This window comes from Pseudoalteromonas sp. SG43-1, assembly GCF_014164415.1.
Classification (GTDB): domain Bacteria; phylum Pseudomonadota; class Gammaproteobacteria; order Enterobacterales; family Alteromonadaceae; genus Pseudoalteromonas; species Pseudoalteromonas distincta.
Genome location: NZ_JACJFD010000024.1, coordinates 1 through 57,671, shown reverse-complemented (window position 1 = coordinate 57,671; position 57,671 = coordinate 1). Strand labels below are relative to the sequence as shown.

Below are 57,671 nucleotides of genomic sequence, written 5' to 3'. Positions count from 1 at the left end.
ACTTGTGTAAAGTTTGGACCCAAGCCTCGTAACGAAATTTGTCGGCCTTCGCCGCCCTCTCGAGTTATGGCAATGCCAGGTACACGTTGTAGTGAGTCTGCTAGATTTAGATCGGGAAAATCTGCAATATCTTCAGCCACAATAGAATCTTGTGCGCCCACAGCATTTCGTTTTAAATCTTTTGCTTTTAACAAACTGTTGCGATAACCCTGTACAACAATTTCTTCCACTTCTGTTTGCGCAGATTGTTCTGCATACACATAATTAGACGCGCCTAATGAACTCATTATAGCCGTTGCTAAAAGCGTACGAGATGGTTTGTTCAACATGATGCTTCCTTGGTTTTTAATTTAAAGTTGATTATTAATAAAAGGGTTTGTGCGCACTAAATGACCTCCGTCAAATTGCACCACATAGTTAAAGCGCGCCTGCTGTGGCGAGCCGGGTATAAAATCGGTTGAAATTACTTGTGCGCCGCTATTTTTTGCAGCATTAAACTGCATTGTTCGTTGCGAATTAGTGGCACTTAAATTTGCATCTGCGCGGGTACGCACCATGAAGCCTTTTAATACAAGTTGCTGAATTTTATAAAAGTCGCGTATAGGGTTGTTCACAATCATAAAAGCAGCTTCGGGGTGGTTTTCATCATAATGGGCAAACATGCTAGCCCCTTTTAACGAAGGCCTATTTTGTTTATAAAGTGCGGATTGTTGTGTATTGCCATCAAATAAGAATATGAACTTACCTGCTAAGGCACGTGTACTTGGCCACCCAAACTTAACGACTGTTTGGTTTAAAGATAATGGCGTTTTGCGTAAATCATCTGGCGTGAATAATAAGTTAGGTAACGATTTTTGAATTACTTCATCGAGTAAATAATAATCTGTCGGTGTAAATTTAAGTGGATTATTCCCCAGAACTAAATCAGATCGTGTTTCTTTTACATTGAGCATTACAACAATTGGAAAGTGCTGCGGATTTGCCTCTGACCATGCTTTCAATGTATTCAAACAGCCACTAAACAACACACAATGGCTTTGCACATCAATGTCGGGAATGTGCATTACTTTAAATCCAGGAGTAGCTAATTGCTTTTTTTCTAACTCATTAAACAAAGGCGTTGTTGCAAAAGTATTAGCCCAAGGTTTTATGTATAAACCCCCATTAGGGTCTTTTAAAACGTCAATTTCTAAATGGCGAACACCGCTATTTAACTGTTTAATAATAGATGAATGACCGTAATCAATACGGGCCATTAGCTTGGGGCTTAAATCATTTAATTTATGTTTAACGCTTACGTTTAATGTTTTTTTATAGCTGTTATGTGAGCCAATCATTTGCAGGGTGTTTAATGGCTTAGCGCTAACACTGCTTACATAACCTGCAAAAAAAATAAAAATAAAAAATGGCATAGCACGTCTCAATTGTTGAGTTTGCTATCTAAGAGCGAGCATTTATAAATTAGGGGACACAAAAATATGCATTTAATAAAAGTTTCATAATAGAAAAGCATGTTTATAAAATTTTATGTCCCCTTTTATCCATTACCTCGCTCTAAATAATGAGTGAAATAAAAACGGGATAAAGCCATCATGATTAGAGTCAAAGTACTATGGTTAGCACTATGGATTGGGTTATGTATTACATGCAAAGTAAGTGCTATTGAGTACTTTGAGGTTAAAAGTGCGTCGCAGATGGAGACGGTTAAAGTGGCATTTTTAGCTGATATTCATCTACATGATATTTTTGCTAATTTACATGACGTAGATAATATAGAACTACCAAAGGACGTTACCTCAAAGCAACCATTACTAGTGCGTAGTATGCTTGCCCAGCTTCATTCAACACGTCTTTTTAATGAAAATTATTTTGTTTTTTTACATGTATTAGATGAATTAGCCGAAAAAAAAATAAAACTAGTCGCCTTACCTGGCGATTTTACTGATGATGGTCAACCTATTAATGTGCGGGCACTGGCGCGTATTTTAGGTCATTATGAAAAGAAATATGGAATGCGTTTCTTTGCCATACCGGGTAATCACGATCCCGTAAAACCATATACAACACCGGCAGGTAAAGCTGACTTTTTAATGGCGCAAGGTAAAGAGTTTGGTGTTTATAGTTATCAACATGAAAAGTGTATGGCTAAGCAGTCTGTATGTGATGATGGTTTAAAAAATTGGGGATACGCTGAAATACTAAGCACACTCAATGACTTTGGGTTTAGTAAGCATAAAGGTGATGTGCTATATGAAACGCCTTATAAAAACCGAGAGTTTATATGGTGTAACCCCAATAACAAAAAACACTGTATCACCATGCCCGATGCGAGTTATTTAGTTGAGCCTATAAAAGGGGTTTGGTTAATGGCAATTGATGCCAATGTTTATGCACCGCAATGGCAAAACTCACCGCTCACTTTTAAAGGGTCGTCTGGTGCCGGCTATAATGCTTTAATTGATGCAAAGCCTCTATTGTTAAAGTGGATAAAAACGGTTGTAAAAAGAGCCAAAACGCAAAATAAAACACTGGTTGCATTTAGTCACTTTCCAATGGGGGAGTTTTACGACAATGCAAATGACGAATTACATAAAGTGTTTAGCCGTGGTCATTTTTCTCTACCAAGAGTGCCAACACCACGTACAGCAAAAATACTGGCAGATACAGGGTTAACGCTCCATTTTGCAGGGCATATGCATTTAAATGATACGGCGCTGATAACCAGTAATCAGCACTCCCAGTTAGTTAATGTGCAAGTGCCAAGTTTAGCGGCTTACAAAGCGGCCTATAAAGTTGTAGAGCTAAATTTAGCAAAGCAAACCGCGCTTATTAGTACCCATACATTAGACGATGTACCTGGTTTTAATGATTTATTTAGTTTATATGAAAAGGAATGGCAATACCGTAACCTGCATAATCTTAGTAATTTTGACCGCACTATTTTGAACTCAAAGAGTTATGGTGATTTTACCAAGCAACATTTATTTGGGCTGATTAAACAGCGTTTTTTAAAACGCGATTGGCCTAAAAATTTAGTGGCATGGTTAAATGACAATCATCATTTAGCCGATTGGTTTACAAATATGCAATGTTTAAATGAAGCACCGCCTAATTTGCTCTCTCAGCTTGAAGCTGTATCGACAAAAGAATGGCTTCGAGATTTTTATTTATTAAGAAATGGTGATGTAACAGCAGATATAACAGCTAAAAAACGGATTACTTATCAACAACTAAATACTTTTTTAGCACAATCTACATGTAAAACAGATACGCAAATACAGCAATACTTAGCCCTGTTAATAAAAGTAATGGCAAAATTTAGTCAACATACCCAGGGGGAGAATTTCCGCGTTGATTTAAAAACAGGAAAAATCATTTAATACTGATAACTCAACCCTAAGTAAAAGGTACGTCCACTTGTGGTTGAGTTGTAAGCTCTGAGGGTTGAATTACTGTATTGTCGCTCTTGTTCATTACTGAGATTAAATGCGCTAAATTTAAGTTTCCAATAATTAGAAAAATAATAATTTACACTTGCATCCCAATATGTGGTCGGCATAAATCCGGTTTCGTTTTCATCGAGTAAAAGGCTGCCAGCACGCACTAAATATTTATCTCTAAAAATAGCGCCGAGTTTAAAATTGAATTTAGGGTGGTCGTAAAAAATCATACTTGATGCGGTAATTTTAGATAAAAAAGGCAGGTTTTTTTTAAATAAAGCAGTGCCACTATTTGAGTCATAATAGGTGACTTTACCTTTATTATAAGCCGCTTGTATATTAATGCCCCAATCAGAATTATGTATTAAGTAGTTTAAACTTACCTCGGCTCCCCACTGATAGGCCGTTTCTGCATTACTTAGCCAAAGTAATTGACTATCGGAGGTTGTAGGCGGCGAATCTTCAAATAAAGGCGCTTGTGTTGTGACTATGTAATCCTCTAGATCTTTATAAAAAAGTGATATGTTAAACGAACTGCGACTACTAAAATCAGCCTCTAAGGAAATATCGCTATTATAAGATAAGTAAGGTTTTAGATTTGAGTTAAATATGTATTTTGTACTATTGGGGGTATCGTTTGAGCCATCAAAATTGAGTGAATTTAGTAATGGTTTTGAATAGTTTTTAGAAAGTCCTGCACGAAATCGCCAATTATCGTTAATAAAATATGACCCATTAAAAGTTGGAAGCCATAGACTATACAAAATCGGAGAGTAAGGCGCTTGAGTGTAAGATGTTATAGATTCTGATTGGTAACGTACACCTATATGAGCCTCCCATTTTTCTTGCTCTGTACTTAATAGAGTATAAGCACCTCTGCTATATTCCTTTATATGTTCAGCTTTAGTCGTGATTAAAAAATTATTGGCTTGTACATTAAATGGGTCAATGCCATAAAGCTTAAGTGCCTCATTAGTGTTTATTTTTAACCACTGCTGTTTTTTATGTGCATTTTGCGATGAAACATACGATGCAGGAAGGTCAATTAATTGTTGTGGTGTATCGGATATTTCATTAAAAAAAATATCGTTTTGCTGTGCGTTATTCATTTTATTTTCAAACAGCGTCCAATCAGCCCCAAATTGAAGAGTTATTAAACTATTAACGTCATATTGAAAATCTAATTTTGCGAAGGTGTACTCACTATTTGAATTGTATTGCTCTATATCACCATGATGCATTTGCCACATAGTCGGATTTTTCAAGTTTTCGCTGTACTTAATATCTGCATAAAATGGCGTTTTACGATAATCAATTGTAACGTCACTTATACCTTGGGTATAAATTTTATTGCTGTAAGGAATGTCATACTTTGAGCGCTCGTTTCCTAATATGGCGTTTATTTTCCAATTTTTATCTAGTTGCTGGGAAAATGACAGCACGCCTTGCTGATATGCCGTATTTATTTTTTGAGTTCGGCTTTCGGTTGCCACGCGTGCATTTTCATAACGTGCATACTCAAGCTCATTATTTTCATTAGCTTGAATGTCTTTAATTGTTGTTAGCCCTTTAATTATAGGCGTTGACTGATCCCCTCTAGGGTATAAATGATATTCATGCCGCTCTCCTTTTAAAAAACCTGAGAGCATATCAAAATCAAAATGCGTGGTTTCGTTTTTATACTCTACAGATAGGTTTGCCCCAAATCGCTGCTGGGTTGCTTGCCATACCGAGTAGCGATTACCGCGAGGGATTATATAATCGCCTTGAGTTAAATGCTGAGCTTGTGATTGAGTTAACGCCGAGAGATCAGCGCCTTCTATGGCAATATTTCGCCAGCGAAATGTATTAGCGCCTTGCTCTAACGATTCTCTGTTTGTGTACGCAACGCTTGCAAGTACCCCCCAATTATTCCACGTGTTAGAAATTAAGCTTGAATAGCGCTTTGCGCCTGTACCCACATAGTCGTTGTAGCCGACTTCTGGTGTAATAATAAATTTAAATCCTTCATTATCTAAGGGGTTTATAGTTTGCAGTGCCATAGTGCCAGATATTCCACCTGCAATTTTGTCGGCAGAATAGGCTTTAATTACATGAATTTGTTTAAATAGTTCGGCAGGTAAAATATTGAAGTCGAAAGAACGATCGCGCTGTTTTTGCACTCGACTATCCATTGGTGAATCATTATTTGCCAATACAGGCATACCGTTGAGTGTTACCAAACTAAAATCAGGATAACTGCCACGTATTGATACTTGGCGACCTTCGCCTGCTTCGCGAGTAATGGCTACACCCGGAATATACTGTAAGGCTTCAGCCAAGTTAGTATTGGGAATGTCGGTAATATCTTGTGCAGAAATGGCTTCGCTAATCGTTTTATTATTGTGTTTTAAGTTTCGTGAGCGAGCCAACGAATAGCGGATACCCTTTACTGTTATTTCTTCAAGTGTTTCTTTATTGGTCGTTATTTTTTGTTGAAAAATAACAAAACCCTTGTCTTGAATTTTATATGTTAACTCGCTGCCTATTAATAAAAAATCTAGTGCTTGAGCAAGTGTATGATCGCCAATTAAGGTGGATGTAGTTTTGTCGTCGATAAGTGAAGGGTTACTACTAAAAGAGACTGCATATGCATTTGCTACTTCTCTTAAGCTGTCACTGAGAGAACCGGCAGGTATATAAACAAACGTATGTATGTTTTTTGCGGCACTTGGCATTGCTGTTAAGCAACTAACAGCAATAAAAAAGTACACTAAAATACGTTTATCTAATGTACATACATGTTTTAGCATAAGAGTTTAATCAACATACTTCATTTAAGGTCGCGTTAAATGAAGTTCGTTGCTCTTTTTTTCTACATTCCAGTTGTAAGTAGATGCTATCAGCATAAGGCTTTGTTGCGGCGTTTCGAGATTAAATCGTCCGCTAATTAAAGTATTATTGAGTGCGTTATCTACTTTAATTACCATAGGGCTATAACGCTGCAATTGCTTGATAACAGTGGTTAGAGGTTCTTTTTTTGCATCAATCCAACCCATTCGCCAAGCAGGGAGTTGTGCCAACTGCTGGCTATAATCTACAGCTATATGTCCATTTTTTATAACAGCTTGTTGAGAGGGAGTTAATATCACTTTATCTAAGGCCGAGACTTCTACCCTGCCTTCGTACACTGTTACCACTACTTCATCCTTATTGCGCTCTACATCAAAAGAAGTACCTAGTACTTTAATGCTTGCTTGTCCGGAATTTATTATAAATGGCCGTGTTTTATCTTTGGCTACATCAAAAAAAACCTGTCCTTTTTTTAATTCGATTTGCCTAGAGTGTGGTAGTAAGTGTGCAGTCAACTCACTATCTGCATTTAAGTGTAAATATGAACCGTCATCTAATAACTTAGATACACGTTTGCCTAAACGTGCTTCTAAAAGCTGAGGTAGGTTAGTTTCAACTGCTGTTTTTGCAATAGGTGTTGGTGTAAACGCTTGTTGAGATATAGCAAGCCAGTACACTGCAAAGGCAATAGCGCTAAAGCTTGCCGCTAACGCGAGCACAGGGAAATTTCTAGAGCGTTTAGTGTTAGGTGCAATTTCTGGAGTCGCTAAATTATTTTGTTTAGTGTAAATGTATAGAGCTTGTTTAACAGCAGGATCGCCAAATACATTGGCTATTTTTTCAAATGCAGCCTTATTTTCTGTGCATTTTAACCAAAGCGATAGTTCTTCACGGTCATGATCATTTAAATCATTAATCCGGTCTACCCAATCTGCTGCCTGTTCTAAGCGTTGTTCGTTCATTAAAAAACCTAATCTGCGTTGATTAAATATAAAGAGCGTAAAAATTTAAAAAAGGGGACATTGTTATTGATTTTTTTCTATGTGAAGCGTTATTTGTATCATTGCGCGCGTAATATGTTTTTTTACAGATTCTTGGCTCATATTTAACTGCTTAGCAATTTCTTCGCGACTTAATCCATCAATACGACGAAGCTTAAATACATTTCGCCTAAGTGGTGGTAACTCTTGAAGTGCATTTTTAACAAGATCGAGCTTTTGCTCTGTAATAGACTGCGCCTCAGGGTCGCTATTCTCATCTGTAAACAGCTCAATATCGTCAGTATTATTTTGTTGGCTTTTGTTTTTTTGCCAATCGCTATACATAACAGACTTTGCTACCTGATTTATATATGCCTGAAGGTTTTCAATTTCTAATGTGTCATTTCTATTTAAAGTTCTCAGCAAAGCTTCTTGGACTAGGTCGTCTACGTCATCGGTATTATTTGTTCGACGACTAACAAACTTACGAATATGGCTGATAACGTTTTTTACATCGCTTTGTTCAGAAGAAATATTTAAATTCGATGGCAGGGGGCTTTTAAAAGTCTTCATTACTCAGTCTAGAATTTTATTTTAAATAAATACTAAGTGAATAATATGACCAATTGATTACAGGTACGGTTGGGCGATTAAGTAAATTAAAGTAATGATACGAAGAATAAATTATCATTTAGAGCATCTTAACGCTTTAGATAGGGTTTAATTTTAGGCATAGAGTATTTGAGCAAATAACGCTTTGAGAAAGACTAAATTTTTGGAGGTACTATATTCCCTTGTTATCACTTATTTGAATGTTCTTTTGGCGAGATTAGCGTATGACTAGAGGGCTTAAGCGCTTTTCGGCAGATCAGCTAGTTTTATATTAGCTTAAAAAATGACATAGAAAAGTTAAAATAATAGTATCAAGCTTAGTAAAAGTGCAGCTATTTTTATTGATTAGGATCAACAAAGCAACAGAGAAAAATAGGCATAATTTATGGCTGAAATTTACACCTAAAAATAAAATGGTGTGTTACGAATGTGTGCTACGATTAAATGAAAAATAAAGGTTTTTTATTGAACTGGACTTGTATCAAAAGTAGTCAAAAATATTTAGTTTAACTCTATCTTTATGTTTTTTAATGATTTTAATTGGAAAGGCTAAAAAGTGGCTTTACTCATAAATAGTAAATGCATTAACTGCGATAGTTATAAGGTTTTCAATTAAAGTCTTTAAAAACAACTTGTTACTTTGTCGTGCTATGGCTTGTGCTACGATTTTACGTAACTCGTTAGCACTTAGTTAGTATCTTAAAAATAACCTTAAAAGGCAAATTGTATTAACTGAATAGTTGAAATTTTAGACTTGTAGAGTCTTTGAATCTTATATTTGTGTTTTGTAGGTTATAGAATTAATTTGGAAAAGAGAATTGGTAGTTAATAAAAGTAAAACTTAGATTTTTCTTTTTTAGTCCTGACCATAAAGTGCCTTTTAGGGATTTTTAAGCTGCATTTTGGGCCTTAAAGTGACTTGTTGGTCACTTTAACTACCGTCGGCTATATCAAAAAAGTTAAGTTTTTTACTTAATCTACTTTCTTAGCTTGTTTAACAAGCTTAATTAGAATTATCGTCAACACAGCAGCTGGTAATAGCCATATAAAATCACTCATTTTAAATTCTCAATATTTGAAACAATATCTTAACCTTAATGTTTTTGAGGTGTTTTGCAAATTTACGTCGTTTGTATATTACCTTTCAATTTTTCTCCTCACTTATGCCTAGTTAGTTTTAGGACAAATAATTAGGAAAAATCATGAAAGATCAAAAGTCACCGTTTATACGCCAATATGTACGCGCTAGTAAATCCCCCTGGGAGGATGCTTCCACCATTTTGCTATTAGCTGATGTTGTTGATAAGCAAGAACTTGAACTGGGCTTCACCAATTACGTTTATTTACACCGAGATAGCGTGGGGTGTGTGCTAGGTATTAGTATTTCTCAACAGTTACTAGCTGCTAATCCTGAGTTCTCGGAGAGGTATTTGGAAGGTATTGAGATGTATGCTTTTTTACTCATACATATTGAAGACATAACAAACTTTTGCAGCTTGTTTAGTGCAGAATTTGAGCAGCTGTTTATGCTAAAACCCAACGTATATTTTGCAGCTGCAGAAGACAGTTGGTTACGGTTAATAGCAAGCTCATAAACTCTGGCGAGCCTTTAGGCTCGCTTTTTAGTTTTAAAGATTCTGATCCAATTGTGTTTTAAATAAATAATTTAAACTCACAAAAAAAGTCATTATTTCTCCCTGAGAGTGCCTATTTATAAATAGCCTCAAAATAAGAGAAGTAAATAATTATTAACGGACAATAATTATTAAGTTAATTTAAAATAAGGAAATTATATGACTTGCAGATATACCTCTACTCTAGACATTATCACCCTGTTAGAAGATGTAAAAACGGTTGTTAGGGATAACGATCATAAAATAAACAAACTCATGCTAAGTGCCGACAACCCAAACTTTAAGGGTTTATGGGCTATTGTAGAGCCTCAAGTTTTTAATAAAAAGCACCTTAATTATCGTGGCGTAAAATTGTTGATATATAAATTAATGATTTGTTTAATAAACGATGTATACCAACCCGTATCAGCATATCCTGATTACGATGACGAGTTTTATGAAGAGCCAGAGCAAGCATTTAGTGATGCGCCAGAAGAGCGCTTTGATTCAGTTTTTGGCAGCAAGTTCGAGGATGAATTTGAAGACGACTATAAAAATGATATTGAAAATGAATTTGTTGACGAGTTTGAACAAGATCGTATTGATCGTAATATCCAAGATTCAATAAACAGTCTTCTAAATAAATAATAAAGGACAAATATAAGTTATTTTAATAATAAAATAACTGCCTAATCATTACCCCTAAAATATGCCATGAGTCATTATTTGCAGGCTCACTGCTGAAGCTGAAATCTGGTTTCAGCAGCTCAATCTCATTAGTAGAGATTACACCTCTAGGGGAAGGCGTGATGCAAATATAGCGCCTTGTTATTACTTCACAAAAGCGTGTTTTTAATAATAATGTTGGCAAGGCTTTAAATAGGCCAAAAGCAAAGGGGGAATGGATTAATATCCATTCCCCCTTTGCTTATCTATCGCTTATTGATAAAACATTTCATTAATTTCTTCACATAATTTAGTACGGAAAATAATAGATGAGTGAAGTAATTCAGCATCGCTTTCACTGAGAAGTGGTGCTCGTGTCTTCTTGTCAAAACGTTGCGGCATTTCCTCAAATAATTGTGTATGAAGTCGTTTTATATCATCGAATATTTGCTGTGACTGTGAAAATAAAAAAATCTTACTGTAATCGCCATTTTTTAGTGACGACAAATACTTTAGCAAAATGACCTGCCGTGCAGTTTTATTTTTAAAAGAGTGCTCCACCTCAATAGCGGCTATTGAGCCATCAGGAAGTAGCACAGCGCCATCCACTGTTCGTGCAGCGGATAGGCCGTTAATTCGTTGAAATTCTGGCTCGGTAATAAATCCCTTCCACATTGGGGCGTACGTTTCATCACTGTGATAATTATGTATACCGCGCAACATGACAAATGCGTTAATCAGATTATGCATTATATGGTTACTATTGAACTGCAGAGCAGGGTTCTTATTACTCCTAAAATACACGTCGATGCCCATTAACTCCTCGGCAAATTTGGCAGCAGTATACGTGGGTACATAGACGCGACCATCAGGGCTTCGGTGTGTTTTTACCACCCGCAAAAACCCATCTTTTTCTAGCCGGTTTAGATGCTCTAAAGCTAACCGATGATTGATGGCATATAGCCAACGTACAATGCCTGGTGTAACAATAGAAAACCGAATAGCAATTAAAACGGTTAATCGTGTTCGGTTAACCCCTTTTTGATGATTGTTTACGCCTGGATAATACCGCATATCAATATCAAAATAGCGAGGGTAGTGAGTATGAAGAGTGTTGTTCGTTTCCAAATTTATTGATGGTTGCTGAGTCAATTTACAAAATCCTTTTAGTGAGTTAATTAGTAAAATTAACTAGTATCACAGTACACAAATTACCGTTATTTGATGACTTAAACCCCGTTTTTCATTCCGAGATGCTTTAACTGCATGCACGGAATCATTGTCGCGATAATTATCGCAACAAAAGCAGCTTTCAGCTGATGGTCTCTCAACTTCGTTGTTCAACCATAGGGTCTAAAACGCCCGTCAGCTCTGGTGTTGCTCCGCAACGAGCTGGCTCAACGCGCTATCGCGCTAGCGTTTTATACCCAGCGCGAATGCACCGAGCTACGCTCTGTACCAACCGCCATACTGCCGCTTCAGACAATGCGATGGGTGCCCCATTATCCGCATTTTTCTTCGCTTTTATTTTCTGACGAAAATTATGGTTCGATATCAATTTGTGCCAAATTGATATCGAATTTCGCTGATGCGAAACACTATCGCGGTTGGTACAGACCAGCTGTACATTCGCGCGGTCTCCATGTGTCTGCGGCTTCGCCTACAACACATTACGCGCTTGTTGGCCTCATTCTGAGGCGCTTTTTTGCAGTTTTTCGTGCCGAAAAATGCGTTTTTTATAACGTCTTTCAGACAAAACCGCCTTCAAATTAAACTTATTAATGAATTTTTTAGATAAATAGGAAAGGTTTTTTGCTTAAAAAAAATTAAGTAAAAATAGAAGAGGAGTTAATGCCTTATACAAACTGTTTGTTGCTGAGCTGCGCAGTCAAACAGTTTGTTTTTTATCACGAAATCATTAAATTTGAAAGTATAAATTAATGATTATTAAGGTTAAAAAATGAAAAATAATGACGCTAGTGATATTGCTATTAATCCAACAACAGGATTACCTATCACAAATGCGAGCGCTAACATCTTAGACGTTGGGGGCAATGTGATGGGCCAATCTAATCGAGTAATGACTGTTTACGAGATAGAAGATTCGATAGCGGATTTAAACGATGATGGCTGCTTTGATGCTTTTGACCCGTACGATGACGGCTTTTAATGCCCAAAATTTTGAAAGCTATTAGTCGATATCGAATAGAAATTGTTTATTCGACTATTACTTTTAGTGGCTCATCTATATTGTTTTTACAGTACAAGTCGACTCAAAACTTTGCCTGGTTTATAGCTCTGAGTTTTTTTTGCACTAAAATGATTATTGGCATTATTAATTATGAAAAATATTGCCAGAGTAATAAACGCGCCATGAAAAGCATGCTCAGATATTTGCTATTTAAATTTGTATAACCCTTGTTTATTTGTCCGAAACGTAAAGCGTCCTGATTTTATTAAGGCGCTTTTTTGTTGAAAGCATTAATTAGACTATCACCAGATAAAAAAGATTAAGGTGTATATAAAAATGAGTTTTTAAAACTATTAAATACGACTGAATAGGAGGAAGTAACTTAGAGGTAGATGGTTCAATGAGTCGATAGATATGTAAAAATACATACCTACCAACCACAAGGAATATACAGATTAGTTTTCATATACCTATGCTTACGCGGAGGGTAAAAATTAGTAGTTACAATTGCTAACTAAATTTTCTTTACTACAGTGTTTTGTCGCTCACCCCCGCAAAAGCGGGGAACACAACTTAGTAGCACAACAGGCTAACTAATTTTTTATAAACTAATTGTATATTTTTATTTATCTCCATTTACTGAGGAGACTGCAGAGGAATAGCATTGCTACCCACCTATGTTTCGAACTTTAAATGCTCCTGTTTTATAATGCAAGCCTTTAGTTGTTTTTAATTTAAAAAATAACATGAACGGCAATATTTGTAGGTTTTTAATGGCTATTTCGAAGTAGATAGGTGTTTTTAATGGCAAGGTTTAAATTTAGTCCAATCGTTTTATTAACATTAAAAGCAAAATTACACTGTGTTTTTGTTTTTTTAAGTGTTTTTATATAAAGGGAGCATCTCGCTCCCAGATATCAGTAATACGATTCATATGGCTTTACTTTATTAAAATATAGAGAAAGTAAAGCCAGCAAATTTACGCTAGCTACATTTCTAATTCCCAGCTTATCAGGGTGGAGCGAACCATATTTATTACGAAATATAGTGAACGCTGTGATTTAACATGTATGTAGTCTGGGTCTGCGGTAATTTCGCGCTCACAGTCACTAGATTCATAGATTGGAGAGTTTGATTCGTACCACATTTCATAAGAAGTTTCACCAATTTCGTCTTCATAGATTGTATCTATTAGCTCATACTCAAAAATACGTAGGCTGAACTTATTAAGCATATTACATAAGAGGTCTGCATTGCTTTCGGTTGCAGCCAATGGTGACGGCCACAGCTTAGTACCATTTCCATTGCCCTGAATGAAAACTTCGTTTGCAGGGTAGATAAATGTATCTGCCTGTCCACTATTCTTGTCTACCATCTCTTCAAATGCTATTAGCTGTGAGTTATATATTGTATGGGTGAAATTTACTTCCCCCTTCTCTTCATCTTCATCTAATAACTCATCTTGTTCGTCTGACTGTTCACAACTTTCTTCGGTCATTGCTTCTACCGACGTTTTTTCTGGATTTAAAGCTGCTTCTGGTAACGTTAAAACTTCCTCGTTTAAGGATGTATTTTGTTCATAAACGTTGGACGACAAAGCCTTTAATGCTTGCTCCCAAGTTAAATTCATTTCACTTTGAGCAATTTCATCTAGTGCTTGGTTTAAAGGAATTGCCTTTGCTTTTTTTAATTTTTTTGCGTCTTTTTTGGCGCGAGAAATAGACAGGCCAGAAGGAAAGTATTGTGCTAACTGATTCATAGTGTAAACCTTAAATATGCTTACGTCCGCCCACTAACATTACGCATGTTAAATGTTTAACTATTTTTATTTGAGAGTATGATTATCCGACAGGACTGCGCTTAAAGTGGGCGAAACGAGCTCATCAGTAAAGCTCTGAAAAGATTATTAAATAAATTAAATAGGATCGCAACCTCTTTTATTAAAACGCATAAAAAGGCTGTATTAGCATAAAACAAGCCAGCTAAGCTTTTAAGCAATTTACCAATCCATTTGTATTAACCTTTATATAAAAAAGAAAGTTAAGTAGCTATTTTTTATGGGTAAATTATATTATTTAATGTAATATACTTTACAAAGTAACAATATGAGCAAACGGACTGTGAATATACTTCTTTCTTGGCTGGGCACCAAAGACATTGATAACATGCTCGATGGTGAAAAAAATGCCTCAATATCAACTCTCGCTACTAACTCTCAAACTCCTTTTGATAAAATTGTAATACTCTCTAATCATCAGCATAAGTATTGGGAAAAGTTTGAAGATTTTGTAAAAAAGCGAATGGCTACAATTGGAAAACCATATCATGATATTCAGGTACATAAAGCCAATATAGCCAGCCCAATTGATTATGAGTCTATTCACCAAGTAACAGCGCTTTGGGTTAATAAATTAAGTGAAGAGGCGGATTCGTTATCAATAAACCTGACATCTGGCACGCCTGCAATGACCACTTTATCTGTACTTATCGGTAAAGGTAAATCGAATGTTCAATTTCTTCAAGCAACCCCACAAAATGAGTTGCTACATGTTGATATTCCTATTGATTTTGGCCAAGAATATGTAAAGTCGGCATCTAAAAACATAGCCAATACTGCTACTTCGCAGCCTAAAATTGAGCAAGCTTTTTCAAAACTCACTGCAAAATCAGTGCAAATGCAAAATGTAGTCAACAAAGCTAAAAAAATTGCAGCCTCAGAAGTACCTGCACTTATCCTTGGCGAAACCGGAACCGGTAAAGAGCTAATGGCCACAGCCATTCATAAAGGAAGCTTGCGAGCAAATAAGCCATTAAAAGTAATCAACTGTGGAGCATTTGCAGAAAATCTTGTTGACTCAACCTTGTTTGGTCATAAAAAAGGGGCCTTCACTGGAGCTGAAAAAGATCACCCAGGGCTTTTTGAACAGGCCGATGGCGGTACTTTATTTTTAGATGAGGTTGGTGAATTACCCCCCGAAATTCAAGTAAAGCTTTTAAGGGCATTACAACAAGGCGAGATCAACCGTTTAGGTGACACCCAAACCACTAATGTTGATGTACGTGTTATTGCAGCCACACATAAAGATTTATCAAAGCTAGTAGAAGAAGGTAAGTTCCGCGAAGACTTATTTTATCGCTTAGCAGTGGGCATTATACAAATGCCAGCACTACGAGAGCGTATTGAAGACATCACTGTTATTGTTAATCAACTTGTAGAGCAAATAAATAAAGCAGCTAGCAAGCATCCCGACTACATAAGTAAAAATATTTCCGAAAAGGGAATAAAGTTTATTTTATCTCAGCCGTGGCAAGGGAATATTAGAGAGCTGTGGAGTACACTAAACCGTGCTTTTTTATGGTCTGACTCACAAACAATAACTGAAAATGACTTAGCAAGTGCCATGATTAACCGCGCTAAAAATGAAAGCTTTACAGATGTTACACTGTCATACGACGACAAAATAGATATTACACAATTAGTTGATAAATATAAAAAAGCTTATGTTTTAGCTGCTTTAAAAGCAAGTGGGAATGTTAAAAGCCACGCGGCCCAAATGCTTAATTTAAAAGATCACCAAACGCTTAGCAATTGGATGAAGCGCCTAAACATCAAACACGAAAAATAAAAAGGACAATAGTGTTGGTATATAAGTTGCCAATACCTATTGAGTAAAAGGAGAAGTAGCCAGTGAAAAAATCAAACTTTGAATTCTTAAAAGGTGTGAACGATATTCTTTATCGCATAGCGTTTGCTGCGGAAAAGAATTTTCCTGACGATCCTAATACCACATTAGTAAAACTGCGCATGTTTGGAGAAGCGTCAGCCAAGCACATTGCTAAACTTCTTGATTTAGAACTCCCCCCTACGCAAGTAGACTTAATCAGAGAGCTTGCAAAAATATCGTGGGTTGATGACTCTATAATCAATATTTTCCATATGCTGCGTAAAGTAGGTAATCAAGCAGTTCACGACTATCACAACGATTTAGACGATGCCGAAATGGCACTGCGTTTAGCATTTCGTTTAAGTATTTGGTATTACCGACTAATTAATAAAGATGTTGATTTTGCAGCGCCTATATTTGTACTACCAGACGGCCAACAAGAAAACGAATACCAACACCAAGTAACAGAGCTAAAGCAAGCGCTACAACAAGCATTAAATAGTAACGCGCAAACCGACACAGAACTTGCCCAAAACAAAAATCAACTTACCGCGCTAAGTGGCTATATTGCTATTTTAGAAGGCAAGCAGCAAGAAACCGAGCAACAAACACAAGACCGAGTAAACGCACTTGAAGCACAGCTACAAGCCAAAGAAGCAGAGCTTGCACAAAAAACACAAGCAGAGCGCAAAGCATATAAACAAGAGATCACTCAGCGTGCAGCCGCCCGCCGCTTAGACCTATCAGAAAAAGAAACGCGCTTTCTTATTGATCAGCAATTGCGTGATGCAGGCTGGGCTGCCGACACGCCCGTGTTAAATTATGCAAACGGTACGCGCCCACAAATAGGTAAAAACCTAGCTATAGCAGAGTGGCCAACCGATGCTGACGAAACAGGTAAAACAGGCTTTGCCGACTATGTATTGTTTGTGGGTTTACAACCGGTAGGGGTTGTTGAGGCTAAAAAAATAAATACCGACGTATGCGGCAAATTAACTGAGGCTGAGCGTTACAGTATTTACTTTAACCTTGATCATTTAAGCGCCGAAATTCAAGCGCGAGTTGCAAACGATGCAGAGTATCAAAAAGTAGCAGAGCAACTACAAGCTCAAAACAGCTACCAAATTACGTGGAAAGAATCCAAAGAGCCAAACGCACGCAGCTATAAAATACCGTTTGTATTTTCAACAAATGGGCGAGAGTACCGCCGCCAGTTATTAAGTAAAAGCGGTATTTGGTATCGCGATGTTCGTAAAGTGAGTAACCAAGCTAAAGCATTACCTGCATGGCATACACCAGGCGAACTAAAAGCTAAGCTCGATGGCAACATAGATGCCGCGCAGCAATGGCTCGAAACTAACGAACCAACAGGCTTAGGCCTTCGCTATTTTCAAAAAGAAGCCATAACAGCCACCGAGCAAGCCATTAAAAAAGGTCAGCAAAATATATTACTTGCTATGGCAACTGGTACAGGTAAAACCCGTACCGCTATCGCGCTAATGTATAGGCTAATACAATCACGCCGATTTAATCGTATTTTGTTTTTGGTCGATAGGCGCTCATTGGGTGAGCAAGCATTAAACTCGTTTGATGACACACGCATAAATGATGTGCCTTTTAACACCATATTTAATATAAAAGGCCTGACCGATAAGTTCCCGTCAGACGCAACTAAAATACATGTATCAACTATCCAATCGCTAGTTAAGCGCACGCTACAAAGCGATGAATTTATGCCAGTTGAGCGCTACGACTGCATAATAGTAGACGAAGCACACCGTGGTTATATTCTTGATAAAGAACAAACCGATGGCGAAATGGAATTTAGAAACCAGCTCGACTACGTATCAACATACCGCAGAATACTTGACCATTTTGATGCAGTAAAAATAGGGCTTACTGCAACACCCGCATTACACACCACCGACATTTTTGGTTTACCTGTGTATCGTTACAGCTACCGCAAAGCGGTGATAGACGGCTACTTAATAGACCAAGCACCGCCTATAAAAATAATTACTAAGCTTAACCAAAACGGTATTTATATCGATAAAGGCTCAGAAGTAACACGCTTAACATCTCAAGGGGAGCTAATTCAAGACACCCTTGAAGACGAGCGCGACTTTGAAGTAGCTAGCTTTAACCGCGATATTATTGCATCAAACTTTAATAAAATAGTTGCCGAATCACTAGCAACAAAGCTTGACCCAACAGGTAAGCAAAAAACACTCATATTTTGTGTAAACAACACCCATGCCGATAATATGGTGATTGAGCTGCGTGAGGCTTTTAAAAAGCATTACCCAAACCTCGAGCACGACGCCATTATTAAAATAACCGGCGAAAGCGACAAAGATCCTAAAAAAATACAAAGTATGATCACCCGCTACAACAAAGAGCGTTTACCTAATATTGTAGTAACGGTAGACCTACTCACTACAGGGATAGACGTACCGAGCATTTGTAACCTGGTGTTTTTACGTAAAGTAAAAAGTCGTATTTTGTACGAGCAAATGAAAGGGCGCGCCACACGTTTATGTCCAGAGGTTGGCAAAGTAAACTTTACTATTTACGATGCCGTCGATTTATACGACTCGCTCGAATCGGTAGATACAATGCGCCCAGTGGTTGTGCGTCCAAAAGTAGAGTTAAACACCTTAGTAAACGAAATAACCGACTCACAAACTTATAAAACATTAGAGGCCGATGGCCGCTCGTTTGCACATCACAGCCACGAGCAACTAGTGGCTAAAGTACAGCGCATTGTCGGTCATGGTGTATTTAATCAAGACAAGTCAGCTCAAATTGACCAATCAATAAAACGCTTAGATACCGTATTAGCCGGCGCTGCTGGTTGCGATTTTGCAAGCCTTGCCCAAACCCTAAAAACCAAAGGGCCAGAGCAAAGCGCCGAAATTTTTACACAACTTCCAAAACTGGTCGAAAACCTAGAGCACCTTAAAAAGCAAATAAACGAGCTACGTCACGAGCCTATTTTCACCGACATAGAAGACGAGCTAATAGAGTTTAAAGAAGGCTATGGTGATTACGATAACGCCGAAGACTTTTTAGAAGCGTTCGACAAACTCGTAGAGCAAAGCGAGAACAGCCAAGCTGCACTACAAACCGTTATAACCAAACCAAAAGACTTAACCCGTAAAGCATTAATAGAGCTGCAAGAGTGGTTTGATGCGCAATCGTTTAACGAGTCAACTCTTAGGGTTGCATGGAAAAAAACCACCAACCAAGATATTGCTGCACGGTTAATAGGGCATATTCGCCGCGCAGCACTCGGCGATGCATTACTCCCGTTTGATGAGCGTGTAAATAACGCACTGGCTAAAATAAAGCAGCAAAAACCTTGGAGCAACGAGCAGCTACAGTGGTTAGAACGCCTAGCCAATAGCTTAAAAGAGCAAGTAGCCATTGACGACGACACATTTAAAACCGGCAATTACCGCCGCCGTGGTGGTAAGCGCAAGCTCGATGCTATTTTTAATAACGAGCTTAACCAAGTGCTAGAACAATTTAATAACTATATGTGGGAGCAACCTGCTTAATTAATGCAGGTGTATCTTAACCCTTATATTACAATACCAAATACTGTGAAGCGTTGGCCTTAATGCCACCCTATAAATGAAGAGACACTATGAACAACAATGATTTAGTAGCCAAACTTTGGAAAATGTGTGACACCCTGCGCGATGGCGGCGTGTCGTATCAAAACTACGTAAACGAGCTGGCCACATTGCTGTTTTTAAAAATGACCGAGCAAACAGGTACCGAAACCGACCTGCTACCACAAGGTATGCGTTGGAACGACCTAAAAGGTAAAATAGGGCTCGACCAACTGCAATTTTACCGCAACATGCTAGTACAACTAGGTAACGACAAACACGCTATTGTGCGTGCCATATTCCAAAACGTAAATACCACTATTACCAATGCAGGGCAGCTAACAGAGCTTGTAACCACAATGGATAGCCTAGATTGGTACCAAAGCGGCGATGGCGAGAATGTTGTTAAAACTCGTGACGACTTTGGCGACATGTACGAAGGCTTATTACAAAAAAATGCTAACGAAACTAAATCGGGCGCCGGCCAGTACTTTACGCCAAGGCCACTAATAGAAACTATGGTACGTTTACTACAGCCACAACCGCGCGAAGTTATTCAAGATCCCGCAGCGGGCACCGCAGGCTTTTTAATCGAGGCCGACAAGTACATAAAAAGCCAAACTAACGATTTAGACGATCTAGACGACGACACTCAAGAATTCCAAATGAAGCGTGCCTTTGTTGGGCTTGAACTAGTACCTGAAACCCGCCGCCTAGCATTAATGAACTGCTTATTACACGACATTGAAGGTAATGACGAACTAGGTGGTGCAATACGCCTTGGTAACAGTTTAGGTAATGATGGCGAAAACCTGCCGAAAGCCAACGTAATACTTACAAACCCGCCGTTTGGCTCTGCAAGCAGTACTAATATTACCCGTACCTTTGTATACCCAACATCAAACAAGCAACTGTGTTTTATGCAGCATATATACAATAGCCTTGAGCCAGGTGGCCGTGCTGCCGTTGTAATACCCGATAACGTATTATTTGAAGGCGGCAGAGGCGCTGAAATACGCACCGACTTAATGCACAAATGTAACCTGCACACAATTTTACGCTTGCCTACTGGTATATTTTACGCCGCAGGCGTTAAAACTAACGCGTTGTTTTTCCAAAAAGGCACACCAGAGAACCCACATCAAGATAAAGACTGCACAACCAACACCTGGGTTTACGATTTACGTACCAACATGCAAACCTTTGGTAAACGCAGCCCATTTACTTATAAATACCTTGAAAGCTTTGAAGCGGTTTACGGCGATGATGCTAACGGCCAAGCAGAGCGAGAAGAAGGCGTTTACAACATTTTAGGTTGCACCACACCTATCAATGATGAAGATATTAAAAACACTGACAGCTCAGAGCTAATAGAAAATGCTCGTTGGCGCAAATTCTCACGTGAGTTTATTAAAGCTAAAAACGATAGCTTAGATATAACATGGCTTAAAGATAACTCAGTAACTGATGCTGCGAACTTGCCTGAGCCCGATGTATTAGCGACTCAAGCGATGACAGAGCTTACCGAAGCGCTGCGTGAAATGAACCAGCTAATGATAGATCTTGGCGCAAGTGACCAAGCTGAGGGGCAAGTTGCTTTGTTGGCTGAAGAGTTTGGGCTAGAGAAAAAAGTTATTGAGGGGGCTGAGTAATGGCTCAGCAGTATATAGAAGAATTACCTAAAGGTTGGGTGCAAGATGAGCTTAGCTCAATTTGTAGTGTGATATCAGGTAATGCATTTAAAAGTAAAGATTTTGTAGGGTCAGGTGCTCCAGTAGTAAAAATATCAAACGTACAGAGCGGCTATTATTTAATTAAGAATCAGGAGTATTTACCATTCTCCTATTTGGAAGATACAAGTAGCTCTTTTTTAGTAAAGTCTGAAGATTTATTGATGGCTCTTACTCGTCCGATTACTAATGGGAAGTTAAAGATCTGTCATTACCCTAAAGGAAGTGAAAATGGACTACTCAATCAGCGAGTTTGTAATTTGAAGTTTAACGCTGAGATGGATAAAAAATATTGTGAGTATTATTTACTAACAGATATTTTTATGAAGTTAGTTGAAAGTAACTTATCAGAGACTTTACAGCCAAACTTATCTCCGAAAACGCTATCAACTTTACCCTTCATAGTTTCTCCACTCTCAGAACAAAAGCGCATTGTTGAAAAGCTTGATAGTTTATTGGCGCAGGTCGACACCATACAACAACGCCTAAACAATTTACCGGATATTATCAAACGCTTCCGCCAATCCGTCCTTGCCGCCGCCGTCTCTGGCAAACTCACCGAACAATGGCGTGTTGATAGAGAAAAAGAAAACTTGAAAATGACTAAAATTGTAGATTTAGTTACTTTTAAACAAGGAACACAAGTTCCATCACCAAATCAAATTGATGAAGCTAAGATAGGGTATGAAAAATTTTTAAGAATTATCAATTTTACTCAAAGGTCAGAAGATTTTAAATTCGTTCCTGTAGCAACTAGTAACAGAAGAATTGAAAAAAAAGATGTTGTAATGGTACGTTACGGCGCAACAGCCGGTTATGTGGGAACTGGTCAAAGTGGGGTGCTAGCTAATAATTTATTTGTCATGATACCGAAAGAACAGTTATCAAATGAATATTTATTTATTTTCTTAAAATCCCCTGTGTTTCAAAGCGAAATATCAAGAAAGGTAAAAGGAGGAGCTATGCCAGCTATATCATTTAAACTTTTTAATGATATAGATATCCAGCTTCCCTCAATTTCAGAACAGACCGAAATCGTTCGCCTTGTCGAACAATACTTCGCCTTAGCCGATACCTTAGAAAAGAACCTCGCGAATGCTAAACAGCGTGTTGATAACTTAACGCAATCGATATTAGCCAAAGCCTTTCGCGGTGAACTTGTACCACAAGATCCAAACGACGAACCCGCCGATAAGTTATTAGCGCGTATAAAAGTCGCCCGACTTGAAGCCGAAAAGCTAGAAAAAGCCGCTAAAAAAGCAGCAAAAACCAGTAAGAAATAACACGCTATTTTGTAGGTCGGCATTGTTGCCGACATGGTTGAGAGTAAACAACCATTGATGGGCACAAAGCGACCTACTACGCGAAAAGCGAGAATGTGCCGAAAAAAATAGCTGTGATGAATAAAGCTGAATGTGTTTTAAAGTAGTTCGGCCAAGAAATAAGGACGTTGATATGTCAGGTTCAAACTTTAAATTTTTAGAAAAAGAATATACAAGGCTAGCAAAGTTAGGAGATTCGGCAGAAGGTTATGTTTACAGTGACCCTCAGGCTGCATTGGTTAAACTAAGATGTTTTACGGAGTCATTGGTTGGGCATATATATTCAATTTTGTCGATTGAGATTGAACCGCAAGCCGATTTGTATAAACGCTTAAATCATTATGATTTTAAAGATGTTGTAGACCACTCTATTATCGCCAAATTACATGCTTTAAGAATGCACGGTAATAAAGCGGCGCACGACAATATTGAACACTCTACTGAACAGGTTCTGTGGCTAGTTAAAGAAGCTTTTTTAGTGGGCAAGTGGTTTGTACGAACTATGCTCAATAGCCCAGTTGAATTACCTGATTATGTTGAGCCAAAGCCTATTGAAAGCGATCACAATGAGGTGTTTGCTAAAAATGAAGCCTTACAAGTAAAACTTACTAATAACTCAGCGGCATTAGCAGATGCTGAAACAGAATTAGCAGCATTGCGCACAGAGCTTGAAACGGTTCAAAAGAATATTGTTGCCAGGCATAACGATGGTGAGTTAGCTGCGTTTAAAGCAGCGAGCAGCGAGTCAGCGACTAGCTTTGATTTGCAAATGAATGTAACTCGCAAAAATATCAACATATTTGATTGCTATAAACAACACTCGCTAACTACAGGGCAGCGTAATTTAGTTGAGCAGTTAAATGAGTTTTTGAATAAAAGTAATGAGTCAGTTTTTTTGTTAAAAGGTTATGCAGGTACAGGTAAAACCTTCATTACTGAAGGACTAACGCAATACCTTAATGCGATTGGGCGACAATTTGAATTGATGGCTCCTACTGGCAAAGCAGCAAAGGTAATTAGTGATAAAACATGCCAAGCTGCGTCCACTATTCACCGTGTTATTTATAATTATGAAAACGTTAAAGAATATAAATTAGAGGGGATAGAAGGGTCTGAAACGTTTCGGTGCTATGCCGAAATAAAAGTTAATCAGAGTACATCTGAGGCTGTATACATTATTGATGAATCATCGATGTTGTCTGATACCTATTCTGATTCAGAGTTCTTTCGTTTTGGCTCAGGCTATTTATTAAAAGATTTACTTAACTACATTAATCTCGATCATAACGATCATCAGAAAAAAGTCATATTTATTGGCGATAATGCACAGTTGCCACCAGTAGGTATGGGGTTTTCACCTGCATTAAGTAAGCGGTATATATTTGATAAATATCGCTTAGCGTCAAAAGAGTGCGAATTGTCGGAAGTGGTTAGGCAAAAAGCTGAAAGCGGCGTAATGAATAATGCGCGAATTTTACGTGAAGCTATGCACGCAAACTTATTTAATAAACTTGAGTTTCAAGTTAATAATCTAGATGTACAGGCGCTAACATCGGATGTTTTGTTAAAAACCTTTTTGAAAGTTTGTAACAATAAGATATCAAATACTAAAAACGCTATTTTAATTGCGTCTTCTAATGCTCAAGTAAGCCAATATAATAGAGTAGTGAGGGAACACTTTTTCCCATCTCAGCTGCAAGTGGTTTCAGGCGATAAAATTATTTCGGTTGCCAATCATTATATAAATCAGAAGGTCATTGCCAATGGTGAATTTGGCATGGTAAGGCAAGTTTTGTCTGCGCCTGAAATACGAAACGTTGTATTGCGTAAAAAAGGAGAAGACGGCGAAACCATTACCATTAGTGTTGAACTGCAATTTAGAGATGTTGAACTTGGTTTTAGGGATGAATATGGGAACGCTAGCTTTTTTAGATCTAAAATTGTAGAAAACTTACTTTATAGCGATGAACCAGCTTTAAGCTCCGACGAGCACAAAGCGTTATACGTTGATTTTTGCAATCGCCATGCTGATTTGCGCGCAAAAGCTAAGCGCAATGAGTTTCGTATGGCTTTGTTATCTGACCCTTACTTTAACGCATTTAAAGTTAAATTTGGTTACGCAATTACGTGTCATAAAGCACAAGGTAGTGAATGGCAAAATGTATTTGTGAAATGCAGTTCTCACCTTAAAACACTGAGCCCAGACTACTTTCGCTGGCTTTACACTGCAATAACTCGTACCTCGTCTCAGCTTTATGTTATTGACCCGCCAATGGTTAAGCTTGGCTCAACAATTAAAAGGGTTGGAGGAAGCTCGTCAGCATCTACACCAGTTAACACAATGAGCACTACAACAAATGATAGTCTAGTAGGAGACAAGCAAGAGTTGGCGACTACCGTTAATATACCTGAAGGTAATGTGTTTTTAGCGCAGTTATTTGCAGAGATTAAAAGTGCTTTGATTGGCACAAATGTAGAGATACAAAATATAACTCATAACCAGTATCAGGAAGTGTATTTATTTCAGCTTGCTGAAGAGTATGCTACTGCACGCATTGCTTATAATTCAAGACAAAAGATTAGCTCAATTGCATTTAATCAAGATGGCCCGTTAGATGAGTTAATAAAAGCACGCCTTAACCATTTAGAGGGGATATTGATAAGTGGGTATACGAATACCAAGCCTTCGCAGTTAGAGTTTCCTGAAGCGTTTTTGAAGGAATTTCATGAAAAATTATCAGAAGTATTTACGCTTAATGATATTTCTATTCCTGAGGTGAGAGCCAGAAGCTTTGCTCAGCGTTATTGTTTTCAAAAATTTAATGAGATTGCTGTAGTTGATATTTATTACAATGGCAAAAGCCAATTTACTAAATTTATGGGCCAGAAAAATCTTTCTAGTTCACTAGAGTTTTTAGACACAGTTGAAAACCTGATTGAAGAGGCGTTGAATTAAGATGGCCAGCATTAATCATGGGAGTAACACCTTAAACAACTCGGCATCATTCACAAGTAAAGATGTATTTGCCAAACGAAAAGCTGGCGATTTAAATGAGGCTTATCAAATAGGGTTTAAATTGGTTCAATCTTTACCAAACGATGAATGGAACGTTAAAGCTTTAGGGTGGTGTTTGATTGATTTAGTAAAAAGAGAATCACAAGCCAACAATTTTGAAGCGGTAAATGTTTATCTTACTCAGCTAAATAATCTTTCGTTTGACCCAAGCGATAAAATAATAAATGACCAAATTGCTTTTGTTAATAACTTATCAAACCCAGCTAATAAAGAATTACAAAAAGCCAAAAAAGCCAGTAAAGACGGTCAACATCAGCTAGCTATAAACATCTACAGGCAAGTTCTTCATGAGCAGCCTGATAACCAAGAAATAATGATGAACATTGGTTGGGAGCTTTATAGATTAACTAAGCTTCAATTTAACTCTGAAAACCTTAATGTATTTGCTGTTAAAAAATTACTTAATGATTATTTAAAACTTAATTGTGAAAAACCTTCATTATTACACTCTTTAGCACTAGGCGTTGCTGATAAATTAACCAAGGAAAATAACTTTAGTTTAGTGGGCTTTATTAAAGTATGGGGTATAGAGAACCTTCGTGATGAGGACTTTGAAGAATATCACGATAGAAATACAGGTAAGGTATATCCGAGTTTAGCGGCTAAAGTTATACAACATGCGAGTAAACAAGCTATTGAACAGAGTGAACTTGATTTGTTATCTAAGATGTTGCCTCTGATTGATAAAGTTTTAGAAACATCAGAAGAGAAAATCTGGTTAGAATTAAATAAAGCTAGAGCATTAAACCTATTAGGTGATTACCAAAGTAGCTTTGAACTTGCTGTTAAAGTGGCCAAACAAAAGATTGGCGACTATTGGGTGTGGGAGTTATTAGGTGATATACAAATAAACTTAGATATTAATAAGGCGTTTAATTGTTATTGCCGTGCTTTATCATCCAATCCTGAAGAAAAATTTATTGCTAATTTAAGGTTGAAGCTGGCGCGTTTATTAACCGACAAGGAAGATTTTTCTGCTGCTAAGTATGAAGTGAACTCAGTTGTTGAAGGCAGAAATAAAGAGGGATGGGCCATACCTGAAAAAGTTAATGAGTTTTTAAGCCAACCTTGGTTTCATGATGCTGAAGCCACCAAAAATAATGATGACTTATATAAAAAGTTTGCGAGCCAAGCTGAAGAAGTACTTTTCCAAAACTTGCCGTGGATAAAAGCAAGCCTCGGTGGGGCATTTTCGTTACCTGATAAACCTAATAAAAAAAGAAGAAAAATATACCTTTATAATTCCGCCAACCAATTTCCAACAGAGATAACTCTACCAGAGCGCAGATTTCCTTTTAATAAATTTAGTGAAGGTACGCCTATACAGTTTAAAGGCGAGTTAGATCCAACAACGAATCACTTTACTGCATTTCAATTTGAAGAAAGAGGTGGTTCCCATTGGGATGTTTTTTCTTTAGTTGTTGGTGTTGTCGATAATGTTAATGAAGATAAAAAATTAATACACGTGATATTTGATAGGGATGTAGACACTGTTATTCCTTTTTCTCGGTTGTCTCAAAAGTATGAGGTGGGGGATTCAATCTCGGTCAAGTTATCTAAAAGTAAAACTAAGTATGGCATTAAGTATTACTCTGTAGAAATTTACAGTACTAGTGAGGCTCCTAGCTTAAAAATTCTTAAACCTTTTAGCGAGGCAGTGCGTGTTTCAAATGGGCTTGGCTTCACTGATACAGATGTATTTATTGACCGTAATCTTGTCGATAAATTTAATATTCAAGATGGGCTTATTGTTAGAGGTAAAGCCATTTTAAACTTTAATAAAAAGCGCTCAACATGGGGATGGAAGGCGCTAACAATAGATGGTGTTGACTAACAAACTATGAGAGCTGTTAACAGTTAATAAACGAGCAAAACTCAAACGAACTATAGAATGTAAATTATAAAAATAGCGATGTATTACACGCATCGCTATTTATTTGCAAAGGTGTTTTTTGTACAACGCACGCAAAATAAAAGGATAAAAAATGGAATTTGAAGAGTTTTTAACAATATGTATGGATGACAACAGTAAGACATTTTTATTATCTAAAAGCGATCAACAAAAAAAATTGTTTGTTGATTCTTTTAATTTGATTCGTGAGTATTTTCCACAATGCGATTGTTACGCAATTAATAACGAAAAAGGTAATTATAATCATGCCTTTAGATTCGGGATTAAGACTTCAGAAGAAATTGATGGGACTCCACAAATCACAATAAAATTTACTAAAGAAGCTTTGAGAGTTTCTTTAAAGAAAGGTGTTGTAAAAGAAGAAAATAGGGTCTTAAATCTAGTAACCATTGATCAGCTTCGCTCTATTTTAGACAGCATAAAAAGTAAACTTAGACATAAAATGGAAGGTAGTAAAAATACTCCAATTAATTATTTTAAAAGTGAGAAGGGTTCAGATATGGCTATGACAAATGACACGGATAAATGTGCTAATGAGATACAACCTTCTCCTTTAAACCAAATCCTATATGGCCCTCCAGGAACAGGTAAGACTTACCATACAATTGAAGCCTCAGTAAGAGCCGCTGAGCCAGAGAAATACGAAGCGCTAAAAAGAAACCTCGCATTGAGTACAGCAAAATCACAAAGAGAAGAGCTCATAAAGCTCTACAAATCTCTTGTAGATGATGATCGTATTCGTTTTGTAACATTCCACCAAAGTTATGGTTATGAAGAGTTTGTAGAGGGGTTGCGTGCTCTTACAAATGAAGAAAAGCAAATAGAATATAAAGTTCTACCAGGTGTATTTAAAAAAATCAGTGATGATGCTGCTAACACAAATATTAAGAAAAGCCTCGAACTGAATGCAAATCCGAGAATTTGGAAGATATCTATTGATGGTGTAAAACCTGGTGCGATTAAAAGCTATTGTTTTGAAAATAAAGTGGCTGCAATTGGTTGGGGGCATACCGGTGATATGGCACAGGATGAGCGCTCTCCTGAAGAAAATGCTTACTTTGAAGGGCTAACTAGCCAAAATAAAAATACTATTACTCAGTTTTGTTCTGCAATTAATGAAGGTGACTTACTGTTATGTATAAGTAGCGCGAAGACTATTCAGGCTGTTGGTGTTGTTAAGGGTGATTATGAATATAAAGAACAAGGGATTTTAGATAGAAATGACTTTCGCCATACTCTACCCGTTGAATGGTTGAAAACAGATCTTGACCTTGATATTCATTCTTTAAATGATAATACCAACCTAGTTCAAAAAACAGTTTACGAGCTTGATAGGTTTACAGAGGCTGACTTTTTTCAGCTTATGGAAAAAAATGAAATATCATTTGGCCAGAAGCCAGTTCCAGAGACTAAAGATAATTATGTTTTAATTATTGATGAGATTAATCGGGGTAATATTTCAAAAATATTTGGTGAACTTATTACGCTTATTGAGCCAACTAAGCGAGCCGGAAAAGACAATCTAGAAACATTAAAAGTAACTTTACCTCATTCTGGAAATCCATTTTCAGTCCCTGATAACCTTTATATTATTGGCACTATGAATACGGCTGATAGGTCGTTAGCGATGATGGATACTGCATTGCGACGTCGTTTTGATTTTATAGAAATGATGCCTGACTGCCGTGTCTTAAATGATGAAAGCGGTATGCCATATTGCTTAGATATTGACGGTGTTAAGTTGAATCTATCTAAGCTGCTTTTAACAATGAATGAACGAATTGAAGTACTTTATGATCGTGAGCATACCTTAGGACATGCGTTCTTTATGCCAGTACTAGATGCATTGAATAGCGGTGAGGAAAATAGTGACGTTAAAGCTTTTAGTGAGCTTCAGCGTATATTTAAAAATAAAATTATCCCATTATTAGAAGAATACTTTTTTGAAGATTGGAACAAAATACGTTTAGTTCTGGGGGATAACCGCAAAAAGACCGATGCACAGAGCCAGTTTGTATTTATTCAACAGCATACTGCTTCATACAATGATATTTTCGGTGAAGAACATGGTTTAGAAACCTACGACGATAAAAAGACTACCTACAAACTAACTGACTTTAATGACGAAAGTGGAGCATGGCACCAGGCATTGGCTTATCAAGCCATTTATGATGCGTCGGTATTAGAAAAACAAGACAAATCGGCTAATTCAGATAAAGAACCTAATTTGGCTGAGCAGACCGTTACAGGTATAGAGTCTGAAACGAGCAATTCATAATGCTAGCAGTAAAAAAGCAAACTACTGTTTTTGAGTTTGGCTATTTAGGTAATGATGAAAGTGACAAAGTAAAAGCATCGCTCCAGATAAAACCTATTTCTGGAGAAGCATATAACTATTTAAAAAAATTATGTTTATGTGATGAATCAGAAAGCCGATTTATGCGCTTAAAGCAAGTTGATAACTGTGAAGTATTACAAGTTAAAAACTATGCTGGTGTGATTTTCACACCCGATGGAACCCAAATAGAGGTATTGCCTAAAGTAGCTAAAAATAGTGATGACAGCGCCTCGCGCGCGTCATTACTAATGATGCTTAAATCACTTAAGCAGTTTAGGCACTTACAAACTAATAACGCTAATTTAGCTGAAAATAAAATATCTTTACTAGAGGTTTTTATTAGCCAGTTTTTAGCCTCTGTAAATACTTTAATAAAGCGCGGGCTTAAAAGTGACTATGTACTAAAAGAAGATAACGTTGCCTTTTTAAAAGGTAAGCTTTTGGTAGGTAAACAAGTTAAGCATAACTTTATTAATAAACATAAGTTTTATGTTGAGTACGAAGAGTATTTACAAGACAGGCCGGTTAATCGATTAATACACACCGCACTTGTAAAGGTGAAAGGCTATTGCCGCAGTGCTAATAACCAAAAGCTACTGCAAGAGCTGTTATTTGCTTTTGCAGACATACCACTAAGTAATAATGTAAAAAATGACTTTGCCAGCGTTAAGCTAGATAGAGGAATGAAGTATTACGAAGCTCCACTTGCCTGGACAAAGCTAATTATTGATGGGTTTTCTCCGTTAACATTGCAAGGAAAAAGTAATGCATTTTCGTTGTTGTTTCCTATGGAGGCGGTTTTTGAAAGCTTTGTTGCTCAGTATTTAAAAAAGCATATTACAGGTTTAGGTGAGGTATCTGCTCAGGTGAGTACTAAGTCTTTAGTTGATTATGGCAATACACCTTATTTTTTACTAAAACCGGATTTATATATTTCACGCAAAGGTGATATTAATAAAAATAATGACATTGTGCTTGATACAAAATGGAAGTTAATAAACGAGCAAAACTCTAAACGAAAAGACAAGTTTGGGCTTTCTCAGGCCGATTTTTATCAGATGCTTGGTTACGGTCATACTTACTTAAATGGTAAAGGTAATTTAGTCCTTATTTACCCTAAAACAAAAGCGCTTGAAAACCCGTTTGAGCATAGTTTTAATTACAAAGACGGAAAATTGAAGCTGTGGGTTGTGCCTTTTGATATACAAGCTAAGTGTGAAAAAAGAATAGATTTGAGCTGTTTAAATATCGGTTTTATTTAATATTAACGTTGCGAGTGGAGCAGTCGATGCAACCAATAGAAGAAATGATCAAAGAGTTGAGAGTACATGATTTAGATAATGTTGGTTGCAGCAATGTGGGAACTTTGTATTGGAATTACAAAAATAACCCAACAGTTAGAAACCTAAGCATATTAAATAAGTTTGGTAACGTTGCTAACAATACATTATTTCAAAGCAATGAAACTTGGTTAATAGATTTACTTGATAATAAAGATAAAGTTTATGCTAAAACATTAATTGATGAGCTAGGTTTAAAAGATGTTATCAGTCAACTAACAGTTAGATTTGAAGATCAACAAAGCAAAATACATCAATTAGAAAGTAAACTTATAGACGTTAAATCTGAAGCTGATTTTTTTAAGAGCTTAGATATTGCGTCAATTATTAGTAATGATAAAAAATTTATAGAAATAGACATTACAGAAGAGTTTATTGAACTTAATTTTACTTTTGTTAGGCCTTACGTCAGAGCAGTTAAAGTTAGACAGCAAAATGCTAAGCATGAATTAGTATTAGAGCTAAATTCAGGCGTTGAGTTAACACAAGAAATAAACATTCAAGCAATGTTTAAGCGACCTTTTCAAAGTCAGGTGAAAATGTCGGCTTATGTGTACCAGCATTTGCTCTGTCTCCATGATGTATTTTTTAGCTTAGTTAAAAATCATCAGCATGCACTTGAACCACTTAATAAGTTAGCACCAGACTTTATAGATGCAGTATTAAATAACGATATAGTTATTGAAGGCAGGCACACATTTGAACTATGTAGGTATTTAGGTGTGCTATTTGAGGTGGATTCTAGTGAGTTTCTTAGTTGTGTAAACGAAGTGAATAAAAGCCAATATATTCAGGTTGTAGTTGATAATAAGATTGAAGTGAATTTAATTGATTTTAGAAATTCACTCTCAATTTATAGTGCAGATATCGGTCCTGGGGTAATTGGCGAGTTAAGTGTGTTTAATATGGCTCTTTATCAAGCCGTTCAAACTTTGAGCAGAACACAAATTTACGAAAGGACTTAACGAATAAATAAATTTATATCTATAGCTCATTTGATGGTAATTTTATTCACATAAAAGTAATTTAATTACCATTTCACAATGTAGTTATTTAATTAAATCTTTATAAAACAGTGCTTTATATTTTGGCATTAAGCTTGTAATAGTTTATTTGTATTTAACTATTATAAGGCTTAGCCATGACTTCTAAAATTATCCTTAATGCAAACGATTCAATAACCTGTCCTCATTGTGATACTGATTTTCATGTAAAAGATGCGATAGCAAAGCATTTAATTGAGCAACATGAAAACGAGTATGAGCAACTACTCAACCAGCAATTAACTTCCTTTAAAGCCCAAGCCACAAAAGAGGCAGAAAAATCAGCGTCAAAAATATTTCAGCAGCAATTAACCCAATTAAAAGAGCAGTTAGAAGATAGTAAGCAAAGTGCAGAAATACTAAATGCTAAGATTGAATCTGAAAAAGCAAAAGTAGAGCAGCGCGTGAGAGAGGCTGTCAGTTTAGAACAACAAAGCCTAGAAGAGTCAATTAAATCTAAAGATGAGCAATTAGATCAATTTAGAAACGAAGAGCTTAAACTCAGAAAAGCTAAAACAGAGCTTGAAGATAAACAAAAAAACTTTGAGCTTGAATTCGCACGTAAAGTTGAAGAGCAAAAGCAGTTACTTCGTGATGATGCTGCAAATGAGTTCAAATTGATAGAAGCTGAGTACCGTAAAAAAATTGATGATGCTTCCAAAGCTAATAACGACCTTAAGCGCAAGCTAGAGCAAGGGTCACAACAGTTACAAGGTGAAGTTTTAGAGCTTGAGCTAGAGACTACATTGGCTCAGTTATACCCAGTAGATTTTATTGAACCTGTAAAAAAAGGAGCTAAAGGCGCAGATGTTATACAAACGGTTTGCATGCGCTCGGGTACTGTATGCGGAAAAATAGTTTGGGAAACAAAGCGAGCTGAAAATTGGTCAAACGCCTGGGTCAGCAAACTTAAAACAGATGTACAAAATGCTGCTGGTGATATTGGAGTGCTAGTAACAACCGTATTTCCTGCAAATACAAATGCACCTATGTTAATGGTTGATGGAGTTTGGTTAGTTAAACCTGCTTTAGCAAAAGGGCTTAGTGAGGCGCTTAGAATCGTACTTTTAGAGTCACAGCGCCAAAAAACGGTTAGTGCGGGTAAAAATGAACAAATGGAAGCTATTTATGATTACATATGCAGTCCTCAATTTGTTCATCGTTTAAAAGCTGTTGTAGATCATCAAGAACAAATGAAAGTTGAACTTGATAAAGAAAGAAACGCAATGCAAAGGATCTGGAAAAAGCGTGAAGGGCAAATTACAGGTATCACAGCGCAAATGATGTCAATTTGTGGTGAGCTGCAAGGCCTCTCGCATGGTGGTATGCCTATGTTGGATGAGATAGCTGCTATAGAGTAATAAACAAAAACCAGTTAAGAGCATGTTTTGCTCTTAACTGAGCTTCAAAAAAGGTGATTTGTCTCAATAATCACTTAACCACTTGATTTGAGTAAAATGAATGGTAGATTAACACTAGTAGTATATAACTATCCCAAGGTCGGGAAGCAGTAAAAAGGAATTGCAGTGATAATACCCCAGCGTTACCCCTCTATTTATAGCTTTGCTCGGATAATAAAAATATCAAACGAGCCAATCATCCTTCTACCCGTAGCTTTTTATAAAGCTTGTGCATCAATTGATGAGGGAATCCCCTGTGCAAAATAATTTTTTAACTCCATCTCAATGGCTTTCTCAGTTTCTTTCTTCTCGTAATTTGGAGTCAGTAACTGGCGGGCCCTTGTTTACTTATCAGATGAGGTATGGAGCTGTTAATCATTTGCACAAGTACGACATGGTAAACAAAATTACCATTTCGTACTTTAATGTACTAAAGCTTACTTTCTATAAGTGGTTTTTTATTTAAGTGATTGTAATTATTGTTTTTAATTTTGGTCTGGTTTTCGCATTAAATGATTATCTAATCATATGAGGAAAACGTAATGGCTTTTATTGTCACAGAAGATAATCGATTTTTTGTATTACCTGAAGTAACCAATAGTAAACACGCTCAGGTTAGAGAGGGACAAAGGGGCATATCAAAAAAGCAGGTAATGCTAGCTTATAAATATGGACGAGTAATTCATTCAAGACGTGCGGTTTATCATGTGATTGGAAATAAGGAAATTAAAAAATACGGTGACATTGAACCAGAGTTAAAAAAGATGAATGGAATTCAACTTGTTATGTCATCAAAAGGGACTGTTTTAACTACTTTCCGTAACAAGGACTTAAGAAAAGTCCGTCCGTATAAGCATAATCATAAACATTTACATTAATTGAAGTTTGATTGGCATAAAGTCAATCAAAATTAAAAGGATAGAAAATGAGTTTAAAAAAATTCGCAGTAGCAAAAGCAAGAGCACTCCCTGTCATTATTTTAGCAGATACCAGTGGCAGTATGTCGGTAGGTGGAAAGATCGCCGCGCTTAATGAAGCTGTTCAGAACATGGTTTCTACATTTAGACAAGAATCAGCACGACAAGCTGAAATTCAAGTGGGCTTAATTACCTTTGGCGGTGATAAGGCTGAAATGCATCTACCACTTGCTAAAGCATCTGAAATAGAAGCTATGCAGCCTCTAGATGCAGTCGGCCGCACACCAATGGGACATGCTTTTGAATTAGCAACCGAGGTACTTGAAGATAAAGAACTGATCACATCTCGCGATTATCGCCCTGTATTAATTTTACTTTCAGACGGTATTCCAACTGACGCGTGGCAGGCAGGTTTAGAGCGTTTAACAACAAGTGAACGCGGTCAAAAAGCCAGTCGTTTTGCAATGGCGATAGGAGCTGAAGCTAATATTGATGTTCTTGAGGCATTTAATAATGACTTAGAAGCGCCAGTATTTAAAGCTAATGAAGCAAGAGATATTCATCGTTTCTTCAGAGTTGTCACAATGAGCGTAACAGCTCGCTCTCAGAGTAGAACCCCTAACGAATTTGTACCGATTAACTTTGATGAGTTAGAGAACGATGACGACGATTTAGGCTTAAATTTAGAAGGCCAATGGTAAATATTCGTCACCTAAGTGTTTCTGTCATAGGGCCTAGTCATTTACTAAATGGTCAGCCCAATCAAGATTCAGTGCTAGTAAAAAGGGTGCCAAGCGGTTGGCTCGCAGTTGTTTGTGATGGTATGGGATCTAAGCCTCATTCGGAAGTGGGATCAAAACAAGCATGTCTAGCTGCATTTGGTGTGATTAGGGCTGTTGATTTCGGCATTGAAAGTAAAGTGCTTATTAAGCAAGTTTACCAAATGTGGTTGAACTCACTTGGCGATATTAAAGCCAGGGATGCAGTGACAACGTGTTTGATTGCTTGGGTTTCTGATAGCGGAGAACTAAGAACGTTTCAGTTAGGTGACGGTTTAATTTTAACTTCGCAACAGACAACAGAGCATTCGGATACAAATGATTTTGGCAACATCACTACAGGCTTAGGTAAATCTAAACAGTTTTCAGACTGGCAGGTAACGAAGCAGCAATTGAGTGTAGGTGATGTGATTGCGCTTATGACCGACGGCATTAGTGAAGATCTGCACCAAGGTATGGAGCTGGACTTTGCAAATTCGATTGTTGAAAGCACTAAGGGCAAGAGTGTTAGGCAAGCTAAGTCTTGGTTAAAAAACGAATTTAGGAACTGGGGTACACCGAATCACACGGATGATAAAACCCTCGCATTAATGGTTATAAACAAATGACAAGTGAACAAACAAAAAAACGCATTGTAGCCGATACTTTTGGTCAAGAGTTTGAGTTAGTCAAAAAGATAGGTCAAGGTGGTCAGGGAGTGGTTTGTACAACTCAGGTTGATAACGTGCTGGTTAAAATGAGCACGCAGCGAGATAAAGATAAAAAAAGAAATTGGCTTGAGCATGTTCATTGGTTAATGAGACAACCTTTAGAGCAATTAAACATTGCTAAGCCATTTTCGCGCATTGCCATGAAAGGGAATAACTTTGGTTATGCAATGGAGCTGATGGACGGATTAATTCCTCTAGAATCGCTAATGAATGAAACTGAAGAGTTAATTGCAGCGGAGGGTTCACCAGAGCATTACTTATCAACGGGTGGCTTAAAACGTCGAATGACTATTTTGGCAAAGCTTGCCAGAACACTGTCAGACCTTCATGCAAGAGGTTTAGCATACGGAGACCTATCTCCGGCTAATATTTTTGTTTCAGAAAACCCTGATTACTCTGAAGTGTGGTTGATTGACTGTGACAACATTTGTGTCAATCAACGAGAAAGTTTTGACTCTTTGGTTAATGAAGAAGGCAAGCCTGGCCGCATTTTTAGCCCAGGCTTTGGTGCACCAGAAGTTGTTAATGGCGACAGCTTTGTTTCCTCGCTAACGGATGCATGGAGCTTTGCAATCGTCGCGATTAAGCTATTAACAACTAACCATCCATTTATTGGTGAAGCTGTTGAAAATGGTACACCTGAAGACGAAGAGCGAGCGTTTGCGGGTGAGTTACCTTGGATATACCATCCAACTGATCATGCAAATGCGCTAGATGAAGATTACCCTAAAGGCATTCCATTAGAGCTGGTTGCGCTAAAGCCTCTTTCTAATTTATTTGAGCAATGCTTTAACGCGGGTAAAACCGATCCGCTAGCCAGACCGAATTTAAGTGAATGGGCGGAAGTCTTTGAACAGCTGACGCATATGCTAGTTAAGTGCCAAAACAGCGAATGTAATGCTTCTTTTAATTTCTTGGTGAGTGACGGCCATTTAGAGTGTCCTTTCTGTGGCTCCTCAATGAACAACAGCCAGGTCTTGTATATTCGTAATAACCTCCAAGATTTATCAATTCTAGATCTACCTAACACAACGATTTACGACACATACGTTGATACGGGGTATCACCAAACGCTTAATATTGGCGAAACCATTGTACTCAAAAACTCTTGTCCTGGTTCTATGTACTGGTCTGAATCACAAGAGCTACTGTCGATACGCTTTACCAAAGAGGGTTTAGAGATTACGCCAATAGGTGCTAAATCTTTTGAGATGGGGATGGGGAAAAACAAACTTCAAACCTTTAACTCGAAAACACCAATATCGGCTTCGACAAGAGCTAATCAATGGCTAATTATTAAGCCAATTGTCGAGATCCCTGAGCCGCAAATAGTTAACCTGTTCAGGTTGAGGTGGTGAGCTGATGAATACACAAGATCTAAAACATTTAACTCAAGAAAAGATTATTGAAGTTGCTATAGAGGGGGCTATTTCGGCGCTTGATTGTGAACAAGATATCTCTTTTCACATTATCCATGACGAGCTGTTTATTAAGCAAAATGACCTTTTGGCACAGGTTACTAACGCTGAAGTATTTGATAGCTATGGTGACATTGAGCACTTTATTTGGATACCGATTTCTAAACAAGAAAATAAGGTGCTTATTCAAGCAATCCCCTGCTTACCAAATAATTTAGATTTTCATGAGCTGCAAGTTTCTGTAGATGAAAACATTATTGAGCAAGTTGCTAAACTCGCAAAGCTAAAAAACAAAGACATTGATAGCGTTACAGAGTGGCTAAAAAGCGAGCTTGTACTCCAAGTTAATAACCAATCGAAAGTGTTAACTGCGATCAGTAGTGCAAGCATTGCTGAAAAGAGAGGGTTAACGATTGTAGGTAAAACTAGCTTGCTTGAAGTGCAATATACTCCAGATCAAAGGATGTGGGCGAAATCGGTTAAGAAATTGCGCCGTAAAGTGAAGTTCGATTTGAGTTCTATAGATTGTGAATTATCGTTTGTTGACTATACCGCAGTTGCTCGAATCAATGATCCATTGATTAAACAAAAACTTGAGGAGTTAAACCGAGATAATTCAACATACATAAACTTATGGAACCAATATAACCAAAAGGTTAAAGAAAAAGCGGTGGAACTAGCCAATAATGCTGGCTTTGTTCGATATATCAAAATCGATAAAGAAGACTCAGTTGATGGTGTGAAATGGAATTTTTACTTTCAAGAAAAAGATATTGAAAAAGTTAAACAGCTTGCCGCTATTTTAAGAGAAGAGCCTAACCATACGTTAGAGATAAACAAGCGCTTGCCTAGCTGGTTAGAGAATAATATTGGTGATATAGGGCTGGAAAAGGATGAAAATGTAGAGAGTATTGCTGCTCAATTTTCGGGGCACACTAATCAGTACATAACACTCAACTTAAACTCTTACGGAAAGCCTGAAGAAAAAGGAGTTATTTATTTGTCGATTAGTGGCTCAATTGTGCAGATGCAACGACGGGAGCAAGCAAGAGATTCTATTACAGGCTTTTTGAATCCAATGAAGGACCTACGTCTGTTAATTGAAGATCAAGACTTTAGTATTTCTAGGCAAAAACAAGCCAAAAATAAATTGAAACCGTTAACCGCTGCTGCGAGAAGGTCATTTAAAGGTAAGCCAACGGCAAAGCAGATAGAAGCATTAGATGTTGCTTTAAATACACCTGATATTGCGTTAATTCTCGGCCCTCCAGGTACGGGAAAAACCCAAGTTATTAGTGCGCTACAAAATAGGTTGGCAGAAGAGCATAAAAGCAATTTAACGGGACAAATACTGCTTACTAGCTATCAAAATGATGCAGTGGATAATGTCATCGCTAGATCCGAGGCGTTTGGTATTCCGGCTATTAGAGCGGATGACAATACTCGCGCCCCTTATCTATTAGAGCAGTGGAGCCAGAAACAAACAAGCAATTTAACTGAAGTTGCGAATGAGTTAGCTCAAAATGAAGGCAGTTATAAAATTATAAAAAATATTCGAAAGGATATAGCGACTATTTTAGCTTCTCGTGTAGATAAAAAACAAAAAAACGAGCGGATAAAAAGTCTTCTTGAGGATATTGATAATCTTAGGATAAACCACGGTTTTGATATACCCCAGTCTCTGAAAGCAAAACTTGAGCAACAGTTTGTCACTCAAGCCGATGAAAAAAAAGCAACCTCTAGCCCATTGTTACTAAGCCAAGTGAGAGGGTTACGAACGACTGAGCGAGCGTATGACGATGATGGCTATGAACAGTCTTTTAAGTGTCTATCCGCTTTACGCAGAATGGGGCGATATGAAGAAGAAGTAGAAATTCTCGAAGAAATTATAGAAAAGCTGACTCTCAGTGCTGAAGACTTTGAAAAACTCAGAGAAATCAAAAATAAGTTACTCGATGATTTAATTCCCGATTACCGACCTAAGTCGTTACAAGTTGAGCTTTCAAAAGATGAAATATCAACGCTCCATCAATTGAATGAAGTTATCGCTAAGCATGCAATGAATTGTGCAGCGGGAATACCTGATGTTATCGAGGAATATTTAGACTTAATCAAGTATCAACCGAATTACCTTGCAAAAAGTGTTAGAGATTACACAACGTCAATCGGTGCATCATGTCAACGCTCTGCGGGTCAGCAGGTTGTAAAGTATAAAGAGCAAATTAATGCTTCTTTAGATGAAGTTGGTGGAGACGTTACCTTCGATACGGTCATCGTGGATGAAGCAGCTAGAGCAAACCCACTTGATTTGTTTATTCCAATGTCTTTGGCAGCGAAGCGAATCGTATTGGTAGGAGATCATTTTCAGCTACCGCAAATGTTAGAACCCGAGATTGAAAAAGAAATGATTGAAGCAGGTGACTTGCAACAAGAGACTGCTAAAGCAATCAAAATGAGTCTTTTCGAGCGATTATATAAGCAATTAAAGGCTCGTCAAGCCAAAGACGGAGTTCAACGAACTGTGATGTTGGATACTCAATTTAGGATGCATCCAGATATCGGTGGGTTTGTTAGTCGCTCGTTTTATGAAGCTGAGGGGGAGCCAAAACTTGAAGCAGGCTTAAGCGAAGGTGATTTCGATCTCGGCATTGCTAAGTATAAAGATAAAGTAGCCGAGTGGATTGACCTGCCATTACTGTCTGGCAAAGAACAGCGTTCAGGGACTAGTTGGCAACGCGATTGTGAAGCACAAAAAGTTGTTAGTGAAGTGCAAGAGCTGTTTGCAGAGAATCCTAATTTAAGTGTGGGTGTCATTACCTTCTTTGCCGCACAGCGAGAGTTAATTTTAAATAAGCTTGCCCAAGTAGGTATTTGCCAAAAATCAAAAGATGGTTGGGAGTATCTACCTGGCTTTAAAACTACTAAAGAAGGAGAAGAAAAAATTCGAGTTGGCTCTGTTGATGCTTTCCAAGGAAAAGAGTTTGATGTGGTGATTCTATCAACGGTTCGCTCAAATGATTTTTCGGCATCAGATGAGAATGCATACCGAAAAAAATATGGCTTCATTCGTACACCAAACCGTTTAAACGTGGCGTTTAGTCGAGCGAAGAGCTTGATTAAAGTTGTTGGTGATAAATCGATGTTTTCTGGTGAGGCAGCCGAAAAAGCTATTCCACAAGTGTGGGCATTTATTCACGAACTCTGTGAGGTCAAGTCATGATTATACATAGAGATATTCAAGATGTTTGCTACTTAAAAAGTAGGCAAACTAAAAAAACGTATTACGAAAGTCAAAAAGATATTTTTTGGCCGTTTTATTTATGGCGTGTTGCTGCACCTAAAAGTAAGCCGAGTTTGAATATTTTTCAGACGTTGGTATTGAAGCTTATATTAGCTGGGTGTCGTGATAACGAAAAACTATGTAGATATAGCAATTTAGATAAAGAGCTTATCAGACACATTTTAGCTGAGTTAACTAATGAAGATTACCTTGATAGTTGGAGTCTTACAGAAAAGGCCAATAAGCTATTTTTAGGTGTAGAAGAGTCTACAAACGAGAAAACAAGCTATTACATACTTCAAGATGCGACAACGGGAAAGTTGATGCCGAGAGTACTTCCGACATTATCGCATATAGAAGGTATGGATTTTAATGAGCGCTTTCCTCAATTTGTTCGAAGTAAAGGCTCAGGAAAGCTAGTAAAGCCTTTGTTAATAAATAATACTGTTCAGCCGGAAGCGCCAACGTCAGACCAAATGAGCACTAGCTTAAGAGCCTATCGCAGAGTATTGAACCAGTTAAAGCAAGCTGATTTTTATATATCTGACGATGCGTTAGAAGTTACCTACTCAATTGAGTTTATTGAGCCTGAACCTATTGCAGCGTTTATCCACACTAAGCTATTTTCAACAATTTCTGGTGAGCGCTCGTGGTATTTATCTGATCCCACAGGGTTAACGGAAACTCTTCCTGAGCTAAATGATTGTGCAGAACAGTTGTTAGAATCAAATCGGCACTTTGCTTCTAGAGTAGATGAGGTGATGGGTATCGCTGAAGATAAACATACGCTCAATTACAAGCAACAAGAACAGCTATTTGAGGAACAAGCAAAAGTAGAGTTGTTATCTAACTATCCCTGGGTTCAAGAATATTCACTGATAGAAAAGCATGTCTTAGCAGCACTGCGATTTAAAAACCAGGCTGAACAATTTCAAACACCTAGGCCAGAGATCTTGGAAGGATTGTTGAGCGAGTTGCAAAAAATCATCGAAGCTTGGTTAAAAACCTTAATGAGGCCTAATGAAGCTAATAATAACTGGGAAGTCTTAGTTATGCGGTGGAACGGTAATAGACCTGTTTTTCAGCATGACAAAAGACTGATTGAGCAAATTTACTCAGGCGTTAGTGGAGTTAGTGTCTATACCGCGAAAAGGTTAGCAACCGTCAGAGGGGGCAATGTTCAGTCAGCAATGACAAGGGGTAATCAATCATTAAAGCCTATGCTAGCCGCGATGTTATTAACGTTTCCCAGAGTTGTAGAGCAGTTATCAATGCAACTGCCTAACTGGTTAGACAATGCAATTAGGCTTGCTGATGACAGAAATCAAAAAGCCAGTCATGCCAGTGGCGAAGTTTTAACAAAAGAAGAGGCTATAAATCACCTCAATTCAGTAGATGAATTATTAAAAGTTTTAGAAAGAATTTTAGGAAGTAAATAATGGCAAAACGAAACAAAGCACGGAAGCAGCCTGTAGCTGCAAATGCAACAAATCCATCAAATTCAGCAGCGGATAAAATAGATAGTGCATTAGCTGCTGTAGATAACCTAACAGAAAGTGATAACGGTACAATTCTTGGCGCTATGGCTGAAAAGCTCAAGCTAGCAAAAACGTCACATGATGCAGCGAGTGAAGAGCAAAAAAAAGAAGCATCAGAATCTTATGGCAACGACATTCAAACTTTGGTTGGCGAACTAAAAAAGCTAGTAGAGCAAAACAAGAAAACTGAAGCGGATAATAAACAAAGTTTATTAAGGTCAAAGCAATTAGAAGAGTCGGTAGAAGAACTTAAAAAGAAAATCGAGTTAGAAAAAAAAGAATTAGATAAGCAATCTAAAGAGCTTTTAACGAACAAAAAGAAGAATGCAGAAGATAGGGCTGAAATTGCCAACAAGCTCGAAGAGCTAAAAGAGCAAGAACTAGATGCTGAGAGTGGTTTTGCGGCTAAGCACATGGAAATGCTTGAATCGTTTGAAGAGAAGCAAAATAAGCTTCGCGAATCATTGGAAGAGAAAAGGTTAAAACTAGAAAAAGAAGTTGATGAGCTTACTAAAGCCAAACAATCGTTGAATGAAGCAGAAAAAGTCTTGCTCGAAGAAAAGCTACAAGAATTATCTTGTAAAGAAGCAAAATTAGACGAAAAAGAGTTTCAATTAAATCAAGAAAAAACATTAATTGAGAGAAAGCGTAAGCAAGCACAATTAACTAATGACGAAGCGAGTATTTATAAAGCTTCACTAAAAGGTGAAATCGAACAAGAATTTATTTATCAAATATCTTCACTGGAAAATCAGAAAGAAAACCTCGAAAAGCAAATTGCTCAATATGACCTGGGTGAAAAGCAGTTACTCGCAAAGTTGAGCTCATTTAAAGATATAGAGAGACAATTTGGTGACGATACTCCGCAAGAGGTTTTAGAGCAACTTAATCATTACAAACAAACTGTAAATAAGCTTCTCTTAGAGTTAGATGAGAAGCCTAGTGAACAGCTTGAACAAAATTATAAAGTGCTAAAAAAGACCTACGAAGCATTAGAGCAAGAATGCAATAATGCTCATGCAGAGCTACAGCAAAATAAAGTGCAGCTTACGAAAAGTAGAATGTCTGTTATCGACTTAGAACAGGTTGAGAAACAAAAACAAGCTTTATTGAAGCATAACCAGCTATTGCAAACTTACGTTGATCAGTTAAGTGAAGATGTTGATGATTTAATTAATAAGCAACAAGCTAAAGCCGCATTCCCAGCTCTATTAGAACTTGATAGCAGACTAAGAGCAAAAGGGATAACAGAGACTGTTCCTTCATTAACAGACTTTGCTAAAGACCTTCAACATCGTATTGCTTGGGACGCTGATGAACAGAAAGAATTGTACTATCGCCTTGAAGATATTTGGCTATTCATTGCTGGCCTTTCTATGAGCCGTTTACATATCCTACAAGGGATTAGCGGCACAGGTAAAACAAGCTTAGCAAAAGCATTTGCAAGAGCAGTTGGTGGAGGTGTGAAAACCATATCTGTTCAAGCTGGCTGGCGTGATAAAGGAGATTTAATCGGTCATTTTAATGCGTTCGAGAAGAAGTTTTACGAGCAAGAAACTTTGCAAGCTTTATATGAAGCACAATCTCCGGCATACAGTGATCGTCCATACATCGTTTTACTGGATGAAATGAATCTTTCAAGACCTGAACAGTATTTTGCTGAGTTTTTATCAGCTTTAGAGTTAGACCCCAAAGACCGAATTCTTACGTTAATGACAACAGGACAGCCTAATGGGCCAGAAAAGTTAATTGATGGGAGAAAAATTAAAATACCTGAAAACCTCTGGTTTATTGGTACAGCTAACCATGATGAAACAACCTTTGAGTTCGCCGATAAAACTTATGACCGTGCCCATGTAATGGAGCTACCTAGGCATAAGAATACGTTTGAAATCAACAAAGATCTTGAGCCAGTTACTTACAGTTTTGATTCACTAGAGGCAGCCTTTGAAGCGGCAGCTAACAAACATAACTCTAAAGTCACTAAGCTTATAAAAGAACTAGATGGCTCTGAGCTGTCAATGATATTAGAGGAAGAATTCAATGTTAGTTGGGGCAATCGACTAGAGCGGCATTTTGTTAGATTTATACCTGTCATGCTTGAGTGTGGCAGTGATTTGGGGTTCGCCTTAGATCATATGTTAGCAACTAAGGTGTTAAGAGCTGGTAAGGCGACTGGCCGTTATGACACTGAGCATGAAGACATTTCAAACCTTATTGATGCATTAAACGACTTTTGGCGTACTCAAGGTTTTAATTCCAAACCTGAAGCGTGCTTGAAACTCTTAAATAATGAATTGAAGAAAAAGAGTAGTCTTTGATGATTACTTGGTATGACAGATTTAACGGGAAGTTAGTAAAACAGCTTCCTGAAAATATTACGTCTGGAAGATATGCGGCTCAGGATTCGTGCATTTTTAATGGATATTCAAATATCCAGCCAGATGATTTTCTTATTAGTGATGGAACTGAAAAGTTTCACATTGGCTCTCAGGTAGGCTCATTTATTCATAATGAAAAGACGGAAAAGCTTGAGACTGAATTAGAAATTATCGAAAGTGCAATACTCGCATACCAAGAAGCGGTTGACTTGGGGAGAGATAGCTCTTTTCTCATACCAGATAAATTACTTGCTCGCTTTGAATTAACTAAATTTGAGGAATTACTAGTTGATGTCCTAAAAAAAGGACATCTCCAAGAAATTGCCAGACGGCCTAGAATGGAGTTAATTTATAAAGAGCACCTTGTTCCTGTATCCAGAGCTAAAAAAGTAGCTAGTTCTGCCAATGCTCACCTGGCTTCTCATTCAGAATGTTGGCAAACCAGAACACTAACAGGTGTGATCCCCAAACAAATTCTCGCTTTAGAAAGTGAAGATCAGCTCAATATCTATGAAAATCGAGTGTATGTGAAACTGCTGGGTAAAATTGAGCAATATTTAATTAAGCGCATTTTAGAAGTTAAAAAATTGGAAGAAATATTTAAGCAAGCAGTGAATTTCCAGAGTGCCAAAGATATATATTTTGAGTTGAGAGACAGTATATTTACCTTGTGGGGGGAAGGTTTTTCCGATAATGAACAAGTGGATGATGCCGCAGTATACGGTATAGCAACACTTGAAATCCTAACCATGATGTTAAAAAGAGTGAGAATATTACAACATTCAGGCTTGTATCTTTCTTTGGCCAACAAGGTTCATGTATCACTTAAATTAAATATGACAAACGTTTTGTCACATGACCAGCATTATCGTCATGTAGCAAGGTTATGGAACAGTTGGTTGGATACTCAGCAATCTAATAACCTCGACCCTAAGCAAATTTTTCAACGAAATAAGAAGCTTTCCGCTGCATATTCGCAGTATTGTTGTGACTTAGTGAATCGAACGCTGCATGAACTTGGTTTTAATGAATTGACACCAAATTACTTTAAAAGAAATGAAAATCAGACCATCTACCTTGAGGTAACAGCTGCCTCTGAAATTGTGTTAAAAGCATCTAAACAAAGTTTGTGCTTTGTTCCATGCTTCACTAACAATATTGACCTATCAGACACTGTGGCGATGGAAAGCAACCAAAGGGTATTGCTTTCTTTTGGTGATGTTGCAGAAATGAGTGAACATCATCTTTGTACTTCGCCAATTAATTTTTATTCATTAGAACAGCTAGCTATATTGATTTCGAAGTGGTTAGTCAGGCAAGCATTTCAAGCTCTTGGGAGCACCATATCTAAAGCTCCGTCAGCACTCGTGCAAATGTTAATTAGAACGAATGCAGATGGCTATTGGAAGGTTGAAAATAATAGCGTCACCATAATAAAACCATGTCTAGCTATTAAACCTAAACTATTAGAATTTAAGAAGGAACACAGTAGAGATGTTTCATTAGATCAAGCAGTTGGTGCTATTGTTGAGGCTACCGAAAGATTCGAAGAGCTATTGTATTGCCCTTGTTGCGGTGTAAAAGCTGATGCAAACCAATGGCTCCCTAGAGATGACAACTGCTTTGCTATTAGAAAGTCTGGATGTAACCATAAGTGGGAAGTTAACCGTCAACCAGATGGGACTAGTGTATTAGTGATAAAACCAGCTAAATTATCAGAGCCTGACTTCTCATATAAGTTTGAAGATTATGGTCGATACCTAATGCAGATTAAATTATGATAATTCAATAGATATGATTTTGACTTTGAAAAACTTCCAAACAAAGAAAAAATAATGTGTTTAAGTTAGCTGGAAATAATTATGGCCGTTTTTGTGAATAATGCATTTATCTTTGCTGCCACCTTTAATTACAGGTTAGATGATAGTAAATCAAAATTCTATTCTGTCATAAATATTATGATGTAGTTGAAGTGCTGTTGAAAATGTTTCGTATGATCCCCACAAGTGGCAACTAAACCCTGTTATATTTTAAATCAAATGTGGGGTGAGGCTTTTGAGATAATGTTAATTCAACGCTATAACTTAATTTTAGATTGTATTCCGCTGGCGCCACAGCGTACTTCAGTTTGCGACTTGAGAGTCAAGCTTGTAGATCGCGGCTTTGAAATTTCAACCCGTATGCTGCAGCGCGATCTTCAATTACTTTACGAGCAGGGTTGCTTCGGTCTTGAAAAAGACATGCGGAGTAAACCGTATGGATGGTCTATTAATTCGCAGTGGCGGGGTGGTAACTTAAAAATAATGAGCAGTGAAGTCGCTGAGCATTATTTGTTGTTGGAGCAGTTACTACCGCAATCTGTACCGAGTGATGTTAAACAGTCGGTACATACTAAAGCAGAGCAGGCGCTTAAGCGTTTTACTGGCCGTGTACCTAATTGGCTTTCAACCCTGCCTAAACCATCCTTAAAAGTGAATATTGATACTCAGCTAATTGCGCAAATTGAGCATGCGATTAAACATAAACGAGCAGTGAGTGCCGAGCTTTATAGGGTGCTTTACGATGAGGCACATTGGCTTAAGTTTGCTGAATTGAGTTTTTATAACTTAGTTGAGCAAGGTGGGATATTAATGGCGCAGTTCATGGTGGGAGAACTTCACGAAAAGTGCTACCAAATGCCGGTTTACCGCATTCGTAATGTACATATTCTGCAAAATACACGACGTGAACCAAGCACTGAGCAGTTAGAGTCGTTACGTAGTGCGATTAACAAAGGCATGTCGCAAGAAGCGATTGAGTTAATTGTAAAAGTACCCAAGCACTCGGCGGTTAATCAAGGCTTTATTGAACTTGGTGAGCTGACTGACAAGCAACAGATTGACGATAAAAACGTATTACTTACCTACCAGGCTATTGATACTGAACAACTAACCGATGAGCTATTTAAATGTGCTCACTGGCTTGAAGTCATACAACCTGAGCGCATTAGGAAAAGAATTACCACAAAGCTTAAAGCGGCTGCTAACATTTATAAATAACTCCAACTAGTTTAGGTGCGTCAAAAATTGACGCACCTATTTGTTATGCTCCTTTAAAAGTTAAGGAGTGGTTATGTTTCAATTAATTCAACAAAATGATGGTTTATCAATCGGTGTATTTGGTATTGGTGGGTGTGGCTGTAATACGCTGAATAGTATTTTTGAACAACGCGAGTCTGAGCAGGCGCACTTGTACAGTGTTAATACCGACAAAGTGGTACTTGAGCATACGCAAAGTGATGAAGCAGTACTAATAGGTGCAGAGCTCACTCATGGGTATGGTGCAGGGGCCTATCCCAAAGTTGGACTGCAAGCGGCAGAAGAGAGTAAAGAGCAGCTTTTAACGCTTATTAATGGCTGCGATATAATTCTGTGTGCAACAGGCTTGGGTGGTGGAACTGGGACTGGCGCTAGCCCTTACATTGCACAACTTGCTAGTGAGCAAGGTAAGCCCATTATATTTGTTGCTACATTGCCATTTAGTAGTGAAGGGCAGTTTAGAAGCAATATAGCTCAAGCCGGTTTAAATGAGCTTAAAGAGCATGCTAATGCGGTTATTACGCTCCCTAACGACCAACTAATAGAAGTCCTTGGTAACGATATTGGTTTATTTGATGCGTTTAAACACTCAAACCAAATACTCCACTCACTCATAAAATCATTAATCGATATGCTTTGCTTTCAAGGCTTAATAAACGTGGATTTAAACGATTTTGCTAAAATTATGGATTGCCAAGGTGATGCTGTACTGGGTGTTGGTAAATGTGATGAAGAAAGCGAGTTAACTGCTGCGCTTGGTAGTGCACTTAATAATCCGCTTGTTAATCAGGTTGATATGTCATCAAGTACTGGTGTGATAATACAAGTAAATTGTAAGGAAGAAATTTCACTAGGCAGTTACAACCTCATTACCGATACAGTGCGTCAGCAGGTAAGTCCAAATGCTTTGGTTATTTGTGGTGTGTCAAAAATAGAAAGCTTAGCGACCAATTATGAGCTACTCATTATAGCTACGGGTGCTAGTACCAAAATGATACTCGATGACACTAAAAGTGAGTCAAGTTCTAAAGTAGTCGCTACTAAGCCAAAACCATCTGATATTTTTGATATCCCCGCTTTTATACGTAACCAATCTGCACCACCGAGTAAAAGCTCTTTATAGGTTTTGTAAGTAAATACAAAACTGTATAGCTATATGTAAATGCTACTCTAGTATTTTTAAAGGGCGACCCTTCTTAAGCTTTTGGGCTTGCTGGGTTATATTACTCCAGAAAGTGGAATAAGCACTTACTGTGCTTTTGACTTTGACGATAAATTTATTTGAATAATCAAACTTTAAAAATGATTTTTTAGCCGTTTTCTTTGTTAACTTATTTTGCTTTTTAACTTCGTTAAGGATCTCCTTCTCAAATAGGGAAAAGTTTTTATAAAGTGCTTTAATATCAGTGTTATATATTTTATTCGAGTGGTCATAATGTTTACTCATCGGATCGTGCTCTGAAACAGAGTGATGAAGCATTTTTTTAGACTCAATCTCAGCAATTGTTGATGACCCAATTTTTTTAGTTAGCACTTCTTTCATATGTGATTTTAAGAAGCTGCGAAGTAGTGTTGGAAATGCTCCGGCTGAGCCTTTTATATTTATGTTATCTCGCGGGGCCGCCACCATGTTTTTTGGTGCATGATATTTAAGAGTTCGGTTTAAACTCTCTTTACTAATGGGTTTTGAGTTGTCTTTAACCTTGCAAAATAAGTAGGTGCGGTTTATGTCTGGGTTTAATTTTAACTCTTGCTGTATTGCTTTTTTCATCTCGGATGTGAGTTGTATTTTAAACTCTTTTTGGTTTTTCATTGCTCCGCGAGCAGTATGAGTTGTTTCAGGAAACGTTAAAAATTTAGGATTATCTAAATCATCTATATACGATAGGCGCAAGTTGCAAATATTTAGAGGCCTTAGCCCAGTAAACATCATCAGTAGTACCGCATTTATTAATGTATTATTTTTAGCTGTTTTTAGGTTTATGTATAGCTGAGAAATTAGAGATATATCAGTATATGCCTTACAAGGAATAGGCTTCGCCGTTCGAGAAGATATATAATTATTGTCTACCTCTAGGAATGGATTAGTGCCGTTATTATATTTATTTTTTGCGAACACCCACAGCTTTTTCATTTGCTCGAATAGCTTAGCCACATGCGGACCACTTTTCTCTGTTAGTAGTTGGTCAAGCGTTGCTTCTATTATCTCAGGCGTAATAGTTTGAAATAACGTATTTTTACCAAAGGCATTTTGAATTGCATTAAGGTAAGAGGTGTATGTTGTTACTGTGGTTTCAGCTAACTTGCTAGGGCTATGCTTATTAATTGACTGTAAGTTTTCTATTTGTTTACTCACTACAAATTCGAATGTGTAATCAGAGGTGTTCTTTTTGTATATTTCGGTCGCTCTTAATTTCGCTGCCGAAAAACTCATAACATTAGAATCACCAATCTTGATATTTTTTATGCCATGTTCTTTTTTAAAATGAGTAAAAAATTTAATAATGCCATCATGCTGGAATACAATTCTTATTTGATCTTTAAGCTGATACTTTGAAAGCCTCCTTCCTTTATCCTGCGCCAATATAATAGTCGCAAGACTGGCTAGCTCTTCAATTGACTCGTCATTATACGGTGGCTTATTCGCATTAAATTCAGCCATGCAAAGGTCACGACTTTTAATCGTGACCTCACATGGTTTTATTGAATTTAATACTGATGTTGCCATTAATACATAAGCCTTAAAAAGTTAAAATCATCAAATAACTGATGAGGTATCGCTCTAATAAGGCAATGATATGAAATTAATTTTTTTTACAAAAACTTTGGTAAGTCGAAATTAAACTTTTTTAATTATTTTTTGCTTTGGCCTCTTGGTCATTTAAATATCTCTCAACGACAGCTCTTCCCTCTGCTGTTAAGATCAAATCTTTTGCTACTCTACCCGTATCACCAAGTGGCTGATTAATGAAGTTTACATAACTGCCTTTGTGAACTAAGTGAGCTTTAATTCTATCTCTCAGGGCTTTCTTTTGGTTATTTTCTTCTAGGTTCTTAGCTTGTTTACTTTGCATACCCGTAAGTTTGAGTTGTTGGTTTTCGAGTTCCTTGGCTCTTTTTAAAATACTTGCTTCATGAATTTTGAATACATTAAATTTTAGCTTTGTTGAAGTGCCAAATAGCTCTTCAGATTTATCATAGTTTAAGCCGTTTGGATCGTCCTCTTTTCTGAGGTGATGAAGCGCGAGTCTGGTGAGTTCCTCTGCGTGTTTAAAATGATAGCCATTGGCAACCATAATCGCTTTTGCGTTGGATTTAAAAAAGCTTCGGCACATTGTGCAAAATGCACCTGCAGATCCTTTCATTACAATATTTCTTTTATCTCCTTTTACTGCATCAACAGGGGAGTAATCTTTGATGATTTTGTCCAACGACCTTTTAGCAAATGGTTTGTTAAGATCGCGAGGCTGAAGAAATATGTGATCAGGGTTACAGTTAGGGATCGCATTTTCCATCCAGGCTCTTTGCTCTAAAATAATGGCGCGCATGGCTTTGGTTAAGGGTAGCTTATATTCTTTTTGATTTTTCATTTCTCCACGAACCCCAACAACAGATGCCGGAAAGGTAATTAAGGTTGGGAAATCGATACTATTGAGCCACTCCCACTTCATTTGTGGAATGTTGATAGGGCGTATGCCTGTTAATATCATAAATCGAGCAGCATTTTTCTGATGCACATTAGGGGTTGATGCTAGGTTTATCCATAATTCAGCTATCGAATCTAAGTCAGTATAAACTTGGCAAGGTCTAGGGCTTTCTACGCGGTCAGATACGTAAAAGTCATCGATATCAGCTGCTGGGTTTTTACCTGAGTTAAATTTGTTCTTAGCAAATCGCCATACTCTTCTAATCTGTGCAAAAAGCTCGATTGCCTGGTTATTGGACTCTGTCTGGATAATTAAATCTACAATCTTTTCTAACTCTCCAGCTGAAAGAGACTGGAACGCACGCTTAAGTGGGAAATGATGCCTGAGCTTTTTTATTCTGCATTGATATGTTCTGAGCGATGAAGCTGCAAATTTGGTAGGTGCAGTGTTATGGCGCTCTATTAAGCTTTGTTCATAAGCATCAAACACAGTTTTAATATTATGATTATTTAAAATACCATATTTCATTTGCTCAGTAAGCTTACGTGCTTTTGCTATTGTTAATTCAGGTGCTTCACCTAACTTGGTATTAGCTATGCCAGATGATTTAGGGAATGCTGAGTAAAAAGAGACTGTTCCAGATTGGGTAAATATAAGACGAAGATTGTGTTGTGCCTCATATTTCGATAATCGCTTCGTATCTTGCTTCTTAACCTCTTGTTTTGATTTTTCTTTTCCCTCGAAAAAGATGATTTGAGAGGCCAAAATAACACAGCGATTTATGTGCTGCATAGAAAATGGCGATTTAAGTTGCTTCCATTCTAGTTTCGCTTTCGTGTATTGAGCTTTGGTAAGCGTTGACAGTGATTTTTTCACTTTGATTAAACCTATATAAATAAAGGCCTTGCGGCGATTTTTATTGATTAAGATCAACAAAGCAACAGAGAAAGATAGGCATAATTCGCGGCTGTAATTTACACCCAAAAATAAAAATTTGTGTTACTAATTTGTGTTACGATTTAATGAAAAATAGCGGTTTTTTATTAAACTAGAACTGCACAAAAGTTAGCCTTTACACACCTTTGTTTTTACTTATCTTTTTGTTTTATAATGATATTAATTTAAAAGGCTTAAAAATGGCTCTACTCATAAATAATAAATGCATTAACTGCGATATGTGTGACCCAGAATGCCCTAATGAGGCTATTTATATGGGCGCTAAAATATACCAAATAGATGCAAACAAATGTACAGAGTGTGTAGGGCATTATGATAAACCTACTTGCGTAAGTGTTTGCCCTATTGACTGCATAAAGCCCGATCCGAATAAGCGTGAAACTTTGGACGAACTAGCAGAAAAATTTGTGCGGGTAACTGGCAAATAACTCGTCAGGTATTTTGCTAAGCAGCTTTTAATTTAGGCTAAAAACACTACTTACATTAATTATTTAGGTTGTAGCTAAGGTCCTCTGTCATGCATTTTTAGTTTCAATCAAATCTTATTACCTTCATTAATTATCAACTATATTGTGTTACCTTAAGGCTTTATAAACTCAAGTATTAATCTAAGTTTTAGATTGCATTCTATAGGAGTCTATTTTGGATATAGGTATTAACGCTATTCAGGCTGTATCTTCAAAACAAGCCATATTTATTAATGATGAGTGCCGAGTATTTGTAATTGGCGATCTTGATGGTGATTTACCGGCCTTAAAAAACGCACTTAATAACGTAAATTTTAATCCTGAAAGAGATACTTTGTTTTGCCTAGGCGATTTTGTTGATCGCGGGGATAAAACATATGACTTATTTACATACTTACAAGCCATTAGGGCATGTATGATATTAGGTAATCATGAGCATTTAATGTTGGAATCATTATTAAGTAATGATATAGCGGCTTTTAAATTATGGACTGACAATGGTGGCAATTGGCACAAGTCGGTATCGAGTGAAAAGCTCAGTGTTATGTGCGATGAGTTACTAACTAAACCGCTTTCAATAGTACTAGAGTATCGTGGTTATACAATAGGGTTGTCTCATACATTTGCACAATCGTGGGATTGGGAAAATTACCCTGATGATAAATCGCTAATCGTGCAATCTTTGTTGTGGGATCGCGAAGTAGTTAAACAAAATAAGGTAGTTAAAAGTCATGGAGTCGACTTTTCAATACATGGACATAACTCAACTAAAGCGCCTTTTTGGGTTGGTGATAGTTATCATATAGATACAAATTATTATGGTGGAAAGCCGACATTACTCGAGCTTTCAGAGGTTATTGCTACGCTTGATTAACCAAGCGCTATTTAGCAATTATTACTTCTTTCAAATATCATCCGGCAGTTTTGCTTTTTAAAGTATAAACTGCTGACTACCACATCAAATTATCCCCTTCGTATTTTTGTATACACTTTATGATGATTTATGCATTGTAATTATTCATTAAGCTATTAAATACCACAAAGCCGCTCTTAGTTTGTTAATTGAGAGTGGTTTTGAAGTGTGGGTTGGATTTTAAGTTTCATTCAATAGGTATTAATACAGTTATATGAGACGTTTATTTAGTTTTAATATTGATGATTAACAAACGGTTAAGTTTGGCTGTGTAGAATTGGGAACAATTTTTGCCATTTCGTAAATAATTTACGTAAAAGGACTAACTTCTCGCTTTAGGTTTTATATAAGCAGATTTAAATGGAACAGCCTCTCACATGATAGTAGCAAGCATATACCCTTTCCCTTTTTCAACGTTTTGTAAGTCGTCACTTTATATATCAATTTTTTCTGCTTTGGGTTCTACGTGTGCTTTTGCAGCGCAAGAAAACTCGCAGCACGCAAAAGGTATGGAAGTAATAGAAGTACGTGGTATCCGTTCAAGTATGGCCGAAAACTTAGATGTAAAACGTATGTCGGGATCTGTAGTTGATGCCATTACCGCGGAAGACATTGGAAAGTTCCCTGATAAAAACGTTGCAGACTCACTTCAGCGTGTACCCGGTGTGGTAATTGAGCGTGACGGCGGGGAAGGTTCATCGGTTAGTATTCGTGGTTTATCGTCAGAACTTACCTTTACACAACTTAATGGTAATTTTATTGCGTCTTCCCCGGGGGAGCCTTCGCGTTCGTTTGATTATGCTTTGTTACCGTCTTCAATGATTGAAAGCGTAGAGGTTTATAAATCGCCAGAAGCACGCTTAGATGAAGGTGGGGTTGGTGGTACTGTATTAATGCATAGCCGAAAACCTCTGAGTATGGATGCAAACTCAGGTGTATTTAATGTAGAGAGTACTTACGCTGATGTTACAAAAGAGTACGAACCGCAGTTTACGGGTTTATATTCATGGAAAAATGACAACGAAAACTTTGGTGTATTAGTTGGCTATACCTATCAGGAACGGACAAACAGAACGCTTTCGGGCGGTACTGATGCTAATGTATGGCGCTATACTGGCACTGGGCAAGCAACAGATATACATGGTAATACAGTTGATAACAATAACGGTTGGGATACTATTAATGATGCAAACGGCAACAGTTACGATGGCGTTTGGTTTCCGCAAGTTGTTCGAGGTTCTGTTCTTAACGAAAAACGTGAGCGCGAAGGGATTCAATTTAGTTCCCAGTGGCGACCAACAAATCGTTTAGAGCTTGGCTTTAATTATTTTGGTTTTACACTTGGGCAAGACAGAACAGAATCTGTGATTGATATACCAGAGTGGTCTTTAAATCCTGATTTTTTGACGGATGTAAATCTTGATGAGTCGGGCACTATTGTTACTGGTATGCAATACGATGCAATGGCAAGTGGTGTCGAAAATGATATGCAATTTCCGTGGATGCGTGGCAGCTACGTACGTGAGGAATCTACCTCCGATACCTTTGATTTTAATTTAACCTATGAAGGTGATAATTTTAAAGCGCGCTTTGTAATTGGTAATACACAATCAGAGGGCGGCCCAGAAGAAAGCTGGGAAGCGGCGTATAAAAGTTCTAACGCGGGCGAAAACGCAGCCACTATTCAAAACGCAGCTCAAACGGCTGGCTGGTCGCTCAATCAAAATAATGTGTCACTTAATATCGACCCTAATACATTAGTTAATTTACAAAATGGAGTTGGAGGCGGTCGTGATGCGGGCTCTTCAAACTCAAGCTTTGTACGCAGTGAGCTAGAAGAAGATTACTACCAAGCTGATGTGGATTTTTATGTAGATTGGGGCTTTTTAAAAACAATTAGAACCGGTGTTAAGTACCGCAACTCAATTCTTCACCGTGAAACCGGCAACACCTTCTTTTTAGATCCAAATTTTGATATTGCTGCAGGGGAAGCAAGTGAACAAGGTATTACCCGTTTTGATAGCTACCAATGGAATGGTGGAATGCCATTAGCTCAAAATGTATTTACTAGTGAGAATAATATTGCAGGTGGTTTTGATATAAACCAAATGCCAAGTATCGACTGGAATAAATACCGCGATATGGTCACTGCTAGTTATGTACCTTATACGCGCATTGAAGATAATTTTGTTTACGATATAGAAGAAAAAATATCGGCTTTTTATATACAAGGTGATTTTGAATTTAGTGAAGTCAGAGGTAATTTGGGTGTGCGTGTTGTGCAAACAAAAACACTTACTTCATCTACTGACTTATATACCTACCAATTAGATCACACAAATGATGAAACAGGTGAGCCAGTAACAGGTGACGCTCGTTTTGTAGAAGACTATCAATTAGTCACTCAGCAAAACAAAGACACTCAGGTTTTGCCAAGCTTTAATATAGCGTGGGATGCAACCGACGATTTAGTTATTCGTGGGGCAATAGCTAAAGTAATATCTCGTTCTGACTATAGTGATTTAGGTGCGCAGCAGCGCATTACCTATGTATCAGGTGAATGGGCAGAAGATAGAGCCGCATTTAACGAGCTTCCTGGTTTTAGCGGTAGTGGCGGAAATAAAAACTTGAAACCATTTGAATCAGTTCAAGCTGATTTATCTATTGAGTATTATTATGGCGAAGGTTCTGCTGTTGGGTTGGCACTTTTTCATAAAAAAGTAGATAACTTTGTTGTGCCACTGGTGATCGACGTAGAGCAAAACTTTGCTGGTAAAAATAATATAGTGGATGCAGGGACTATTAATATAGCCCCTTACAGCACTGTAGGTAATGGCACCGATGCAGTATCAAAAGGCGCGGAAGTATTTATTCAGCATGCCTTTGATAGTGGTTTTGGCTTTTACGCAAATTACACCTATAACAAAACCAATAAAGCAGATGTAACAATTAATGGTGAAGAATTTGGTCAGTCGGCCTTAATAGGTAGTGCAAAGTATCAGTACAACACCTCTGTTTATTATGAAGGAGATTATTTTAATGTACGTGCTTCTTATAATAAGCGCGGCGAAACAGTACTGGGTTTAAATAGCGGATTAAATGTATACCAAGACCCTTACGAGCAACTCGATGTAAATGCATCTGTAAATTTATACGACGGGCTTAGCTTTACCGCAGCGGTTATTAATTTAACTAAATCTGAATCAGTAACGCGTTTAGGAAATGACACCGATGCGCGATTACTCAATACTAGCTACTCAGGTCGTCGTTTTTACGCGGGCTTTAACTATAGCTTTTAGCTAAATGACTTAATAGCAGGTCTGTAGACAGTTTTTTTTTGATAGCGCAGGCCATAACAAACACTTTAATAAGCGTTAAATGTTAATAAAATGCTGGTTATGTTGTGTTTTTAATGCGTTTAGCTTAAATTCTCAGCGAACAGTGCTTTATTTAAAGTTTTGTCAATAAAACGCTTGCGTAAAAATCTGTTCTCCCTATAATGCGACCCCACTGAGACGGGATATGGCGACGCGCAGCGGACAACGCATAGCGAGGCACGAACTACTCACAGAGTTAAATAAAACTTCGGTTTTAAATTGTCGAAAGAAAGTTTAAAACAAAGTGTTGACTCGAAAAATAAAGGGTGTATTATTCGCATCCCTTGAGACGCTAAAGCGACTCAAAGCGTTCTTTAACAATATAAAGCAATCATCTGTGTGGGCACTCGTACAGATTGAGTTCTAACAGCCAAGCTACTTCGTTCTTTATTGAGCAAGTAACGAGGCAAACAAATTAGAGTCTCAATTGAAA

Annotated in this window: 36 protein-coding genes (1 of these 36 running past the window's edge); 27 read left to right on the top strand and 9 right to left on the bottom strand. The window is 37.4% G+C overall.

Features of this window, described 5'->3' with window-relative positions:
* Both H5159_RS15755 and H5159_RS15750 read right to left on the bottom strand, forming a co-directional pair.
* Positions 1 to 329, bottom strand: the start of a protein-coding gene (locus H5159_RS15755) for a TonB-dependent receptor (protein ID WP_182780622.1). It extends 2,395 nt beyond the left edge of the window; 329 of the gene's 2,724 nt are visible here — the first part of the coding sequence; it begins with the start codon at positions 327 to 329; its stop codon lies off the left edge, out of view.
* 21 nt (positions 330 to 350) lie between these two features.
* On the bottom strand, positions 351 to 1,412 hold the full coding sequence (locus H5159_RS15750) for a Ca2+-dependent phosphoinositide-specific phospholipase C (RefSeq protein WP_182780621.1): 1,062 nt from the start codon (positions 1,410 to 1,412) through the stop codon (positions 351 to 353).
* 180 nt (positions 1,413 to 1,592) lie between these two features.
* Here H5159_RS15750 and H5159_RS15745 point away from each other — a divergent pair, with 180 nt between their 5' ends.
* Positions 1,593 to 3,380 carry a metallophosphoesterase gene (locus tag H5159_RS15745; protein WP_182780620.1) on the top strand — a complete coding sequence of 596 codons (1,788 nt, stop codon included), beginning with the start codon at positions 1,593 to 1,595 and terminating at the stop codon, positions 3,378 to 3,380.
* Here the strand turns inward: H5159_RS15745 and H5159_RS15740 are convergent.
* The 3 genes from H5159_RS15740 to H5159_RS15730 all read right to left on the bottom strand — a co-directional run bounded on the left by H5159_RS15740 (position 3,377) and on the right by H5159_RS15730 (position 7,825).
* A complete protein-coding gene (locus tag H5159_RS15740) occupies positions 3,377 to 6,232 on the bottom strand; it encodes a TonB-dependent receptor (RefSeq protein WP_182780619.1) in 2,856 nt (951 codons plus the stop codon). The genes H5159_RS15745 and H5159_RS15740 overlap by 4 nt on opposite strands.
* Before the next feature lie 24 nt (positions 6,233 to 6,256).
* The gene (locus tag H5159_RS15735; protein WP_182780618.1) at positions 6,257 to 7,234 is read right to left on the bottom strand and encodes a FecR family protein; all 978 of its coding nucleotides are present in this window, start codon (positions 7,232 to 7,234) and stop codon (positions 6,257 to 6,259) included.
* A 63-nt stretch (positions 7,235 to 7,297) separates the two neighbouring features.
* Positions 7,298 to 7,825 (bottom strand): RNA polymerase sigma factor, encoded by a 528-nt coding sequence (locus tag H5159_RS15730; RefSeq protein WP_220496465.1) that lies wholly within the window; start codon positions 7,823 to 7,825, stop codon positions 7,298 to 7,300.
* Positions 7,826 to 9,066: 1,241 nt separating this feature from the next.
* Here H5159_RS15730 and H5159_RS15725 point away from each other — a divergent pair.
* Together H5159_RS15725 and H5159_RS15720 are read left to right on the top strand one after the other, a co-directional pair.
* A complete protein-coding gene (locus tag H5159_RS15725) occupies positions 9,067 to 9,459 on the top strand; it encodes a hypothetical protein (RefSeq protein ID WP_182780617.1) in 393 nt (130 codons plus the stop codon).
* A gap of 198 nt (positions 9,460 to 9,657) precedes the next feature.
* Positions 9,658 to 10,125 (top strand): hypothetical protein, encoded by a 468-nt coding sequence (locus H5159_RS15720; protein ID WP_259399122.1) that lies wholly within the window; start codon positions 9,658 to 9,660, stop codon positions 10,123 to 10,125.
* Between the two features lie 291 nt (positions 10,126 to 10,416).
* Here the strand turns inward: H5159_RS15720 and H5159_RS15715 are convergent, their stop codons facing one another.
* Complete coding sequence (locus H5159_RS15715; protein ID WP_182780616.1) at positions 10,417 to 11,295, bottom strand: hypothetical protein; 879 nt, start codon at positions 11,293 to 11,295, stop codon at positions 10,417 to 10,419.
* Positions 11,296 to 12,103: 808 nt separating this feature from the next.
* On the opposite strand from H5159_RS15715, the gene H5159_RS15710 reads away from it, so the two are divergent.
* Complete coding sequence (locus tag H5159_RS15710; protein WP_182780615.1) at positions 12,104 to 12,313, top strand: hypothetical protein; 210 nt, start codon at positions 12,104 to 12,106, stop codon at positions 12,311 to 12,313.
* A gap of 1,009 nt (positions 12,314 to 13,322) precedes the next feature.
* Here the strand turns inward: H5159_RS15710 and H5159_RS15705 are convergent.
* Positions 13,323 to 14,093 (bottom strand): hypothetical protein, encoded by a 771-nt coding sequence (locus H5159_RS15705; protein ID WP_182780614.1) that lies wholly within the window; start codon positions 14,091 to 14,093, stop codon positions 13,323 to 13,325.
* 346 nt (positions 14,094 to 14,439) lie between these two features.
* Here H5159_RS15705 and H5159_RS15700 point away from each other — a divergent pair, with 346 nt between their 5' ends.
* From H5159_RS15700 to H5159_RS15605, 20 genes are all read left to right on the top strand, one after another.
* Entirely contained in the window at positions 14,440 to 15,960 is a 1,521-nt protein-coding gene (locus H5159_RS15700; protein ID WP_259399121.1) for a sigma-54-dependent Fis family transcriptional regulator, read from the top strand.
* Positions 15,961 to 16,022: 62 nt separating this feature from the next.
* Positions 16,023 to 19,559: a type I restriction-modification system endonuclease gene (gene hsdR, locus H5159_RS15695; RefSeq protein WP_182780613.1), complete on the top strand. Its 3,537-nt coding sequence runs from the start codon at positions 16,023 to 16,025 to the stop codon at positions 19,557 to 19,559.
* An 89-nt stretch (positions 19,560 to 19,648) separates the two neighbouring features.
* Positions 19,649 to 21,268, top strand: coding sequence for an N-6 DNA methylase (locus H5159_RS15690; protein ID WP_182780612.1), 1,620 nt, complete (start codon positions 19,649 to 19,651; stop codon positions 21,266 to 21,268).
* Positions 21,268 to 22,629 carry a restriction endonuclease subunit S gene (locus H5159_RS15685; RefSeq protein ID WP_182780611.1) on the top strand — a complete coding sequence of 454 codons (1,362 nt, stop codon included), beginning with the start codon at positions 21,268 to 21,270 and terminating at the stop codon, positions 22,627 to 22,629. The genes H5159_RS15690 and H5159_RS15685 overlap by 1 nt, the downstream gene beginning before the upstream one ends.
* Before the next feature lie 172 nt (positions 22,630 to 22,801).
* Entirely contained in the window at positions 22,802 to 25,624 is a 2,823-nt protein-coding gene (locus H5159_RS15680; RefSeq protein ID WP_182780610.1) for an ATP-dependent RecD-like DNA helicase, read from the top strand.
* Between the two features lies 1 nt (position 25,625).
* Positions 25,626 to 27,578, top strand: coding sequence for a lipopolysaccharide assembly protein LapB (locus H5159_RS15675; RefSeq protein ID WP_182780609.1), 1,953 nt, complete (start codon positions 25,626 to 25,628; stop codon positions 27,576 to 27,578).
* Between the two features lie 151 nt (positions 27,579 to 27,729).
* On the top strand, positions 27,730 to 29,934 hold the full coding sequence (locus H5159_RS15670; protein WP_182780608.1) for an AAA family ATPase: 2,205 nt from the start codon (positions 27,730 to 27,732) through the stop codon (positions 29,932 to 29,934).
* Positions 29,934 to 31,256: an McrC family protein gene (locus H5159_RS15665; protein ID WP_182780607.1), complete on the top strand. Its 1,323-nt coding sequence runs from the start codon at positions 29,934 to 29,936 to the stop codon at positions 31,254 to 31,256. Before H5159_RS15670 ends, H5159_RS15665 begins: the two co-directional genes overlap by 1 nt.
* 26 nt (positions 31,257 to 31,282) lie before the next feature.
* Entirely contained in the window at positions 31,283 to 32,299 is a 1,017-nt protein-coding gene (locus tag H5159_RS15660; protein ID WP_182780606.1) for a hypothetical protein, read from the top strand.
* Between the two features lie 176 nt (positions 32,300 to 32,475).
* A complete protein-coding gene (locus tag H5159_RS15655; protein WP_182780605.1) occupies positions 32,476 to 33,738 on the top strand; it encodes a DUF2130 domain-containing protein in 1,263 nt (420 codons plus the stop codon).
* A 581-nt stretch (positions 33,739 to 34,319) separates the two neighbouring features.
* Positions 34,320 to 34,655: a DUF4258 domain-containing protein gene (locus H5159_RS15650; protein ID WP_182780604.1), complete on the top strand. Its 336-nt coding sequence runs from the start codon at positions 34,320 to 34,322 to the stop codon at positions 34,653 to 34,655.
* Between the two features lie 47 nt (positions 34,656 to 34,702).
* Positions 34,703 to 35,395, top strand: coding sequence for a VWA domain-containing protein (locus tag H5159_RS15645; protein WP_182780603.1), 693 nt, complete (start codon positions 34,703 to 34,705; stop codon positions 35,393 to 35,395).
* Positions 35,389 to 36,081: a PP2C family serine/threonine-protein phosphatase gene (locus H5159_RS15640; RefSeq protein WP_182780602.1), complete on the top strand. Its 693-nt coding sequence runs from the start codon at positions 35,389 to 35,391 to the stop codon at positions 36,079 to 36,081. The genes H5159_RS15645 and H5159_RS15640 overlap by 7 nt, the downstream gene beginning before the upstream one ends.
* Positions 36,078 to 37,541 (top strand): serine/threonine-protein kinase, encoded by a 1,464-nt coding sequence (locus H5159_RS15635; RefSeq protein ID WP_182780601.1) that lies wholly within the window; start codon positions 36,078 to 36,080, stop codon positions 37,539 to 37,541. Before H5159_RS15640 ends, H5159_RS15635 begins: the two co-directional genes overlap by 4 nt.
* Before the next feature lie 4 nt (positions 37,542 to 37,545).
* A complete protein-coding gene (locus tag H5159_RS15630; protein WP_182780600.1) occupies positions 37,546 to 40,821 on the top strand; it encodes a DEAD/DEAH box helicase in 3,276 nt (1,091 codons plus the stop codon).
* On the top strand, positions 40,818 to 42,320 hold the full coding sequence (locus H5159_RS15625; protein ID WP_182780599.1) for a hypothetical protein: 1,503 nt from the start codon (positions 40,818 to 40,820) through the stop codon (positions 42,318 to 42,320). Before H5159_RS15630 ends, H5159_RS15625 begins: the two co-directional genes overlap by 4 nt.
* Entirely contained in the window at positions 42,320 to 44,740 is a 2,421-nt protein-coding gene (locus tag H5159_RS15620; RefSeq protein ID WP_182780598.1) for an AAA family ATPase, read from the top strand. The genes H5159_RS15625 and H5159_RS15620 overlap by 1 nt, the downstream gene beginning before the upstream one ends.
* Positions 44,740 to 46,581: a DUF2357 domain-containing protein gene (locus H5159_RS15615; RefSeq protein ID WP_182780597.1), complete on the top strand. Its 1,842-nt coding sequence runs from the start codon at positions 44,740 to 44,742 to the stop codon at positions 46,579 to 46,581. Before H5159_RS15620 ends, H5159_RS15615 begins: the two co-directional genes overlap by 1 nt.
* A 282-nt stretch (positions 46,582 to 46,863) precedes the next feature.
* On the top strand, positions 46,864 to 47,838 hold the full coding sequence (locus tag H5159_RS15610; RefSeq protein ID WP_259399120.1) for a YafY family protein: 975 nt from the start codon (positions 46,864 to 46,866) through the stop codon (positions 47,836 to 47,838).
* A 73-nt stretch (positions 47,839 to 47,911) separates the two neighbouring features.
* Positions 47,912 to 49,000 (top strand): cell division protein FtsZ, encoded by a 1,089-nt coding sequence (locus tag H5159_RS15605; protein ID WP_182780596.1) that lies wholly within the window; start codon positions 47,912 to 47,914, stop codon positions 48,998 to 49,000.
* Between the two features lie 42 nt (positions 49,001 to 49,042).
* Here the strand turns inward: H5159_RS15605 and H5159_RS15600 are convergent, their stop codons facing one another.
* Together H5159_RS15600 and H5159_RS15595 are read right to left on the bottom strand one after the other, a co-directional pair.
* Complete coding sequence (locus H5159_RS15600) at positions 49,043 to 50,605, bottom strand: tyrosine-type recombinase/integrase (protein WP_182780595.1); 1,563 nt, start codon at positions 50,603 to 50,605, stop codon at positions 49,043 to 49,045.
* A 121-nt stretch (positions 50,606 to 50,726) separates the two neighbouring features.
* Positions 50,727 to 52,400: a hypothetical protein gene (locus H5159_RS15595; RefSeq protein ID WP_182780594.1), complete on the bottom strand. Its 1,674-nt coding sequence runs from the start codon at positions 52,398 to 52,400 to the stop codon at positions 50,727 to 50,729.
* Between the two features lie 260 nt (positions 52,401 to 52,660).
* Between H5159_RS15595 and H5159_RS15590 the strand changes: the two genes are divergently transcribed.
* From H5159_RS15590 to H5159_RS15580, 3 genes are all read left to right on the top strand, one after another.
* Positions 52,661 to 52,909, top strand: a complete 249-nt coding sequence (locus tag H5159_RS15590; protein ID WP_182733150.1) for a YfhL family 4Fe-4S dicluster ferredoxin — start codon at positions 52,661 to 52,663, stop codon at positions 52,907 to 52,909.
* Between the two features lie 214 nt (positions 52,910 to 53,123).
* Entirely contained in the window at positions 53,124 to 53,822 is a 699-nt protein-coding gene (locus H5159_RS15585; RefSeq protein WP_182716765.1) for a metallophosphoesterase, read from the top strand.
* A gap of 416 nt (positions 53,823 to 54,238) precedes the next feature.
* Positions 54,239 to 57,160: a TonB-dependent receptor gene (locus H5159_RS15580; protein WP_182780593.1), complete on the top strand. Its 2,922-nt coding sequence runs from the start codon at positions 54,239 to 54,241 to the stop codon at positions 57,158 to 57,160.
* Positions 57,161 to 57,671 lie beyond the last annotated feature (511 nt).

Excerpts from the sequence above, each read along its gene's own strand:
- H5159_RS15690 (WP_182780612.1), top strand. The coding sequence starts at position 19,649 with ATGAACAACAATGATTTAGTAGCCAAACTTTGGAAAATGTGTGACACC.
- H5159_RS15590 (WP_182733150.1), top strand. The coding sequence starts at position 52,661 with ATGGCTCTACTCATAAATAATAAATGCATTAACTGCGATATGTGTGAC.
- H5159_RS15605 (WP_182780596.1), top strand. The coding sequence starts at position 47,912 with ATGTTTCAATTAATTCAACAAAATGATGGTTTATCAATCGGTGTATTT.
- H5159_RS15615 (WP_182780597.1), top strand. The coding sequence starts at position 44,740 with ATGATTACTTGGTATGACAGATTTAACGGGAAGTTAGTAAAACAGCTT.
- H5159_RS15735 (WP_182780618.1), bottom strand. The coding sequence starts at position 7,234 with ATGAACGAACAACGCTTAGAACAGGCAGCAGATTGGGTAGACCGGATT.
- H5159_RS15635 (WP_182780601.1), top strand. The coding sequence starts at position 36,078 with ATGACAAGTGAACAAACAAAAAAACGCATTGTAGCCGATACTTTTGGT.
- H5159_RS15705 (WP_182780614.1), bottom strand. The coding sequence starts at position 14,093 with ATGAATCAGTTAGCACAATACTTTCCTTCTGGCCTGTCTATTTCTCGC.
- H5159_RS15645 (WP_182780603.1), top strand. The coding sequence starts at position 34,703 with ATGAGTTTAAAAAAATTCGCAGTAGCAAAAGCAAGAGCACTCCCTGTC.
- H5159_RS15665 (WP_182780607.1), top strand. The coding sequence starts at position 29,934 with ATGCTAGCAGTAAAAAAGCAAACTACTGTTTTTGAGTTTGGCTATTTA.
- H5159_RS15580 (WP_182780593.1), top strand. The coding sequence starts at position 54,239 with ATGATAGTAGCAAGCATATACCCTTTCCCTTTTTCAACGTTTTGTAAG.
- H5159_RS15620 (WP_182780598.1), top strand. The coding sequence starts at position 42,320 with ATGGCAAAACGAAACAAAGCACGGAAGCAGCCTGTAGCTGCAAATGCA.
- H5159_RS15725 (WP_182780617.1), top strand. The coding sequence starts at position 9,067 with ATGAAAGATCAAAAGTCACCGTTTATACGCCAATATGTACGCGCTAGT.
- H5159_RS15720 (WP_259399122.1), top strand. The coding sequence starts at position 9,658 with ATGACTTGCAGATATACCTCTACTCTAGACATTATCACCCTGTTAGAA.
- H5159_RS15650 (WP_182780604.1), top strand. The coding sequence starts at position 34,320 with ATGGCTTTTATTGTCACAGAAGATAATCGATTTTTTGTATTACCTGAA.
- H5159_RS15660 (WP_182780606.1), top strand. The coding sequence starts at position 31,283 with ATGCAACCAATAGAAGAAATGATCAAAGAGTTGAGAGTACATGATTTA.
- H5159_RS15670 (WP_182780608.1), top strand. The coding sequence starts at position 27,730 with ATGGAATTTGAAGAGTTTTTAACAATATGTATGGATGACAACAGTAAG.
- H5159_RS15675 (WP_182780609.1), top strand. The coding sequence starts at position 25,626 with ATGGCCAGCATTAATCATGGGAGTAACACCTTAAACAACTCGGCATCA.
- H5159_RS15630 (WP_182780600.1), top strand. The coding sequence starts at position 37,546 with ATGAATACACAAGATCTAAAACATTTAACTCAAGAAAAGATTATTGAA.
- H5159_RS15750 (WP_182780621.1), bottom strand. The coding sequence starts at position 1,412 with ATGCCATTTTTTATTTTTATTTTTTTTGCAGGTTATGTAAGCAGTGTT.
- H5159_RS15700 (WP_259399121.1), top strand. The coding sequence starts at position 14,440 with ATGAGCAAACGGACTGTGAATATACTTCTTTCTTGGCTGGGCACCAAA.
- H5159_RS15730 (WP_220496465.1), bottom strand. The coding sequence starts at position 7,825 with ATGAAGACTTTTAAAAGCCCCCTGCCATCGAATTTAAATATTTCTTCT.
- H5159_RS15625 (WP_182780599.1), top strand. The coding sequence starts at position 40,818 with ATGATTATACATAGAGATATTCAAGATGTTTGCTACTTAAAAAGTAGG.
- H5159_RS15640 (WP_182780602.1), top strand. The coding sequence starts at position 35,389 with ATGGTAAATATTCGTCACCTAAGTGTTTCTGTCATAGGGCCTAGTCAT.
- H5159_RS15610 (WP_259399120.1), top strand. The coding sequence starts at position 46,864 with ATGTTAATTCAACGCTATAACTTAATTTTAGATTGTATTCCGCTGGCG.
- H5159_RS15655 (WP_182780605.1), top strand. The coding sequence starts at position 32,476 with ATGACTTCTAAAATTATCCTTAATGCAAACGATTCAATAACCTGTCCT.
- H5159_RS15745 (WP_182780620.1), top strand. The coding sequence starts at position 1,593 with ATGATTAGAGTCAAAGTACTATGGTTAGCACTATGGATTGGGTTATGT.
- H5159_RS15680 (WP_182780610.1), top strand. The coding sequence starts at position 22,802 with ATGTCAGGTTCAAACTTTAAATTTTTAGAAAAAGAATATACAAGGCTA.
- H5159_RS15710 (WP_182780615.1), top strand. The coding sequence starts at position 12,104 with ATGAAAAATAATGACGCTAGTGATATTGCTATTAATCCAACAACAGGA.
- H5159_RS15740 (WP_182780619.1), bottom strand. The coding sequence starts at position 6,232 with ATGCTAAAACATGTATGTACATTAGATAAACGTATTTTAGTGTACTTT.
- H5159_RS15600 (WP_182780595.1), bottom strand. The coding sequence starts at position 50,605 with ATGGCAACATCAGTATTAAATTCAATAAAACCATGTGAGGTCACGATT.
- H5159_RS15685 (WP_182780611.1), top strand. The coding sequence starts at position 21,268 with ATGGCTCAGCAGTATATAGAAGAATTACCTAAAGGTTGGGTGCAAGAT.